The sequence below is a fragment of the Tumebacillus algifaecis genome, assembly GCF_002243515.1.
Classification (GTDB): domain Bacteria; phylum Bacillota; class Bacilli; order Tumebacillales; family Tumebacillaceae; genus Tumebacillus_A; species Tumebacillus_A algifaecis.
On the sequence record NZ_CP022657.1, the window covers coordinates 30001 to 87671 of the forward strand.

The 57671-nt window shown below is 52.6% G+C and carries 60 protein-coding genes and 1 rRNA gene (2 of these 61 only partly in view); 43 read left to right on the forward strand and 18 right to left on the reverse strand.

The features are described from left to right. The 8 genes from CIG75_RS00185 to dnaA all read right to left on the reverse strand — a co-directional run. Positions 1-1291 (reverse strand): 16S ribosomal RNA (locus tag CIG75_RS00185); it reaches 254 nt to the left of the window's first position. A gap of 420 nt (positions 1292-1711) precedes the next feature. Continuing rightward, positions 1712-4240: a DNA gyrase subunit A gene (gene gyrA / locus CIG75_RS00190; protein WP_094234806.1), complete on the reverse strand. Its 2529-nt coding sequence runs from the start codon at positions 4238-4240 to the stop codon at positions 1712-1714. A 23-nt stretch (positions 4241-4263) separates the two neighbouring features. After that, entirely contained in the window at positions 4264-6192 is a 1929-nt protein-coding gene (gene gyrB, locus CIG75_RS00195) for a DNA topoisomerase (ATP-hydrolyzing) subunit B (protein ID WP_094234807.1), read from the reverse strand. A gap of 103 nt (positions 6193-6295) precedes the next feature. After that, positions 6296-6547: an extracellular matrix regulator RemB gene (gene remB / locus CIG75_RS00200; RefSeq protein ID WP_094234808.1), complete on the reverse strand. Its 252-nt coding sequence runs from the start codon at positions 6545-6547 to the stop codon at positions 6296-6298. A 12-nt stretch (positions 6548-6559) separates the two neighbouring features. After that, complete coding sequence (recF, locus tag CIG75_RS00205) at positions 6560-7669, reverse strand: DNA replication/repair protein RecF (RefSeq protein ID WP_094234809.1); 1110 nt, start codon at positions 7667-7669, stop codon at positions 6560-6562. A gap of 6 nt (positions 7670-7675) precedes the next feature. Beyond that, positions 7676-7897 carry a S4 domain-containing protein YaaA gene (gene yaaA / locus CIG75_RS00210; RefSeq protein ID WP_094234810.1) on the reverse strand — a complete coding sequence of 74 codons (222 nt, stop codon included), beginning with the start codon at positions 7895-7897 and terminating at the stop codon, positions 7676-7678. A 12-nt stretch (positions 7898-7909) separates the two neighbouring features. Next, positions 7910-9046: a DNA polymerase III subunit beta gene (gene dnaN, locus CIG75_RS00215; RefSeq protein ID WP_094234811.1), complete on the reverse strand. Its 1137-nt coding sequence runs from the start codon at positions 9044-9046 to the stop codon at positions 7910-7912. A 260-nt stretch (positions 9047-9306) separates the two neighbouring features. Then, on the reverse strand, positions 9307-10674 hold the full coding sequence (gene dnaA, locus CIG75_RS00220; protein WP_094234812.1) for a chromosomal replication initiator protein DnaA: 1368 nt from the start codon (positions 10672-10674) through the stop codon (positions 9307-9309). Between the two features lie 551 nt (positions 10675-11225). On the opposite strand from dnaA, the gene rpmH reads away from it, so the two are divergent. The 16 genes from rpmH (at position 11226) to CIG75_RS00305 (ending at position 24612) form a co-directional block, all read left to right on the forward strand. After that, on the forward strand, positions 11226-11360 hold the full coding sequence (gene rpmH, locus CIG75_RS00225) for a 50S ribosomal protein L34 (protein ID WP_087456289.1): 135 nt from the start codon (positions 11226-11228) through the stop codon (positions 11358-11360). 89 nt (positions 11361-11449) lie between these two features. Further along, the gene (gene rnpA / locus CIG75_RS00230; RefSeq protein WP_094234813.1) at positions 11450-11869 is read left to right on the forward strand and encodes a ribonuclease P protein component; all 420 of its coding nucleotides are present in this window, start codon (positions 11450-11452) and stop codon (positions 11867-11869) included. After that, on the forward strand, positions 11870-12109 hold the full coding sequence (gene yidD, locus CIG75_RS00235) for a membrane protein insertion efficiency factor YidD (RefSeq protein WP_094234814.1): 240 nt from the start codon (positions 11870-11872) through the stop codon (positions 12107-12109). A gap of 16 nt (positions 12110-12125) precedes the next feature. Beyond that, on the forward strand, positions 12126-12884 hold the full coding sequence (locus CIG75_RS00240) for a YidC/Oxa1 family membrane protein insertase (RefSeq protein ID WP_227874306.1): 759 nt from the start codon (positions 12126-12128) through the stop codon (positions 12882-12884). Continuing rightward, positions 12881-13570: an RNA-binding cell elongation regulator Jag/EloR gene (gene jag / locus CIG75_RS00245; RefSeq protein ID WP_094234815.1), complete on the forward strand. Its 690-nt coding sequence runs from the start codon at positions 12881-12883 to the stop codon at positions 13568-13570. The genes CIG75_RS00240 and jag overlap by 4 nt, the downstream gene beginning before the upstream one ends. A gap of 168 nt (positions 13571-13738) precedes the next feature. Beyond that, the gene (gene mnmE / locus CIG75_RS00250) at positions 13739-15118 is read left to right on the forward strand and encodes a tRNA uridine-5-carboxymethylaminomethyl(34) synthesis GTPase MnmE (RefSeq protein WP_094234816.1); all 1380 of its coding nucleotides are present in this window, start codon (positions 13739-13741) and stop codon (positions 15116-15118) included. Positions 15119-15130: 12 nt separating this feature from the next. After that, the gene (gene mnmG, locus CIG75_RS00255; RefSeq protein WP_094234817.1) at positions 15131-17017 is read left to right on the forward strand and encodes a tRNA uridine-5-carboxymethylaminomethyl(34) synthesis enzyme MnmG; all 1887 of its coding nucleotides are present in this window, start codon (positions 15131-15133) and stop codon (positions 17015-17017) included. Further along, entirely contained in the window at positions 17010-17729 is a 720-nt protein-coding gene (gene rsmG, locus CIG75_RS00260; protein WP_094234818.1) for a 16S rRNA (guanine(527)-N(7))-methyltransferase RsmG, read from the forward strand. The genes mnmG and rsmG overlap by 8 nt, the downstream gene beginning before the upstream one ends. 149 nt (positions 17730-17878) lie before the next feature. Further along, positions 17879-18736 carry a nucleoid occlusion protein gene (gene noc / locus CIG75_RS00265; RefSeq protein WP_094238271.1) on the forward strand — a complete coding sequence of 286 codons (858 nt, stop codon included), beginning with the start codon at positions 17879-17881 and terminating at the stop codon, positions 18734-18736. 139 nt (positions 18737-18875) lie between these two features. After that, complete coding sequence (locus CIG75_RS00270) at positions 18876-19634, forward strand: ParA family protein (RefSeq protein WP_094234819.1); 759 nt, start codon at positions 18876-18878, stop codon at positions 19632-19634. Continuing rightward, positions 19631-20479 carry a ParB/RepB/Spo0J family partition protein gene (locus CIG75_RS00275; RefSeq protein ID WP_094234820.1) on the forward strand — a complete coding sequence of 283 codons (849 nt, stop codon included), beginning with the start codon at positions 19631-19633 and terminating at the stop codon, positions 20477-20479. Before CIG75_RS00270 ends, CIG75_RS00275 begins: the two co-directional genes overlap by 4 nt. Before the next feature lie 125 nt (positions 20480-20604). Continuing rightward, complete coding sequence (locus CIG75_RS00280; RefSeq protein WP_094234821.1) at positions 20605-20871, forward strand: hypothetical protein; 267 nt, start codon at positions 20605-20607, stop codon at positions 20869-20871. Between the two features lie 324 nt (positions 20872-21195). Continuing rightward, on the forward strand, positions 21196-22335 hold the full coding sequence (locus tag CIG75_RS00285) for an aminotransferase class V-fold PLP-dependent enzyme (RefSeq protein WP_094234822.1): 1140 nt from the start codon (positions 21196-21198) through the stop codon (positions 22333-22335). Between the two features lie 27 nt (positions 22336-22362). After that, positions 22363-23073, forward strand: a complete 711-nt coding sequence (locus tag CIG75_RS00290; RefSeq protein WP_094234823.1) for a DUF554 domain-containing protein — start codon at positions 22363-22365, stop codon at positions 23071-23073. Between the two features lie 196 nt (positions 23074-23269). Beyond that, positions 23270-23770 carry a DUF4446 family protein gene (locus CIG75_RS00295; RefSeq protein WP_094234824.1) on the forward strand — a complete coding sequence of 167 codons (501 nt, stop codon included), beginning with the start codon at positions 23270-23272 and terminating at the stop codon, positions 23768-23770. Between the two features lie 593 nt (positions 23771-24363). Beyond that, a complete protein-coding gene (locus CIG75_RS00305; protein WP_094234826.1) occupies positions 24364-24612 on the forward strand; it encodes a hypothetical protein in 249 nt (82 codons plus the stop codon). Between the two features lie 63 nt (positions 24613-24675). Here CIG75_RS00305 and CIG75_RS00310 read toward each other — a convergent pair whose 3' ends face one another. Next, positions 24676-24927 carry a YkuS family protein gene (locus tag CIG75_RS00310; protein WP_227874307.1) on the reverse strand — a complete coding sequence of 84 codons (252 nt, stop codon included), beginning with the start codon at positions 24925-24927 and terminating at the stop codon, positions 24676-24678. An 81-nt stretch (positions 24928-25008) separates the two neighbouring features. After that, a complete protein-coding gene (gene yyaC, locus CIG75_RS00315) occupies positions 25009-25677 on the reverse strand; it encodes a spore protease YyaC (RefSeq protein WP_094234827.1) in 669 nt (222 codons plus the stop codon). Between the two features lie 129 nt (positions 25678-25806). Between yyaC and CIG75_RS00320 the strand changes: the two genes are divergently transcribed. From CIG75_RS00320 to CIG75_RS00410, 18 genes are all read left to right on the forward strand, one after another. After that, positions 25807-26385 (forward strand): hypothetical protein, encoded by a 579-nt coding sequence (locus CIG75_RS00320; protein WP_094234828.1) that lies wholly within the window; start codon positions 25807-25809, stop codon positions 26383-26385. 14 nt (positions 26386-26399) lie between these two features. Beyond that, the gene (locus tag CIG75_RS00325; protein ID WP_094234829.1) at positions 26400-26660 is read left to right on the forward strand and encodes a putative Se/S carrier protein; all 261 of its coding nucleotides are present in this window, start codon (positions 26400-26402) and stop codon (positions 26658-26660) included. A gap of 88 nt (positions 26661-26748) precedes the next feature. Continuing rightward, positions 26749-27636, forward strand: coding sequence for a mechanosensitive ion channel family protein (locus CIG75_RS00330; RefSeq protein ID WP_094234830.1), 888 nt, complete (start codon positions 26749-26751; stop codon positions 27634-27636). Positions 27637-27657: 21 nt separating this feature from the next. Then, positions 27658-27861 carry a DUF951 domain-containing protein gene (locus CIG75_RS00335; protein ID WP_094234831.1) on the forward strand — a complete coding sequence of 68 codons (204 nt, stop codon included), beginning with the start codon at positions 27658-27660 and terminating at the stop codon, positions 27859-27861. Between the two features lie 2 nt (positions 27862-27863). Further along, positions 27864-29876: a molybdopterin-containing oxidoreductase family protein gene (locus tag CIG75_RS00340; RefSeq protein WP_094234832.1), complete on the forward strand. Its 2013-nt coding sequence runs from the start codon at positions 27864-27866 to the stop codon at positions 29874-29876. 153 nt (positions 29877-30029) lie between these two features. Further along, positions 30030-30281, forward strand: a complete 252-nt coding sequence (locus tag CIG75_RS00345) for a hypothetical protein (protein WP_094234833.1) — start codon at positions 30030-30032, stop codon at positions 30279-30281. A gap of 148 nt (positions 30282-30429) precedes the next feature. Continuing rightward, positions 30430-30918, forward strand: coding sequence for a hypothetical protein (locus tag CIG75_RS00350; protein WP_094234834.1), 489 nt, complete (start codon positions 30430-30432; stop codon positions 30916-30918). 59 nt (positions 30919-30977) lie between these two features. Next, the gene (locus CIG75_RS00355; RefSeq protein ID WP_094234835.1) at positions 30978-31241 is read left to right on the forward strand and encodes a DUF3892 domain-containing protein; all 264 of its coding nucleotides are present in this window, start codon (positions 30978-30980) and stop codon (positions 31239-31241) included. A 125-nt stretch (positions 31242-31366) separates the two neighbouring features. Continuing rightward, positions 31367-32467, forward strand: coding sequence for a redox-regulated ATPase YchF (gene ychF / locus CIG75_RS00360; protein WP_094234836.1), 1101 nt, complete (start codon positions 31367-31369; stop codon positions 32465-32467). A gap of 25 nt (positions 32468-32492) precedes the next feature. Continuing rightward, positions 32493-32777, forward strand: a complete 285-nt coding sequence (gene rpsF / locus CIG75_RS00365) for a 30S ribosomal protein S6 (protein WP_094234837.1) — start codon at positions 32493-32495, stop codon at positions 32775-32777. A 20-nt stretch (positions 32778-32797) separates the two neighbouring features. Then, a complete protein-coding gene (locus tag CIG75_RS00370; protein WP_094234838.1) occupies positions 32798-33457 on the forward strand; it encodes a single-stranded DNA-binding protein in 660 nt (219 codons plus the stop codon). Between the two features lie 563 nt (positions 33458-34020). Continuing rightward, the gene (locus CIG75_RS00375) at positions 34021-35121 is read left to right on the forward strand and encodes an HBL/NHE enterotoxin family protein (RefSeq protein ID WP_094234839.1); all 1101 of its coding nucleotides are present in this window, start codon (positions 34021-34023) and stop codon (positions 35119-35121) included. After that, positions 35118-36029, forward strand: coding sequence for an HBL/NHE enterotoxin family protein (locus CIG75_RS00380; RefSeq protein ID WP_094234840.1), 912 nt, complete (start codon positions 35118-35120; stop codon positions 36027-36029). Before CIG75_RS00375 ends, CIG75_RS00380 begins: the two co-directional genes overlap by 4 nt. Beyond that, the gene (locus CIG75_RS00385) at positions 36026-36598 is read left to right on the forward strand and encodes a hypothetical protein (RefSeq protein WP_094234841.1); all 573 of its coding nucleotides are present in this window, start codon (positions 36026-36028) and stop codon (positions 36596-36598) included. Before CIG75_RS00380 ends, CIG75_RS00385 begins: the two co-directional genes overlap by 4 nt. Then, positions 36567-37664: an HBL/NHE enterotoxin family protein gene (locus CIG75_RS00390; protein ID WP_157729303.1), complete on the forward strand. Its 1098-nt coding sequence runs from the start codon at positions 36567-36569 to the stop codon at positions 37662-37664. Before CIG75_RS00385 ends, CIG75_RS00390 begins: the two co-directional genes overlap by 32 nt. A 293-nt stretch (positions 37665-37957) precedes the next feature. After that, entirely contained in the window at positions 37958-38389 is a 432-nt protein-coding gene (locus tag CIG75_RS00395) for a YciI family protein (protein WP_094234843.1), read from the forward strand. After that, complete coding sequence (locus CIG75_RS00400; protein ID WP_094234844.1) at positions 38389-39645, forward strand: RNA polymerase sigma factor; 1257 nt, start codon at positions 38389-38391, stop codon at positions 39643-39645. The genes CIG75_RS00395 and CIG75_RS00400 overlap by 1 nt, the downstream gene beginning before the upstream one ends. Before the next feature lie 517 nt (positions 39646-40162). Continuing rightward, positions 40163-40756 (forward strand): YdeI/OmpD-associated family protein, encoded by a 594-nt coding sequence (locus CIG75_RS00410; protein WP_094234846.1) that lies wholly within the window; start codon positions 40163-40165, stop codon positions 40754-40756. A 433-nt stretch (positions 40757-41189) separates the two neighbouring features. Here CIG75_RS00410 and CIG75_RS00415 read toward each other — a convergent pair whose 3' ends face one another. From CIG75_RS00415 to CIG75_RS00430, 4 genes are all read right to left on the reverse strand, one after another. After that, positions 41190-41507, reverse strand: a complete 318-nt coding sequence (locus tag CIG75_RS00415) for a hypothetical protein (protein WP_094234847.1) — start codon at positions 41505-41507, stop codon at positions 41190-41192. Next, complete coding sequence (locus CIG75_RS00420; protein WP_094234848.1) at positions 41504-42100, reverse strand: DUF2306 domain-containing protein; 597 nt, start codon at positions 42098-42100, stop codon at positions 41504-41506. Before CIG75_RS00420 ends, CIG75_RS00415 begins: the two co-directional genes overlap by 4 nt. 104 nt (positions 42101-42204) lie before the next feature. Next, the gene (locus CIG75_RS00425) at positions 42205-43221 is read right to left on the reverse strand and encodes a sensor histidine kinase (RefSeq protein ID WP_094234849.1); all 1017 of its coding nucleotides are present in this window, start codon (positions 43219-43221) and stop codon (positions 42205-42207) included. Continuing rightward, a complete protein-coding gene (locus CIG75_RS00430) occupies positions 43218-43910 on the reverse strand; it encodes a response regulator transcription factor (protein WP_227874308.1) in 693 nt (230 codons plus the stop codon). The genes CIG75_RS00425 and CIG75_RS00430 overlap by 4 nt, the downstream gene beginning before the upstream one ends. Positions 43911-44300: 390 nt before the next feature. Here CIG75_RS00430 and CIG75_RS00435 point away from each other — a divergent pair, with 390 nt between their 5' ends. Then, positions 44301-44702: a VOC family protein gene (locus CIG75_RS00435; RefSeq protein WP_094234851.1), complete on the forward strand. Its 402-nt coding sequence runs from the start codon at positions 44301-44303 to the stop codon at positions 44700-44702. Positions 44703-44880: 178 nt separating this feature from the next. Here the strand turns inward: CIG75_RS00435 and CIG75_RS00440 are convergent, their stop codons facing one another. Together CIG75_RS00440 and CIG75_RS00445 are read right to left on the reverse strand one after the other, a co-directional pair. Next, positions 44881-45420 (reverse strand): M23 family metallopeptidase, encoded by a 540-nt coding sequence (locus tag CIG75_RS00440; RefSeq protein WP_227874309.1) that lies wholly within the window; start codon positions 45418-45420, stop codon positions 44881-44883. A 60-nt stretch (positions 45421-45480) separates the two neighbouring features. Next, entirely contained in the window at positions 45481-45951 is a 471-nt protein-coding gene (locus tag CIG75_RS00445; RefSeq protein WP_094234853.1) for a hypothetical protein, read from the reverse strand. Between the two features lie 410 nt (positions 45952-46361). On the opposite strand from CIG75_RS00445, the gene CIG75_RS21355 reads away from it, so the two are divergent. The 4 genes from CIG75_RS21355 (at position 46362) to CIG75_RS20970 (ending at position 51797) form a co-directional block, all read left to right on the forward strand. After that, entirely contained in the window at positions 46362-46490 is a 129-nt protein-coding gene (locus CIG75_RS21355; RefSeq protein ID WP_265415053.1) for a hypothetical protein, read from the forward strand. Positions 46491-46668: 178 nt separating this feature from the next. Further along, a complete protein-coding gene (locus CIG75_RS00450; protein ID WP_094234854.1) occupies positions 46669-47667 on the forward strand; it encodes an LLM class flavin-dependent oxidoreductase in 999 nt (332 codons plus the stop codon). 647 nt (positions 47668-48314) lie between these two features. Continuing rightward, positions 48315-50048, forward strand: coding sequence for a ribosomal protection-like ABC-F family protein (abc-f, locus tag CIG75_RS00455; RefSeq protein ID WP_094234855.1), 1734 nt, complete (start codon positions 48315-48317; stop codon positions 50046-50048). Positions 50049-50177: 129 nt separating this feature from the next. After that, the gene (locus CIG75_RS20970; protein ID WP_094234856.1) at positions 50178-51797 is read left to right on the forward strand and encodes a phosphodiester glycosidase family protein; all 1620 of its coding nucleotides are present in this window, start codon (positions 50178-50180) and stop codon (positions 51795-51797) included. Between the two features lie 76 nt (positions 51798-51873). Here CIG75_RS20970 and CIG75_RS00465 read toward each other — a convergent pair whose 3' ends face one another. After that, entirely contained in the window at positions 51874-52236 is a 363-nt protein-coding gene (locus CIG75_RS00465) for a PLP-dependent transferase (protein WP_227874310.1), read from the reverse strand. Positions 52237-52280: 44 nt separating this feature from the next. Further along, positions 52281-52865 (reverse strand): J domain-containing protein, encoded by a 585-nt coding sequence (locus CIG75_RS00470; protein WP_094238273.1) that lies wholly within the window; start codon positions 52863-52865, stop codon positions 52281-52283. 241 nt (positions 52866-53106) lie between these two features. Between CIG75_RS00470 and CIG75_RS00475 the strand changes: the two genes are divergently transcribed. The 4 genes from CIG75_RS00475 to CIG75_RS00490 all read left to right on the forward strand — a co-directional run. Further along, complete coding sequence (locus CIG75_RS00475) at positions 53107-54288, forward strand: nucleotidyltransferase family protein (protein ID WP_094234858.1); 1182 nt, start codon at positions 53107-53109, stop codon at positions 54286-54288. A 7-nt stretch (positions 54289-54295) separates the two neighbouring features. Further along, complete coding sequence (locus CIG75_RS00480) at positions 54296-55279, forward strand: NAD(P)-dependent oxidoreductase (protein WP_094234859.1); 984 nt, start codon at positions 54296-54298, stop codon at positions 55277-55279. A 63-nt stretch (positions 55280-55342) separates the two neighbouring features. Beyond that, a complete protein-coding gene (locus CIG75_RS00485) occupies positions 55343-56518 on the forward strand; it encodes a M20 family metallopeptidase (RefSeq protein ID WP_094234860.1) in 1176 nt (391 codons plus the stop codon). Positions 56519-56652: 134 nt separating this feature from the next. Further along, positions 56653-57671: the 5' portion of a polysaccharide deacetylase family protein gene (locus tag CIG75_RS00490; protein ID WP_094234861.1), read on the forward strand. Its footprint extends 94 nt past the window's final position; the window shows 1019 of its 1113 coding nt (coding positions 1-1019); the start codon lies at positions 56653-56655; its stop codon lies beyond the right edge, outside the window.

Below are 57671 nucleotides of genomic sequence, written 5' to 3' on the forward strand. Positions count from 1 at the left end.
TTTTGGGATTGGCTCCGCCTCGCGGCCTCGCAACCCTTTGTACCGCCCATTGTAGCACGTGTGTAGCCCAAGACATAAGGGGCATGATGATTTGACGTCATCCCCGCCTTCCTCCGGTTTGTCACCGGCAGTCAATTGTGAGTGCCCAACTGAATGATGGCAACACAATTTAGGGGTTGCGCTCGTTGCGGGACTTAACCCAACATCTCACGACACGAGCTGACGACAACCATGCACCACCTGTCACCGCTGCCCCGAAGGGAAGGTCTATCTCTAAACCGGTCAGCGGGATGTCAAGTCTTGGTAAGGTTCTTCGCGTTGCTTCGAATTAAACCACATGCTCCACTGCTTGTGCGGGCCCCCGTCAATTCCTTTGAGTTTCAGTCTTGCGACCGTACTCCCCAGGCGGAGTGCTTAATGCGTTAGCTTCGGCACTGAGGGTGGTACCCCCCAACACCTAGCACTCATCGTTTACGGCGTGGACTACCAGGGTATCTAATCCTGTTTGCTCCCCACGCTTTCGCGCCTCAGCGTCAGAAATCGGCCAGCAAGGCGCCTTCGCCACAGGTGTTCCTCCACATCTCTACGCATTTCACCGCTACACGTGGAATTCCCCTTGCCTCTCCGATCCTCAAGCCATCCCGTATCCAAGGCAGTCCCAAGGTTGAGCCTTGGGCTTTCACCCCGGACGCAGATGGCCGCCTGCGCGCGCTTTACGCCCAGTGATTCCGGACAACGCTTGCCCCCTACGTATTACCGCGGCTGCTGGCACGTAGTTAGCCGGGGCTTCCTCCTCTGTTACCGTCAGGGTGTGAGCATTCCCTTCTCACACTTGTTCTTCACAGAAGACAGAATTTTACAACCCGAAGGCCTTCATCATTCACGCGGCGTTGCTCCATCAGGCTTGCGCCCATTGTGGAAGATTCCCTACTGCTGCCTCCCGTAGGAGTCTGGGCCGTGTCTCAGTCCCAGTGTGGCCGATCACCCTCTCAGGTCGGCTACGCATCGTCGCCTTGGTGAGCCGTTACCTCACCAACTAGCTAATGCGCCGCGGGCTCATCCGACAGTGAAGCGAAAGCTTCTTTCTCGATCTCCTCATGCGAGGAAATCGCTTATCCGGTATTAGCACTCGTTTCCAAGCGTTATCCCAGTCTGTCGGGCAGATTGCCCACGTGTTACTCACCCGTCCGCCGCTAACCTTTGGAAGCAAGCTCCCTCCGGTCCGCTCGACTTGCATGTATTAGGCACGCCGCCAGCGTTCGTCCTGAGCCAGGATCAAACTCTCAATAAAAGTTGAAAAAGTTTGTATCTTGACTCGCATCAGATCTCTGTAACACTCGTTTAGTTTTCAAGGATCAATCGGTTATTCATTGTCCAACGTTGCGACAGGAAGTCGCGTTCTTCGTTGAGTTATCACCGCATGTCTCTCGCGGCGACAAGAGATAATGTATCATACTTGTCTGCATCAGGTCAACAAGTATTTTCAATATCTTTCGTCTCGCAAGAATTTGCTCGCGGCGACAAGAGCTATCTTATCATGTTCGACTCAGAGCGGGAAGCAAACCTGTCGAACAAACAGGAACAAAACTTGCGAATCGCAAAAGCTACCCTTTAGCTGTCTCGTCCTCTCGCCCGCTCAGACGCTGTGCAAGTGATAAAAAAACCACGCTCACCTGTGATTGTGAGCGTGGTTCGTTTGAGAGGTTCGCGGTTATTCCGCTTCTTTCGGGAGATCGACCTCATCCTCATCGCCTGTGAGGACGCGAGCCACGGTGGAGACTTCTTCACCGTCGCCGTGAAGGTTGATCAGTTTGACACCTTGGGTGATCCGGCTCTGTTCCGAGATTTTGTTGACCGGAGTACGGATGACGACCCCTGTGTTGGTAATGACTAAGATGTCATCGTCGGTCGTTACGATCTTCAAGCCGACCACATGCCCGGTTTTATCGGTGCGGTCGAGCGTCTTGATCCCTTTTCCGCCTCGGCCTTGGCTCCGGTAGGAGCCCATCGGAGAGCGCTTGCCATAGCCGTTGCTGGTCACGACCAGAACGAACGCCTTTTTGTTGACAACGTCCATATCAATGACGACATCGCTGGCGGTCAGATCGATCCCTTTCACGCCTGCCGCCGTGCGGCCCATCGAGCGCACGTCTTGCTCGGCGAAGCGAACGGACATACCTTCGCGGGTACCGATGATGATCTGTTGCTTGCCATCGGTGAGTTTGACCCCGATCAGTTCGTCTTCGTCGCGAAGCGTCAGCGCGATCAAGCCGGCTTTGCGAATGTTGTTGAATTGAGAGAGCGGTGTCTTTTTGACCACGCCTTTGCGCGTGCCCATGAACAGGAACGGACCTTGTGCGGCCGAATCCTCTTCCGTCTCTGCCACCGTGTCCTCGATCACCTCATCAACCTGTTCCGCCGCTTGGGCGGTGTGCTCGAGCGGAATCACTGCGGAAACACTTTCGCCTTGCTCGATATTCAACAGGTTGATAATCGGAGTCCCTTTGGCTGCACGGCCAAACTCCGGCACCTCGTAGCCCTTCAGGCGATAGACACGTCCGCGGTTCGTAAAGAACAGCACGTCGTTGTGTGACGAGGTGATAAAGAGATGCTCGACAAAATCCTCTTCTTTCATCCCCGTTGCTGTCACACCGCGTCCACCGCGACGTTGGCTGCGGTAGGTCGAGACCGGAAGGCGCTTGATGTAGCCTTGATGCGTGATAGTGATCACCACATCTTCAACCGGGATCAGATCGGCTTCGTCAATCTCGCCCTCCGCCGAAGTGATCGCCGTGCGACGGTCGTCGCCAAACGTCTCACGGATTTCGGTGATCTCTTCTTTGATCACGCTCATGAGCAGGTTTTGATCGGCCAGGATCGCTTCATATTCGGCGATCTGCTTCAACAGCTCGTTGTATTCGTTTTCGATCTTGTCGCGTTCAAGTCCGGTCAGGCGTTGCAGACGCATGTCGAGAATCGCCTGCGCCTGCTCTTCGGAAAGCTTAAACTCCGAGATCAAACCGTTGCGCGCATCTTCGGTCGTGCGCGAAGCACGAATCAATGCGATCACCGCATCGATATGGTCGAGCGCGATGCGCAAACCATCGAGGATATGCGCTCTTGCGCGCGCTTTTTTCAGTTCGAACTGGGTGCGGCGAGTGATGACGTCTTTTTGGTGTTCGATGTAGTGGTAGATCACTTCGCGCAGGTTGAGCACTTTCGGCTCGCCGTGAACGAGCGCCAGCATGTTGACACCAAAAGTAGTCTGCAACTGCGTTTGCTTGTACAGGTTGTTCAGGACAACCTGCGGCTTGACGTCGCGGCGCAGTTCGATGACCATGCGCATCCCTTTGCGGTCCGACTCGTCGCGCAGGTCGGTGATACCGTCGATCTTTTTATCGCGGACAAGCTCCGCGATTTTTTCGATCAGGCGGGCTTTGTTGACCTGAAACGGAAGTTCGGTGACGATGATGCGCGTCTTGCCATTATTCGCTTCTTCGAACTCCGACTTGGCACGCATGACGATCGAACCGCGACCCGTTTCATAGGCGGAACGAATGCCGGAGCGACCAAGAATCTGACCTGCTGTCGGGAAGTCCGGCCCTGGAATGACGTTCATCAGTTCCGAAACGGTCACATCCGGGTTCTCGATCATCATCAGAACGCCGTCGATCACTTCGCGCAAGTTGTGCGGCGGGATGTTCGTCGCCATCCCGACGGCGATCCCTGCCGAACCGTTGACGAGCAGGTTCGGGAAGCGCGCTGGTAAAACTTGCGGCTCTTTTTCGTTGCCGTCATAGTTAGGCCCGAAATCGACCGTCTCTTTGTTGATGTCGCGAAGCAGTTCCATCGCGATCTTGGACATTCTGGACTCGGTATAACGCATCGCCGCGGCGGAGTCGCCATCGACCGAACCAAAGTTGCCGTGTCCATCTACGAGCAGATAGCGCGTGTTGAAATCCTGCGCCATCCGCACCATCGCGTCATAAACGGACGAGTCGCCGTGCGGATGGTATTTGGCCAGCACGTCACCGACGACGCGGGCCGATTTCTTATACGGCTTATCAGGTGTCATGCCGACTTCATACATCGCGAACAAAATCCGGCGATGCACCGGCTTGAGCCCGTCGCGCACATCAGGCAGCGCGCGGGAGACGATGACACTCATTGCGTAGTCGATAAAGGAGTTTCGCAACTCCTTGGTGATGTCTATCGTCGGATTGCGATCAAATTCGGTCATAAGGAATCCCCTTAGATTTTGTTCTAGATGTCAAGCTGCGCATAGCGCGCATTCTGCTCGATGTATTCACGGCGCGGCTCGACCCGGTCGCCCATCAACTTGTCAAAAAACTCGTCGGCCCGCGCCGCATCCTCGATGCCCACTTGCAACAGCGTCCGGCTTTCCGGGTCCATCGTCGTCTCCCAGAGCTGCTCAGCGTTCATCTCGCCCAGACCTTTGTAGCGCTGGATGTTGATGCCCGTGCGGCCAATTTCGTTCAGACGCGCTTCCAGTTCGCGATCGTTATACGCGTAGCTGACCGCCTTGCCTTTGGTGACCTTGTACAGCGGTGGCTGTGCGATGTAGACATAGCCCGCCTTGATCAGTTCGCGCATGTAGCGGTAGAAGAAGGTCAGCAACAGAATGCGAATGTGCGAGCCGTCAACATCGGCGTCGGTCATGATCACAATCTTGTGATAACGCGCTTTCTCCAAGTTGAAATCATCGCCCACGCCTGTGCCGAGCGCCGTGACGATCGACCGAATTTCGTTGTTGGACAAAATTTTGTCCAGGCGCGCCTTTTCCACGTTGAGGATCTTCCCGCGAAGCGGCAGGATCGCCTGGCGATGACGGTCGCGGCCTTGTTTGGCCGAGCCACCTGCCGAGTCGCCTTCGACGATGAAGATCTCCGATTCGTGCGGGTCGCGCGACGAGCAGTCGGCCAATTTCCCCGGCAGCGAAGACACTTCCAGCGCCGATTTGCGGCGGGTCAACTCCCGTGCTTTGCGAGCAGCTTCACGGGCGCGGTAGGCCAGCAATGCCTTTTCGATGATCTTCTTCGCCGTCGTCGGGTTCTCATCGAGGAACGTCATGAACTTTTCAGCAAAAATGGTCTCGACAATCCCCCGCACTTCCGAGTTGCCAAGCTTGGTCTTGGTCTGCCCCTCAAACTGCGGCTCCGGAATCTTCACCGAGATGATCGCACAAATGCCTTCGCGCACATCATCGCCCGTCAGGTTGTTCTCATTTTCTTTGAGCAGGTTATACTTGCGCGCATACTCGTTGATCACACGGGTCAACGCCGATTTGAAACCCGATTCGTGCGTGCCGCCCTCGTGTGTGTTGATGTTGTTGGCAAACGAGTAGATGTTGTCCTTCGAGTAGGAATCGTTGTACTGCAGCGACACTTCCGCAATGATGCCATCCTTTTCGCCCGAGGTTAACACGGGCGGCGTGAACAGCACTTCACGATCTTTGTTCAAATACTCAACAAAGGACGCAATCCCGCCCTCGTAGAAGAACACCTCTTCTTTTTCATTGCCTTCGCGCTCATCGCGAAGCGTGATGCGCAAGCCCCCGTTCAAGAACGCCAACTCACGCAGGCGGCCTTCGAGGATCTCGTATTCAAAGTCGGTCGTCTCCGTGAAGATCTCCGGGTCGGGCTTAAAAATGACAGTCGTGCCCGAGCGCTCGCTCTCTTCCATCTCCCCGATCTCTTTCAGGCCGAATCGCGGCGCGCCGCGGTCATAGAGCTGCTGAAACACCTTGCCCTTTTGGCGCACGGTGACTTCCATCCATTCGGACAGCGCATTCACGACAGAGGCACCCACGCCGTGCAGACCGCCCGACACTTTGTAGCCTTCACCGCCAAACTTACCACCTGCATGCAAAATCGTATAAACGACCTCAACTGTCGGAATTCCCATCTTCGGGTGAATCCCGGTGGGCACGCCACGGCCGTTGTCGCTGACTTTGATACTGTTATCCGCTTGTATGATCACTTGCACATGGTCACAAAAACCGGCCAGCGCTTCGTCAATCCCATTGTCAACGATTTCCCAGACGAGGTGATGCAGTCCTCTCGAAGTCGTGGAACCGATGTACATCCCCGGACGCTTTCGGACCGCTTCCAATCCTTCGAGAACCTGTATCTGATTCTCATCGTAAACGGAGGCATTCAATTCCTGAGTCAATGTCGGTACCCTCCATGTGTAAACACTTTTGTATGTATTGTCTCCAAACGCCAATCATTTTAAAAAGTCCGCCAGATTGGAATGTCTGGGGACGACAAGTCAACTATTCGAGCTCCGAGACGAACCCTGCCCGCTTTTTTAACGTGAGAGAAGAAATCGGAGAATAGTAAACTTTTTTTGAAGTCACCACAAATGATTTGCTCTCATTTTCGTCAATCATTACCACAAATCCTTCTTCATCGGCCACATTGAGAAATTCTTTGGTGCTGTCCGAAGAGTACTTCATCTTCAGGTCAAAGATGGCAATCACGTCTTTGCTTTGGACCATCACATCGCCGCCCAAGTGAATGAACATGCCAAAATTCACCTACCCTTCTTTCGAGATTATACCATGTTCCACCCGATACACGTTAGCTTCCTCGCTCAGAAAGTGTTCCAGACCAAAGGTCGTCGTCGTCGTGACGATCGTCTGCACTTTTTCCCCCATGCTCTGCACCAAATGGAGTTGGCGCGATTCATCCAACTCGGACAGCACATCGTCGAGCAGTAGGACCGGGTATTCGCCGACCTCCGCTTTGATCAAATCGATCTCCGCCAGTTTCATCGACAGCGATGCGGTTCGCTGCTGACCTTGTGAACCGAACGTCTGCACTTTGTGACCGTTGATCCGAACTTCCAGATCATCGCGGTGCGGTCCGGTCGAAGTGGAACCGCGCAACAGATCGACCTTGCGCTTTTGTTCCAGCTCTTTGCGGTAGACCTCTTCGAGTTGTACAAGTTCTGTACAATCTAGCGAATTTTGATAGTGAAAGGACAGCTCTTCCTTGCCACCGCTGATCCGCCTGTGGATATCTTTTGCGAAGGTCTCCAGTTTGTCCACAAACTCCAGCCGTTTCTTGATCACTTTCGTTCCGTAGACGGCGAGCTGATCGTCCCAGATCATCAGCATTTCCGCGCCCACTTTTTTGTGAGCGATCTCTTTGAGCAAGGAGTTGCGCTGCAAGAGCACTTTTTGATACTGGGTCAGGTTGTAAAGATACTGCGGAGAGACTTGGCCGATCTCCACATCCAAAAACCGCCGTCGCTGCTGCGGGCCGCCTTTGATCAGTTGGAGGTCTTCCGGCGCGAAGAGCACGACGTTGAGATGACCGACAAAGTCGCTCATCTTTCGTTTCTCAACGCCGTTTACCGCACTTTTTTTGCCTTTGGGCAGCAGGCGCAGATCGAGGCGATACGTGCGTTCACTGCGTTCGATCAGGCCTTGGAGAAAGGCAAACTCCTCTTCAAAGCGGATCATCTCCGCATCTTTGTTCGTGCGGTGGCTTTTTGCGACAGACAAAAGCAGAATCGCTTCGACGACGTTCGTCTTGCCCTGCGCATTCTGACCGACGAGAATGTTTACTCGCGGTGAGAGATCGAAGAGCTGAAGCGATTCGTAATTGCGAAAGTTGCGCAGTTCCAGTGCTTTGATCCACATGAGCGCTTAGCCTTGCACGACGCGGTAGGAACCGATGCCTGCGATGACCACCAAGTCGCCGTCGCGAAGCTTTTTGCCGCGTCGTTTCTCCGGAGAGCCGTTCACCTTGATGTCTTGCTCCTCCAAAAACCATTTGACCGCGCCGCCCGAATCGAGGATGTCTGCAAATTTTAGAAACTGCTGCAAGGTGATATATTCCGACTCGATCTTGACCTCTTGATACGCCACGTAAGTTCCCCCTTAGTAAATCCGCACCGGCAAGATGAGGTGGAGGCAGTTCGGATTGTCTGGGATTTTCACCAGGAACGGGCTCATCGAACCGGTGAACTCGATCAGCAGATCTTCGCTGTCGATCACGCGCAGTGCGTCGAGCATGAACTTGGAGTTGAAGGCGATCAGCAGTTCGTCACCGGTCACCGACACATCTTCAATCGATTCCGACACCTTCCCGACGTCCGGAGAATTGGAGGAAATTTCGATCCCGCCTATTTTGATGTTTAAGCGAACCAGGTTGTTTTCATGCTCTTTTGCGATCAAAGAGGCACGTTCCACCGCGCCTTGCAGCTCTTTGGTCTTCACGGTGAGCCCCGTTTTGAAATTGGACGGAATGATCCGCGAGATATCCGGATATTGGCCATCGATCAGGCGGGTGTAGAACTGGGTCTTGTCCATTTGCACCAGCACTTGGTTGTCAGCAACGACAAGATCGACAAGTGAAGAATCGTCGCTCAACAGTCGTCCCAATTCGTTCAGGCTCTTACCGGGGATGATCACGTTGTGAATCTCCAGATCTTCGGACGCTTCGACCGCCGCTTCACGGGTGGCAAGGCGATGTGAGTCGGTTGCGACAAATTTCAAACTGCCTTTGCGAAGCGAGAACATCACTCCGGTCAGCACCGGACGGATCTCTTCGTTCGACACGGCAAAAGATGTCTGGCGGATCATGTCTTTCAAAAGATCGGACTGCACCGAGAACACTTGATTGCCGCTCACTTGCGGCAGACGCGGAAACTCTTCGTGGTCGAGGCCGTGCAGATTGTACTCCGATTTCCCGCCGCGGATGATCGTCAGGTAGTTTTGCTTCACTTCGATCTCCACTTGCTGGCTTGGTAGCTTGCGCACGATGTCGCTTAAAAACTTAGCGGACAGTACGATCGCACCTTCTTCGATAACCTGTACAATCTGATCTTCTTCTATGTGTGTCGGCAGGCGGGTTTCAATCCCGATTTCCAAGTCGGTCGCCGTGAGCGAAAGGCCCTCTTTGGTCGCGACGATCTTGATCCCGGTCAGCACCGGAATGGTCGTTTTGCCTGACACCGCTTTTTGAACATGTTGGATTGCTTGCACGAGGCTTTGGCGCTGAATCAAGATTTTCATGAATGTTTCCCCCTCAGGCAGTCATACACTCAGAACCCCAAGCATAGTAGTAGTAGGTGGAGTAGTTATTATAAAGATCTTCAGTAATAACAGTAATAAGGGCACTGAATATGTGGAAAAGTGTCGAAACCCCACGACAGATCTGATTTGGAGCATGTGGACAATCTGTGCGTAAGGATCTTCTACTTATCCACATATCCAAGTGCCCAATTGGACTGTGTAGTTATTCACAGCTTGGTCACAATCGTTATCCCCAATTCTTAATTGTGGCCAAGTTTTTCTTTTAGCGTTTCGATCGTCTGGCGCAATGTGAAGTCGGTTTGCAGCTCTTTCGCGATCTTCTCATGCGCGTGGATGACGGTGGTGTGATCGCGGCCGCCAAATTCTTCCCCGATCTTCGGCAATGAAAAATCGGTCAGCTCGCGGGCGAGATACATGGCGATCTGGCGCGGGTAGGCGATCGCCTTGGTCCGCTTTTTCGCCTTGAAGTCTTCCAGCTTCATGTCAAAATGTTCGCCGGTGACCTTTTGGATCGCCGGAATCGTGATCTGCTTCGGCCTATTCGAAGGAATGATGTCTTTTAATGCTTCCATCGCAAGCTCTGCCGACAAGTCGCGGTTGATCAGTGACGAATAGGCGACGACGCGGATCAGTGCGCCTTCGAGTTCGCGAATGTTCGTGTCGATCTTGTTGGCGATATGGGTGATCACTTCGCTTGGAATGTCGAGCGCTTCGGCCTTGGCCTTTTTGCGAAGAATCGCAATCCTGGTCTCGTAGTCAGGCGGCTGAATGTCGGTGATCAGGCCCCATTCGAAGCGCGAGCGCAAGCGGTCTTCCAGCGTCGGGATCTCTTTAGGCGGACGGTCGGAGGAGATGATGATCTGCTTGCTCTCCTCGTGCAACGCATTAAACGTATGGAAAAATTCCTCTTGGGTCTGTTCTTTCCCGGCGAGAAACTGAATATCGTCGATTAAGAGCACGTCCACGTTGCGATACTTGTTGCGGAAATCGACCGTCTTGTTGTATTGAATGGCATTGATGAACTCGTTGGTGAATTTCTCCGACGAGATGTAGACCACTTTTGCCTGCGGGTTGTGATCGAGCACATAATGGCCGATCGCGTGCATCAAGTGCGTTTTGCCAAGCCCGACGCCCCCGTAGATGAACAATGGATTGTACGCTTTGGCTGGAGCTTCGGCTACGGCTAAAGAAGCTGCGTGCGCAAAGCGGTTGCCAGCTCCGATGACGAACGTATCGAACAGATACTTTGGATTGAGCGCCGATGGAACAAATTCTGACAGCTCTTCGCCTGAAGGCTCGGCCGGTTTGTTTGGCGGCGCAGGTTTTGGTGAATTTTCATAGAGCGATTCATCAAAAACTTGCGGGATGACAAACTTGACCGTCACCTCTTGCCTCGTGAGGGTAGAGAGCGTTTCCTTAATGATGGCCGAGTATCGGGATTCCAGCCAGTCGCGGGAAAATTCGTTCGGCACGGAGACAATCAGCGTATTGTTCTCATAGGACACGGGCTGCGTCGATTTGAACCAAGTCTCGAAACTGGGCTTGGAGAGCTTCGTTTCCAGTGTGGCCGTTGTCTTCTGCCACAGGTCTAGTGCTTGCCGATCCATGAAGTCAGGAACCTCCCCAAAAAAAATACACAATAAAAATCCACATCCCCTTGCGATTACCAACAAGTATTGTGGATAATAATTGAGGCGAACCGTGTCGATTCTTTCCGAAGTTTTCAGGATAATGCTGGTTGTTGTCCCCATCCTTGGGGATTGATGATCCACACATGAGGATAGTAATCCACAAAGATATCCACAGGTGTGGATATCTTTGTGGATACGGAAATGTTATCCACGGACAAGCTACTCCATCATATCAGAAATGAAACCCTGATGACAACGGACTTTTTCAAACTTATCCACACCAAAAACAGTATGCAATTCGAATTGTTCACAGCCATGTGGATTGTGGATAATGCTGTTGAATACTTGTCGAAAACGATTTGATCTGTCGAAAAAGTTTTCCACAGGCTTGCAGCGGGCGTTTCCTGTTATTGAGACTGAAACCAATCTTGCAATCAAACGCTACCTCCGCTATAATGACGTAGTGTATTGTCTACAGTTGGCTTTCTCTCATTCAGATAGAAAGTTCTATAGGGAGGTGTAGATCGATGAAACGTACTTTCCAACCGAACGTACGCAAGCGCAAGAAAGTGCATGGCTTCCGTACCCGCATGGCTTCTAAAAATGGCCGTCGTGTACTGGCTGCACGTCGTCGCAAAGGAAGAAAGGTTCTGTCCGCATAAGGCCACGTTTTCGTGGCCTTTTTACATAACGAGCGGTTTAACGGCACCCTTGCTTCCGTATACTAGGAGATGAATGGGGGGCCAGGTTCATGCTACAAAAAGAACACCGGTTGACAGACAAACGAGACTTTCAGCGGGTTTTTCATCATGGACAGTCTTTTGCCAACCGCTATCTCGTCATCTATTTTTTAAAAAATCGAAACAGCGACACGTTCCGCGTCGGCTTTTCGGTGAGCAAGAAGGTGGGGAAGGCGGTTACTCGTAACCGCGTGAAGCGCCTGCTTAGGGAAGCGTTTCGCTCAAGTCGCGACCAGATCAAGGAAGCGTATGATCTGGTGGTGATCGCTCGCCCGTCTGCGGCTGAGCTTGAATATGAAAACGTGGTGCAAAACGTCCACCATCTGCTTCGCAACATGGACAAGCCGGACGCGCAAAAGCGCAAACCGCAGCAGCAAACGCGGCGCTCGGCATCGGACAAGCAAGGTGAGCGGAAAAAAGGAGTGCACTAGATGAAACGAGCACTGTTGTGGTTGTTTCGTTTCTATCAAAAGTTCATCTCTCCGATGAAACCGCCATCATGCCGATTTTATCCGACCTGTTCGGAGTATGGAGTGCAAGCCGTGCAGACACACGGTGTTCTACGCGGCCTGTTCCTTACCCTCAAGCGAATTCTGAAGTGCGGTCCTTGGCACCGAGGGGGATTTGACCCTGTGCCTAAACCTTACATAGATCACGATTGCTCTCATTGAAGGAGGGGAACACAGCTTGTTTCAACGAATGAAGATTCCTGTCACCCTGATGCTGCTTGCTGTCATGATGACCGGCTGTGGCACCAACGCAGACGGCACACTGGACAGAAGCGGTTTTTGGGGCAAGTTTGTCGGTATCGTTTCGGACGGACTTGACTATTTTTACGAGCTGACTACAGACTACGGGATCGCGATCCTGATCGTGACCCTGATCGTCCGCATCATCACGCTGCCGCTGATGATCAAACAGATCCGCTATACCAAGGTCATGCAACAACTCTCGCCGGAACTGACGAAGATCCGCGAAAAGTACAAAGATGACAAGCAAAAAATCAACGAAGAAACGATGAAGCTGTTCCAGCAGTACAACGCGAACCCGCTGGCCGGCTGTTTCCCGATTTTGGTGCAGATGCCGATTTTGCTCGCGCTGTACCAAGCGATCAATAGCAACCAAGCTTTGAAGGAACATGAATTCCTCGGGATTCTGCTCTTGTCGAGCACGCAGTCGATCGAAAACATCATCCTCGCCGTTCTCGCGGCGGGTACCACCTACATCCAATCGAAGATGTCGATGGTCAACAACGACCCGAACACGAAGATCATGATCGCGATCATGCCGCTGATGATCGGTTTCTTCACTTGGCAATTCCCGGCGGCACTCGGTCTGTACTGGATTTTCTCGAACATCCTGACCATCGTTCAGACCTACTTCACCAAAGGGATCAAAGCACCTAACGCTCCGGCTGCTCCAGCTCCAGGGGGCAAAAAGAAATGAAAAAGCTGATCACAACGGGAAAAACGGTTGAACTCGCAACCGAGTTGGCTCTAAAAAAATTGGGCGTCTCCCGAGATCGCGTAACCGTAACCGTTTTGACACAGCCTAGCCGCGGTTTTTTTGGACTCTTTGGCACTCGGGATGCAGAGGTGGAAGTAGAACTTCTTCAGCTCGACCCGATGGAGGAGACGATCAAATTTCTCCGTGATGTATTGGAGTCGATGTCGATCAAGCAGGTCGGCATCGACGTGGAACAAGAAAGCGATACGCAGTATCTGATCAAGTTGTCTGGCGAGTCGATCGGCATTTTGATCGGTCGCCGCGGCACAACGCTCGATGCGATGCAATACTTGGTCAACCTGGTGGCGAACAAGCACAGCGAGCGCTTTTTGAAAATTGTGCTCGATGCAGAAGAATACCGCTTGCGCCGCAAAGAGACTTTGGAGCGTCTGGCCGAACGGTTGGCGAACAAGGCGCTGATGCAAAAGCGTGAGATCATGCTCGAACCGATGTCACCAACTGAGCGCAAAGTGATTCATTCCTACTTGCAACACCGTGAGGATGTGGTCACGTTCTCGCATGGAGATGAGCCGCATCGCAAAGTGGTGATCTCGCCCAAGGGTAAGAAGGGTGAGCACGCTCGTGAGCGGGGCAGTCGCCGGACTTCTTCTAAACATCGTTCGTAACTACGCATGCAAAGAGCTTTGTGGATAACCCACAGAGCTCTTTTTTTGTGTTTTTTTATCCACATGTGGATAGTTTTTGAGCTTTTGCTGAGCTATGATAGAATGGTTATGCACATCGTCTCGAACGGGTAAGCTAAACGGGAAGTGGATAAGTTGGGAGAGAAATGCATGAATCAGTTTGATACGGTTGCGGCGATTGCGACAGCGCTCGGAGAAGGTAGTATCGCGATCATTCGCGTCTCCGGCAGTGAGGCAATCCCGATTGTGGATAAACTTTATCGCGGTAAAACAAAGCTGTGCACGGTGGACAGCCACACATTTAATTACGGCCACATCGTTGACCCAGAGACGGGCGAGCGTGTCGATGAGGTTTTTTGTGCCGTTTTAAAAGCGCCACGTACATACACCGGTGAGGACGTGGTGGAGATCCAAGGGCACGGCGGCATCGTGGCGGTGCAGCGCGTGTTGCGCTTGGTGTTGAACCACGGAGCACGGCTGGCCGAACCTGGCGAATTTACGAAACGCGCGTTTCTAAGCGGTCGGATCGACCTGTCCCAGGCCGAAGCGGTCATCGACGTGATCCGCTCGAAAACGGATATGGCGATGAAAGTTGCGCTTAGCCAAGTGGAAGGTCAACTGTCCGACAAGATTCGATCACTCCGCCAAAAGATGGTCGAGATGCTCGCCCATATCGAAGTGACGATCGACTATCCGGAGCATGATGTCGAAGATGTGACCACGCAACATGTGATCCGTGAAGGGCATTCGGTCGTCGCAGAGATCGAAAAGTTGCTGGCAGGTGCCACGACAGGTAAAATTTTGCGCGAAGGGTTGAACACAGTGATCATCGGCAAGCCGAACGTCGGCAAGTCGTCGCTGCTCAATGCCCTTTCGCGCACCAACCGTGCGATCGTCACCGACATTCCTGGAACGACCCGCGATATTTTGGAAGAGATGATCAACCTGCGCGGCATTCCGCTGAACATCATCGACACGGCGGGCATTCGGGAAACGGAAGATGTGGTCGAGAAGATCGGGGTCGAGCGCTCGCGTTCTGCGCTGAATCAGGCCGACCTGGTCCTGTTTATGGTGGATGCCTCGCGCCCACTGGAAGCGGTCGATCGCGAGCTGTTGGCAGCGGTCGCACCCTATCCGGCCATTTTGATCCTGAACAAGTTGGATCTGCCGCGTCAGGTGGATGGGGAGGAGCTTGGCAGGCTGGCCGCTGGCAAGCGGATCGTCGAAACCTCGGTAGCCTCAGGTGAAGGGCTGGAGCAGCTCGAAGCGGCGGTGGAGGAGCTGTTCTTGTCTGGTGGAATCGAGGGCAAGGAAGGTACTTATGTTTCGAATGCGCGCCATGTGGCGCTGTTGGAAAAAGGCATGCGCGAGATGCGAGAAGCCCTCCACTCAGCAGAGGTGGGGATGACGCTCGATCTGGTCGCGGTCGATGTGAAAAACTGTTGGATGTCGCTGGGAGAAGTGATCGGGGAAGCGGTCGGCGAAGATTTGCTCGACCAGATTTTCTCGCAATTCTGCCTGGGGAAATAGGAGGGAACCAACATGCGTTATGAGGCTGGACAATATGAGGTCATCGTCGTCGGGGCCGGACATGCCGGTGTCGAAGCAGCGCTGGCTACCGCTCGTCTGGGATGTAAGACGCTGATGCTGACGATCTCGCTCGATACGATCGCCTATATGCCGTGTAACCCGGCCGTTGGCGGCCCGGCGAAAGGTAATGTCGTGCGCGAGATCGATGCGCTCGGCGGCGAAATGGGACGCAACACCGATCTGACCTTTCTGCAAATGCGTCTGCTCAACACGGGCAAAGGCCCGGCGGTGCACGCGCTGCGGGCGCAGGCCGATAAATTTTATTATTCGCACCGCATGAAAGAAACGGTGGAAGCGACGCACAACTTGACGGTGCGCCAAGGCATGGTCGATGAGTTGCTTTCAGAAAATGGACGCATCACTGGCGTTGTCACGCAAAGCGGGGCGATCTACAGAGCGAGAGCGGTTGTCGTCACCACCGGCACTTACTTGCGCGGGAAGATCATCATGGGCGAAGTTCAATACCAAGGCGGTCCGAGCGGGCAGTTGCCATCGCTCAAACTGACCGATTCGCTGCTCGATCACGGCTTCCAACTCGCTCGCTTCAAGACGGGGACGCCGCCGCGCGTACATCGCGATACGATCGATTTTTCGGCGACAGAGATCCAGCCGGGCGATGATCAGTTTTACCATTTCCAATTTTCCGATGAGGTCGAGCCGCGCGAGCAGATGCCGTGCTGGTTGACCTATACGAATGAAAACACGCATGCGGTCATCCAGGAAAACCTGCACCGCTCGCCGATGTTTTCAGGCGTCATCGAAGGTACGGGCCCGCGCTATTGCCCGTCGATCGAAGACAAGATCGTCCGTTTTGCGGAGCGCCCCTCGCACCAGATCTTCTTGGAGCCGGAAGGACGTCACACGGCAGAGTATTATGTGCAAGGGCTCTCGACCTCTTTGCCAGAAGAGGTGCAATTGCGGATGTTGCGCACGATCAAAGGCTTGGAACGTGCGGAGATGATGCGTCCAGGCTATGCGATCGAGTACGATGCGATCGTACCGACGCAACTTCAACTGACCCTGATGACCAAAGAGGTGGAAGGTCTGTTCACAGCTGGCCAGATCAACGGCACCTCAGGTTATGAGGAAGCGGCCGGGCAAGGTCTGGTCGCAGGGATCAACGCGGCGATGCACGTGCAGGAGCGCGATCCGGTGATCTTAGATCGCTCCGATGCGTACATTGCGGTAATGATCGACGATCTGGTCACCAAAGGCACCAACGAGCCCTATCGCTTGCTCACCTCGCGTGCCGAGTATCGCTTGATCTTGCGCAATGACAATGCCGACTTGCGCTTGATGGAAATCGGTCACAAGATCGGTTTGCTGTCCGATCAGCGTTTTGCCCGCTTCTTGCAGAAAAAAGAAGCGATCGAGCGCGAGAAAGGTCGTCTGCGTACAACCCGTGTGAAAGCGGGTGAGATCAATGGCAAATTGGCCGAACTCGGTTCGGCACCGATTGCCGACGCTGTCACGTTGGAGCAGCTGTTGCGCCGCCCAGAAGTGGGGTACGACATGCTCGCCGAACTCGCACCATCGCCAGAAGAACTGCATCCAGAAGTGAGGGAGCAGGTCGAAATTCAAACCAAGTATGCAGGATATATCGATAAATCGTACCAACAGATCGAAAAGCAGAAGAAGCTGGAAATAAAATTGATCCCTGACGACATCGACTACAGTGTGGTCAAAGGGCTGTCCACCGAGTCCCGCGAAAAGATGAGCAAAATCCGACCGCGCTCCATCGGTCAGGCATCGCGCATCTCGGGCGTCAATCCGGCTGATATTTCAATTTTGATGGTCTATTTGGAAACGCACGGGAAGAGGAGTGTCGCAAATGCATGAGGTGCAAGCCTCTTTCAGGCAGGAAGTCGAAAAACTGGGCATCGCACTGACCGATGAGCAGATGGTCCAGTATGAGACCTATTTTACATGGCTGGTCGAGTGGAATGAAAAGATGAACTTGACGGCGATCACCGATGCACAAGGCGTTTATTTTAAGCATTTTTATGATTCGCTCACCTTGCTGTCTGTGCCGCAGTTTGCACAAAAAGGCACGTTGCTCGATGTGGGGGCAGGTGCGGGTTTCCCATCGCTGCCGGTACACATCGCGGCACCCGAGCTACAAGTGACGGTGCTCGATTCGCTGAACAAGCGGATCGGATTTTTAAATGAATTAGCTGTTGCGTTAGAAGTGAAAAGCTTTAAAGCGATGCATGGGCGAGCAGAAGACTTTGCGAAGCCAGGTCAGTTGCGCGGGCAGTTTGCGCAGGTCACGGCCCGTGCAGTGGCACGCTTGAATGTGCTGTTGGAACTGTGTTTGCCGTATGTGCAAGTCGGTGGACATTTTTTCGCCATGAAGGGGCCGGATGCACAAAACGAAGTGGCCGAGGCGAAAAAAGCGCTCGATCTGCTCGGGGGGCGGGTGGTCGATGTGGTCAAAACATCGTTGCCCGTCGAAGAGGGGGAGCGCAACATCATCATCGTTGAAAAAGTCAAAGCAACGCCTAAACAATATCCGCGCAAAGCGGGCACCCCGTCCAAAAGTCCGCTTTGAGCTTCGTCGATTTATGTAAAAAGATAGGAATCTTTGCCCGCTGTGGGGGAAAAGCAGGAAAAATCTACAGGATTGACGAAGTAGTTTGAGATTGTTGGAAAAGTTAATTTTGTCGTGCATGTACTAGGAGTAGGTGGGTGAATTCGGTGGTGAAAGAGCAATTGTCACGAATTTTCGGTCTGGGTGATCGGGATGAAGCGATAACGGAGGTGGCCGGGCAAGGTGCAGCGCACGAAGAGGTGCATCAGGTACCGATCGACCAGATCGTTTCCAGCCCCTATCAGCCAAGAACGATTTTTGATGATGAACGCATCGAGGAGTTAGCGCAGACAATCCGCACCCACGGGATGATTCAACCGATCGTCGTTCGTAAAGTCGGCGAAAGATATGAACTGATCGCAGGGGAACGCCGTTGGCGCGCTTGCACGAAGCTCGGCATGGAGACGATCCCTGCCATCATCCGTGAATTGACCGATTCGCAGGCCGCTTCGGTCGCGTTGATCGAGAACTTGCAGCGTGAGGGACTGACCGCGATTGAGGAAGCGGTGGCGTATGCGCAACTGCTCGAACTGCATGGGTTGACACAAGAAAGCTTGGCGCAGCGTTTGGGTAAAGGGCAATCGACGATCGCCAACAAGCTGCGTTTGCTCAATCTTCCGCAAGCGGTGCAGGAATCCTTGATGGCCCGCAAGATTTCGGAACGTCATGCGCGTGCGCTGTTGGCGCTTGGGCAAGAGGAACTGCAACTGAAGGTGCTCCAGGAAATCGTTGATAAAGAATTGAATGTCAAGCAGACCGAAATTCGAGTCAAGGCGCTGCTCGAAGCGCAAGTTCCGGTCAAAAAACCGCGGAAGATCTCGTTCTCCCGTGATATTCGACTTGCCGTGAACACGATTCGCCAGTCGCTCGACATGATTGTGCAAAGCGGGATTAACTGCGAAAAAGAAGAAGAAGATCATGAGGACTACTACCAATTTGTAATCCGCGTGCCGAAATCAAAATCGTAAGCTTTCCTGATTAATTCCTCGCTATATTCAAAATTCATTCCAGCAGGCGATTCGCCTGCTTTTTTGCATGCTACCCTTTTTGCTCTTAATCTTGTAAAATGAAGGATGCGTCTTAACGTTTTGAAAGAAGGTGATGCTCATGGCGAGAGTCATCGCAGTGGCGAATCAAAAAGGTGGCGTGGGCAAAACCACGACATCGGTAAATCTCGGTGCTTGCTTGGCCAGTCTTGGCAAGCGCGTGCTTTTGATCGATATCGACCCGCAGGGGAATACAACCTCCGGAATTGGCATTAATAAAGCGGATGTACGTTATGATATTTACGATGTGTTGATTAACGAAGTGGACGCGAGTGAAGCGGCTACCGATACGGATGTACCGAACTTAAAAATTCTCCCGGCGACGATTCAACTGGCGGGGGCGGAGATTGAGCTGGTTTCGACGATGTCGCGTGAACTGCGCTTGCGTCAGGCGTTGCAACCGTTGAAGTCGCAGTATGATTATATGTTGATCGACTGCCCACCGTCGCTCGGATTGCTGACGGTGAACGCTTTGACAGCTTCAGACTCCGTTTTGATTCCGATTCAGTGTGAGTATTATGCACTGGAGGGCTTGAGCCAACTGCTGAACACGATTCGGATGGTGCAAAAGCATTTGAACACGACGCTGGAAATCGAAGGCGTGCTGCTCACAATGTTGGATGCGCGGACGAATCTCGGTTTGCAAGTGATCGAGGAAGTGAAGAAATATTTCCGTGAGAAGGTATACAGCACGGTGATCCCGCGCAATGTGCGGTTGGGAGAAGCACCATCGCATGGTCAATCGATCATCCAGTACGATCCGCGTTCACGTGGCGCGGAAGTGTACTTGGAACTCGCGAAGGAAGTGGTCGGAACATGAACAAGCGTTCAGGTGGGCTCGGACGGGGATTGGAAGCGATCTTTAACTCGAATCCCAAAGGGGACGAACCAGTTTCGAGTGTAGCAGTTGCAGAACTGCGACCGAATCCTTATCAGCCGCGTCGTGTGTTTGACGACGAGAAGATTGAGGAATTGGCCGCTTCGATTCGTGAGCATGGCGTGATCCAACCGCTGATTGTGCGGGTAGCTGTGCGCGGGTATGAGATTGTCGCAGGCGAACGCCGCCTGCGTGCGTCAAAGCTGGCAGGGCTAACAGAAGTGCCCGTGGTCGTGCGAGATTTTACTGATCGGCAGATGAATGAGATTGCGCTGATTGAGAATTTGCAGCGCGAAGATTTGAACCCGATTGAGGTAGCAGAGGCATATCAGAGCCTGATGGAGAAGTTCGACCTGACGCAGGATGTGTTGGCGAAGAAGGTGGGGCAATCTCGATCACATGTGGCTAATATGTTGCGCTTGCTGAACTTGCCGGGGGAGATTCGGGAACATGTTTCACGTGGAACACTGTCGATGGGACATGCCCGTGCACTTCTAGGTTTGCCAGATCAGAAGCAGCAGATTGCGTTGGCAGAAAAGGCGATCGATGAGGAATTGTCAGTTCGTCAGGTTGAGCATTTGGTCAATCGGATGCAAAATCTGGGGCAGCGTGAGACGAAGAAAGCTGTGAAACCGAATCATGTTCTGAAGCAGTATGAAGAGGAGTTTCGGACGCGCTTGGGAACAGGCGTGAAGATTATGCAAGGGAAGAAGCGCGGAAAGATTGAGATCGAATACTTCTCGACAGATGATTTGGAACGGATCTTGAGTTTGTTGCAGAACTCGTAGTATAGGGCTTGAGATAGCGGAACCTTTTGATACTGGTGTTGGTTGATGCCAGTGGATGTGAGGGTTCCGCTATACGTATATTAAGAGGCATGAGTGATAGGGTGAGTGTTAGGCGGTAGGTCCTGATGGAAGAGGTAGTGTGGTTGGAGGGTAAGGCGGTAGGAGAAGGCTGGGTGCCCCAATCGGAGGGGGAAACTCAGTCTGGCTCCGGTGGATCGCCAAAGGCGGGCGAGTCCAAAGTCGCGTGCCCGACTGTCCTCCTCCTGATGGAAGAGGTAGTGTGGTTGGAGGGAAAGGCGGTAGGAGAAGGCTGGGTGCCCCATTCGGTGGTGGAAACTCAGTCTGGCTCCGTTGGATCGCCAAGAGCGGGCGAGTCCAAAGTCGCGCACTAGAATGTCCCTCTCCTGATGAGAAGTATGTTGTGTGGTTGGTAGGCAGGCGGTAGGAGAAGGCTGGGTGCCCCATTCGGTGGTGGAAACTCAGTCTGGCTCCGTTGGATCGCCAAGAGCGGGCGAGTCCAAAGTCGCGTGCCCGACTGTCCTCCTCCTAATGGAAAGTAGGTTATGTGGTGTAGAAGGCAGGCAGTAAGGAGTCCTCCCGCTACTGTTTGGTGGATAATGGAAACGGGAGATGGATTTCTACTCATTTTGGGATATGGTATGCTGGATGGGCTTCCGTGTAGGAATCGATGGGGATGATCGAGGAGGTTGGGTGCTGTGATTTATCTGGACAATGCGGCCAGTTCGTGGCCAAAACCGCCGGAGGTGGCTCTGAAGATGGAGGAGTGCTTGCGCGACTATGGAGCTAATCCTGGGCGGGGCAGTCATTCGATGGCGATGAAAGCTTCACGGGTCGTGTTTGAGGCACGGCGCAAGGTGGCCGGATTGTTTGGCGTGCGGAACCCGGATCATGTGATTTTTACTCAAAATGCGACCGAAGCTTTGAACATGGGCATCTTGGGGCTGCTGAAGTCGGGCGATCATGCGATTACGACGATGTTAGAACACAACTCGGTGCGCAGACCACTGGAGTATGTACGACGGGAGCGCGGAGTTGAACTGACTTATGTACAGGCTGACTCGTTTGGGCGCTTGCATGCAGAGTCGATTCGAGACGCCATCCGCGAGAATACGAAACTGATTGTCGTCACTCACGGATCGAACTTGACGGGGACATTGCTGCCGATTCAGGAAATTGGTGCCATCGCCAAGGAGTTTGGCATTGTGCTGATGGTCGATGTCTGTCAGACCGCTGGCGTCTACCCAATCGATGTGGAAGAAATGAACATTGGGATGCTCGCGTTTACGGGGCATAAGAGCCTCTATGGGCCGCAGGGAACGGGGGGGCTATATCTGCACCCAGAAGTGGATTTGGAGCCGCTGATGCACGGTGGGACGGGCGGATATTCGGAGCTGACGGAGATGCCGATGACCCGACCGGATCGGTATGAGGCTGGAACGAGAAATACGGTTGGGATCGCCGGACTGTTGGCCGGAATCACGTTTGTTGAATCGGTAGGGATCGAGAAGATTCGCGAACATGAGGAAGTGCTTGCAAACCTGTTGCATCAAGGACTATCGGAGATCAAAGGCGTGACGGTGTATGGACCACCTTTGGGGGAGCAGCGGGTACCGATTGTTTCGTTTTCGGTGGATGGATTTGATTCGCATGAGGTTGGCTTTATTTTAGATCGTACCTATGGGATTTGCGTGCGTTCGGGGTTGCATTGTGCACCAGTAGCACATGAGACGATCGGAACGCTCGAACAAGGAGCAGTTCGAACTTCTTTAGGCTATTTCAATACAGAGGAAGATGTGAAGGCGCTGTTGCAGGCAATTTCGGACCTTACAAGCTGAGTCAGTCATCGAGAGGGAGTAGCAAGGATGGTTTTATTAGGAACAATTGTGAATGCAGTTTCCATTTTGATCGGCGTGATGATCGGTTCGTTTTTGAGCCGGATTCCAGATCGGATGAAAGTGACGATTATGCAGGGATTGGGCCTCGCAGTATTTGTGATCGGGCTGTCGATGGTGTTAGATGTCGCCAAATCAGATGGCTTTGACTATTTCATTGTGATCGGTTCGCTAGTCTTTGGCGGGATTATTGGGGAATTGCTCAATATTGAAGGACAACTCAACCAGTTTGGGAAGTGGATTGAGCGAAAGATGAGCCGCTTCGGAAAAGGAAAGATCGCGGAGGGGTTTGTGTTTTCGACGTTGGTTTATTGTATAGGCGCGATGGCGATCGTCGGCTCACTGGAAAGCGGATTGGAAGGAACACATAAAATTTTATATACGAAAGCGATGTTAGACGGCTTTGCATCCATTTTCTTTACGTCAGCGATGGGCATAGGTGTAGGGCTGTCTGCGATTCCGGTGGTTTTGTATCAAGGTGCGATCGCATTGAGCGCAGGGTTGCTGGCTGGCGTCTTGACCGACCCGGTGATTTCGGTGATGTCTGCAACCGGTGGGGTTTTGATCATGGGGATATCGCTTAATGTGATGGAGATAAAGAAAATCAATGTAGGCAATCTGTTGCCGGCGGTTTTTGTGGCGGCGATTGTGAAGTTGGTTTTGATTGGATATGGATTGTAAGGGAAAGGGCGTCTGTATCTAGCAGATGCCCTTTATTCATGGGGGTTATTGGCGGCCATATCTTGACTGGGTTGGGGTATTTTAAAAGTACAGTCAGGGGGTCGTCATCGGGGAAAGGGCTATGCTAAAATAGCAGATACGCCCATTTATTGCTCGTGTTGCGGATGAGAGGTAGAAGAGGAGGTACGATGGGTATATGACACCGAATGAGTGGATTTTAGCGAATTTGGACGCGGTGGTTGCGTTGATCTTCGGCGTGTTGTTCTTGCTGTTGATTGTGTTTCTGATTCAGTCCATTCGGTTGCGTAAGGTGCAGAAGCGGTATCGGATGTTGATGAAAGGGATGCAGCAAGGCAATTTGGAGGAAGTGTTGTTTACATATTCGCAAGACGTGACCGCAATGCGTGAATCGGTTCGCCAAGTGGTCGCAGAGCAGGAGAAACAGGCACAGGAACTGCAAATTTCGTGCGGCCCAATTGGCGTGGTACGCTATAATGCGTTTGTGGGGATGGGGAGTGACCTCAGTTACAGCATCGCAGTTTTGAATCGTGATGGAGACGGCGCAGTGTTTACGTCGATCTTTGGACGGGAAGAATCACGATCCTATGCGAAACCGGTGCAGGCTGGGGATTCGGCCTATCCGTTGAGCGATGAAGAGAAGCAAGCGATCTCATTGGCGCTTGAGAAGATGAAGTAGAAAGACTCCGCTGCAAGGCGGGGTTTTTTTTTTGGTAGATGGGGAGCTAAGACTGAAAGCCAAGTCGAAGAGCCAAGTCGAAGAGCCAAGTCGAAGAGCCAAGTCGAAGAGCCAAGTCGAAGAGCCAAGTCGAAGAGCCAAGTCGAAGAGCCAAGTCGAAGAGCCAAGTCAAAGAGCCAACTCGAAAAGCCAAGTCGAAAAGCCAAGTCGAAAAGCCAAGTCGAAAAGCCAAGTCGAAAAGCCAAGTCGAAAAGCCAAGTCGAAAAGCCAAGTCGAAAAGCCAAGTCGAAAAGCCAAGTCGAAAAGCCAAGTCGAAAAGCCAAGTCGAAAAGCCAAGTCGAAAAGCCAAGTCGAAAAGCCAAGTCGAAGAGCCAAGTCGAAAAGCCAAGTCGAAAAGCCAAGTCGAAAAGCCAAGTCGAAAAGCCAAGTCGAAAAGCCAAGTCGAAAAGCCAAGTCGAAAAGCCAAGTCGAAAAGCCAAGTCGAAAAGCCAAGTCGAAAAGCCCTTCATAGGCGGCTAGGTATGGATTTTAGAAGAGGTGTAGTATAATAGTGCAAGAGTATGCACTGAAGCGGAAGGGATGGTGGTGTCGGGATGTGGAAGTTTATTGACTTGTTGATGGTCTTGTCCGCACTTGGGGCATTTACGTTTGTAATTTTGGTGCTAAAGAATAAGACGAACTTGAAATTTGTGAAGCTACGCGAATTATTCACAGGTCTGTTCTTCATTTTTTGGGGTTTGGGAGATATTTTGAATCGAGATTCGGGCGCGTTTGGGATGGCGTTTGTTGGCTTGGGCGTGATTTGGCTGTTTTTATTTTTGCGCACAAGGTATTTAAAATAGCAATCGTGTTTCACGTGAAACATGTGAAAAACATCCTGGGCAGAGCACCCAGGATGTTTTTTGTTAGCGGGTAGAGTTTTGGATACGGTTGGCGATTTCTTCGGGACGCAAGCCGTTGGCGTTAATGACCGGAGCTTTCGTTGTTGCATCTGCGATCCCCATGATGTTTTGGTCAGCACCGGAGATGACGATCGCGTCGAGACCTTGGCCATTTTGGTTTTGAGCATCGAGTTCGCAGCAATCGTAGCCCTGTTGGCTCAGATAGTCACGTACATTGCTGAGATTCGCTTCCACTGCAACACGTTTCATAGTCATTTGATGACCTCCCCACGGATACTTGGCTAGGACAACCAAAGCTAGTATGCGGTGCGGAAGACTTCGTTATGCTGGAAGTTGTTAGCTTTTAAAGCCGAGCAGATTGTTGAGCCGATGAACGAACGGTTGCTTTTGTGGAGTCGCATCACTTTCGCTCGGGGATTCGGGCAGTGTGTACGATGCCACTTGGCTCAGCGATTCGCACAAGGCGTCCGCGATGCAGTCTGCCATTTTCATGACGACCGAAAGACGCGTGTTTTGCAAGACGAAATATTCCATAAACCCCCCAACATTGACGATGCCGGTGATGTGGATGTGGCCGACTTCGGGAAGGACTTTGTTGACGCCTGCTCCCGGTTTTAGCGGTCCGTCGCCCAAGGTCACCAAGCCGACCGAAGCCAGTTGGCCAAGGCAGGCATCGACGGCAATCACGTAAGGGTTGCGGTAGCTGTTTTCGATCTCGTGAAGCGTGTCTTTCAGATTGACAGCATGGACAGGGGTATCCAAGGTACCGTAGACAACCGCACGGCTATCTTGGAGGCGCCCGCTCAGTTTGGAGCCGACGAGAGGACCGAGCGCATCTCCAGTGGAGCGGTCGGTGCCAATACAGACGATCACCACTTGCCGTTCACGGCCTTGCTGATGGATGGTGTGAAGAAGGCGTGAGGTAAGAAACTTGGCAGCTTCGACATTTGTATGGTCAACCTTGTAGGGTAGATCAGCATTCCGAGAGACATTTTGTTTAAACATGTGGCTCTCCTCCGCAGTTCATAGGTTTTACCAGTATATGCGCTTGGAAAAGATTTCATACCTCATTCGTTCTGGACATACCTTAAAAAGAGGCCAAGTGTCCGATAGGGGACGGAGGAGGAGGCGTGTATGGTCGATTTGCTATTGGTCGTCGTGGTGACGTGGAGCTTATATTTTGGTTGGAAGCGTGGTTTTTTGCGAACTTGTATTGACGCGTTGGCCTTGGTTGTGCCCATATTTATCTTGACGCTGTCGATTCCGTTTTTGAAAAAAGTGCTCGTTGATGAAGGGTGGAGCTTTGGGCTGGCCAAGTGGATGGCGGGGCACCTGGTCAAAACGTCGCCGTATTCGAATGGCTTTATGGAACTGGAGAGCGCACAGGCGGTGGTGCAAGGCTTGGGCTCACAAGCTCCGGCGGTGGTGGAACGGTTTTATGATCTGTTGTTGCTGGGCTTGATGGGTGGGGCTGTTTTTGTCGGGTTGCAAATGATCTTGCGCGTGTATGAGACACTATGGAGAGACGCGCACGGTATGTGGCGCTCACAGGCGCTAGGCGGCTTGATGGGGCTAGGAATCGGGCTTACCATCTCTACCTATCTCGTCAGCGTGATGGGGCTGATCTGCTGGCTTCAGGGGATGCAGTGGCTGGATGAGGGGCTGATGCAGTCGCTGTTCGTTCAGGTGCTGTATCGATTTATTTTTTGGTAAGGATGGTGGCTGTGATGGCAGTAGAATATTGGTTGGTGGCGTTCGACTCGACGCACCATGCATTGCGGGCAGAAGCGGAGTTGGAAGGGGCAGGTCTGGATATCGACATTCGGCCCACGCCGAAGACGGTGACAGCCGGATGTGCGCTGTCGATCGATTTCTTTCCACAGGATTTGGAGCGTGTACAGCAGATCCTAGAGGAGAAAGAAGTGGTGATTCGCGGGTATTTTAAGCCGGAGGGAGCGGCTTATATTCGGTTAGAACTGCAGGTGTGACTCTAGTCAATTGCCCGGTTGGAGCGGGTCTTTTATAATAGACGGTAGTTTTCTTCTTCCTTACTTAGAGGGGGCGAATATTAAGACGATGCAAAGCGCACTTGCCAATTTGGGTGCTTCGCTGACTTCGACCGATTTTTGGTTGGGACTCGGCTGGATGTTGTTTAAGATCGTGATGATCTTGGTAGTCGGAAAAATTGTGATGAAACTCTGGCGTTTGATGGTGGTGCGCGTGATCTCCCATCGCACGATGCGGATGGATGAACGGCGTGGGAAGACGATCGTCTCGCTGTTGTTAAATGTGATGCGCTATGTGGTGTATTTCCTCGTTCTTTTGACGATTCTGTCGAACATCGGGCTTGATGTGTCCACACTGCTCGCCGGAGCTGGTGTTGCAGGGCTGGCGATCGGTTTTGGAGCGCAGAGTTTGGTCAAAGACGTAATCACCGGATTTTTTATCATTTTTGAAGATCAGTTCGGCGTTGGTGACAATGTGATGATCAACACCAACTTGCAGATTCGTGGGAATGTGGCAGAAGTTGGGTTGCGGATCACAAAAGTGCGAGCCTACACGGGGGAGATTCATATCATCCCCAACTCGCAGATTCGACAGGTGACCAATTTTTCAAAGTCGAACTCACTGGCAGTGGTCGATGTTTCGGTCGCCTTTGAAGAGGATTTGCAGCACGTATATGAGGTGTTGAAGCAAGTTGGCCTTGAAGTGCAGGCAGAAAATGAAAATGTGCTCGGCGAGCCGCAGGTACTAGGTGTGCAGATGATCGGGCCGTCCGTAGTGGTTGTGAGGATGACGATGGAATGCAAACCGATGGAGCACTTCGGGGTCGGGCGCTTTCTTCGCTATAAAATTAAAGAAGCGTTCGAACGTGAAGGCATCGAAATTCCGTATCCGAAGCAGGTGGCCCTGTTTCCGGGACAACCCAGCGCGGAAGAGAAGCAAGCAGCGGCGGGAAGCTGATACGTTGAGGAGAGAGAAGCGATGGAGGCCAAACAGTTTGATCTCGGGGATGTAGTTCAAATGAAAAAAGGACACCCCTGTGGCGCTAATGAATGGGAAGTGATCCGCTTAGGCATGGATATTCGCATGAAATGCGTGAACTGCGGTCGTTCGGTGATGATTCCCCGCCGTGATTTTGAGCGCAATCTGCGCAAAGTTCTGCGGCGTAAGGAAGGGGATGCGTAACGATGGCGGTGGAGACAATTCGCACAGCCTGCCCGCTCGACTGCTGGGACTGCTGTGGGATGATCGCACATGTCGAGGACGGAAAGCTGATCAAAGTGGAAGGCGATCCAGATCATCCGATCACGCAGGGGTCTTTGTGCATCAAGGGTCGAAAACTGGTCGATCGGCTGTACCACGAGGAGCGCGTGCTCACTCCTTTGAAAAAGGTGGACGGGGAGTGGGTTCCCGTGACCTGGGAGCAAGCGCTTCGAGAGATCGCAGAGCAGATGCGTCAGGCCAAGACAGAATATGGACCGACCGCAGTGATGCATCATTATGATTACGGCTCTTCTGGGTTGCTGAAAAATTTGGAGGGGCGCTTTTTTAACCTGTTTGGCGGATTTACCGACACGATCGGATCGATCTGCTGGGGAGCTGGGTTGGAAGCGCAGAAATACGATTTTGGTTTCGGAAAAAGCCATGATCCAGAGGATTTGGCGGAACATACCGATGTGATCGTGGTCTGGGGCCGTAATGTGTCGGTGACTAACATGCACATGATGCCGTTTTTGAAGCAGGCGATGAGTCGCGGTGCGGAACTAGTGATCATCGACCCGCTGATGACCGATCTCAGCGCCAAAGCGGTGAAGCAGTTGCAGCCGCGTCCTGGAACGGATGGGGCGCTGGCGGTGGGGATGGCTCGCCATCTGCTCGACCTGGGGTTGATCGATCGCCGATTTGTGGAAGAGCATGCGGTGGGTTTTGCTGAGTTTGTCGAATATGTGCAGACCTGGACGGTGGAGCAGGCTGCCGATGTGACTGAGGTACCAGCGGACGATATTCGCTGGCTGGCAGAGCGTTTCGGCTCGGGCAAGGCGGTGACGACGCTGCTCGGTCTCGGGCTGCAGCGCTATGCAAACGGTGGCAACACCATCCGTTTGATCGACGCGTTGGCGGCGATGAGCGGGCAGGTGGGCCGCTCTGGCGGCGGCGTGCATTATGCAAATCAGGTTCACCGTTTTGACTACCAGACGTTGATGAAACCTGACGCTCGCACCGATTATCGAGCGTTTACAAAGATCACGCAGGCGGATGAGATTTTGGCTGTACAAGAGACGGAGCAACCTGTAAAAGTGCTGTTTGTCACGCGGGGCAACCCGGTGGCGCAGTTGCCGGAGACTGGCAAGACGCTGGCCGCCTATCACTCGATTCCGTGCAAGGTGGTGATCGACATGTTCCTCCATGACACGGGAATGATCGCCGATTACTTTTTGCCCTGTACGACTGTGTTTGAGGAAGAGGACATCATGTATTCATCGATGTGGCATTCCTACCTCGCCTATGTGAACCCTGTCGTAGAGCCGCAGGGAGAGACCCGCCCAGACTGGATGATCCTGCAAGGCTTGGCGGAGGAGTTGGGTTTTGGCGCTGCATTTGGCCGCGATGTGCACACCTGGATGGAAGAAGCGATGGTTCCGCTGCAAGCGGATGGCATCACGCGCGAACAGTTGCAGCAAAATGGGTTTATAAAAGCGCATGAGGAGCCGGTGGCGTGGGCCGATTATCAGTTTGGCACGCCATCGGGGAAATACGAGTTTGCGTCCACGCTGGCTGCGGCAGACGGTGCTTCGTCGATTCCGGTGTATGAGGAGCCGGTGGAAAGCCCGCGTCGGAATCGGGAGTTGGCTCGGAAATATCCGTACCACCTGCTGACGATTCATCCGCGGCGCTCGCTGAACTCGCAACATTACCATGTGATGAAAATGCCGGAACGGCCGGTGGTGGAGATCTCCGCTTTTGTGGCGGGGGAGACCGGGCTTGCGGACGGGGATTTGGTGCGGGTGTACAATCAGCGCGGCGAAGTGCTGGGGAATGTGAAAATCGTCTCGGGACAGCACAAGCGCACGATCAAGATCGAAGAGGGTTGGTGGGGGAGTCGAGGAACAGCGCTGAACTTGCTGACCTCGAATCGCCGCAGCGACTTGGGGATCGGATCGGCACAGTATGATTGTCTGGTCAACTTAGCAAAAGCATAGTCAGGATGAATGGCATCTTCTCCCCTTCGGAAACGAAGGGGATTTTTAATTTTTAGGAACAAATGTTCGATTTATAGTGGCATAAAGAACGTGTGTTCGTATATAATAAGAACAGAGAGCAAATGTGATGAACTTTCGAGCGGAGGTGACTACATGGGAGTTTCAGGGCGTAAGGAAATTGAGATTTCACATCGCGAGCATCGACCGGTTTCGCTGATCTACATGGATAGCAAGGGGGCGATTTCCCAACGTGTCGTGCAAGTGACCGATGTGACTGAGGAGGGGATTCAGGCCTTTTGTTTTCTACGCAAAAAGCCCCGTACCTTCCTGCCAGACCAGATTCTCGCAGCCTCTCTGCAAGCTCGAAGGCCATCACAATATAAAGGGAGCCTGTCGAAAATTTGATAGCTTTTGAAGTGTCTTTAAGAAACACATCCCTTATTCACTTGTGCTACAATGATACCACCAATTGAAGAAATAGCCTCCGGCCGACCCATATACGTGACCCTCGTCTGAGGGTCAACCCAATTTCTCAATCACAGGAGGTATCTTTGTGAGCACAGAGCGTTTTGATCGTTTGGAAAATCGTTTTGACGGTGTAGACAAGCAGTTAGTTGAGCATGGGGTGCGCTTTGATCGTATTGAAGATCGTTTAGATGGTGTGGAAAAGCAGATGGTCGAACATGGTATGCGCTTTGATCGCATTGAAAAGCAGTTGGCAGAACATGATGCACGCTTTGACCGCATTGAAAAGATGTTTAATAACCGCTTCGATCAGTTAGAGCGAATGATCAGTGGGCTCATCGCTCAGGTCGCTCTGCAAAATCAAAAAATTGATTATGCATTGAGTGAAATCCAAAAACTGCACGGTCAACATGGGCGGCTCAGCCAGCGTGTGGCCCATCTTGAAAGCAACGGTTTTCGAGTGGAGCAGGTAGAACGTCGTCAAGATAACCACGCTGCACGGCTGGATAAAGTCGAAGTTGAGGTGGCGGTGCTACAAGAAGAGCCTCAGCGAGTGCCAGTTGAAACTGCATCCTAATTAACGGATAGTCACCTGCTCTCTCGTGCATCCTGAAGCATAAGGGGTGATGCGTAAACATGGGTGAAAAGATCATTGCGATCAACAAAGATCTGAACGGGGACATCGCAGAAGTGATGACTCATACTGGGCGGGTCATCTCCATTCAGCAGGCGATGCAGGAAGCGGCCGAAGGGAAATTTGACTCGATCACTTCGTTAGATAAAGAGGGCAACTGGACGATCGCCAACTCCACCGGAGATGGGCAACCTGAATCGGGGAATAACCTAGACATGCTCCCGTCCTTTGCAGAAGCGATGCATGAGGGAGAAAGCCTTCAGTAATTCTGACCATGAGGTTCTTTCGCCTGTTGGCGGAAGAACTTTTTCATGTTCCACGTGGAACATTAGTGGAATCACATGGGATTTGATATAATAGTGGTTGGACTACTTTTGGAGGTGTAAGCCACATGGCTTTGTCTGTTGGTATCGTAGGATTGCCGAACGTCGGCAAATCAACACTTTTTAATGCAATTACAAAAGCGGGCGCTGAAGCGGCCAACTATCCGTTTTGTACGATTGACCCGAACGTTGGTGTGGTCGAAGTGCCGGACGAACGTTTGCAAAAATTGACGGAAATCGTCATTCCGAATCGAGTCGTGCCGACCGCATTCGAATTTGTAGATATCGCAGGCTTGGTTGAGGGTGCATCCCGCGGCGAGGGCCTCGGCAACAAATTCCTCGGTCACATTCGCGAAGTCAACGCGATCGCGCATGTCGTCCGTTGCTTCGAAGACTCCAACATCACGCACGTTTCCGGTGGAGTAAATCCGCTGTCTGACATTGAAACGATCAACCTTGAACTGATCTTCGCAGATTTGGAATCGGTAGATAAGCGTCTCGATCGCTCCCGCAAAGGGGCGAAATCGGGCGACAAGAAGGTGCAAGAAGAAGTTGCTGTTCTTGGACGTCTCAAAGAAGCGCTGGAAAATGGCAAAGCTGCCCGCTCTGTCGAATTGAGCGATGAAGAGACGTTGATCGTCCGTGACCTGCACTTGCTGACGATCAAACCGATGCTCTATGTCGCGAATGTGGCAGAAGATGAAGTGGCAAACACGGAAGAGAACGACCTCGTGAAAAAAGTTCGTGAATTCGCAGCTAGCGAGGGTGCAGAAGTGGTGGTCATCTCGGCAAAAGTGGAATCGGAAATTGCTGAACTGGAAGGCGAGGACAAGCAAATGTTCCTCGAAGAGCTTGGTCTGCAAGAATCTGGTCTTGATCGCTTGATCAAATCTGCGTACAAACTGCTCGGTTTGATCACATATTTCACCGCTGGCGTGCAAGAAGTCCGCGCTTGGACGATTAATCGCGGCACCAAAGCGCCCGGTGCTGCAGGTGTCATCCATACCGACTTTGAAAAAGGATTCATCCGCGCGGAAACGGTGGCCTATGATGACCTCGTTCACTACGGCTCGATGAACGCTGCCAAAGAAGCGGGCAAAGTCCGTCTGGAAGGTAAAGAATACATCGTCAACGATGGCGATGTCATGCACTTCCGCTTCAACGTGTAACCAAGGAAAGCGAGGGAGAGCAGACATGAGACGCTATGAAACGATGTACGTCTTGCGCCCTGAGCTGGACCTGGACGCAATCAATGCGCTGGTCACCAAGTTCCAACATGTCGTCACACAAAACGGTGGCGGGATCACCCAATTGCAAGAAATCGGCAAACGCCGACTCGCCTACGAAATCGAAGGCGTACAGGAAGGCTATTACGTGCTCATGCTTTACCAAGGGAGCACAACGATTGTCAAAGAGCTCGAGCGGACGTTTAAGATTACCGATGGCGTGTTGCGCTATCTCACCGTTCGTCTCGGCTAACACCAAAGGAGGGAATCCTCATGTTGAACCGTATCATCTTGATCGGTCGTCTGACCGCCGATCCGGAATTGCGCTACACACCGTCCGGCACGGCGGTTGCGCAGTTCACTTTGGCGGTAGACCGCCAGCGTTCGAACCAAAACGGCGAGCGTGAAACGGACTTCATCAACATCGTCGTCTGGCAAAAACTTGGCGAACTGTGTGCACAGTATTTGCGCAAAGGTCGCCTCGCAGCTGTCGATGGGCGTTTGCAAATCCGCTCCTATGAAAACAAAGAAGGCCAAAAAGTCCGTGTCGCAGAAGTAGTCGCGGACAACGTCCGCTTCTTAGAGCGCGCCGATCAAGGTAGTGGCGACTCGATGAATCAAGGCGGCTATGGAGGCAACCAAGGCGGCTACGGAGGTAACCAAGGCGGCTATGGAGGCAACCAAGGTGGCTACGGAGGCAACCAAGGTGGCTACGGAGGTAACCAAGGTGGCTACGGAGGCAACCAAGGTGGCTCTGGAGGCAACCAAGGTGGCTCTGGAGGCAACCAAGGCGGCTACGGAGGCAACCAAGGCGGCTACGGAGGTAACCAAGGTGGCTACGGAGGCAACCAAGGTGGCGGTCGCCGCGATGAAGACCCGTTCTCCGATGACGGCAAGCCGATCGATATTTCGGATGATGATTTGCCGTTTTAAGACACTAGCAAAAAGTGCATAGCAAGAAAAACGAGAGATCCTTTGTACAGCAAGGGGTCTCTTTGCTTTTGTACCTGGGTCGTGAAAGCAGTCATGGAACTGGAAAGGTATACTCGTCCGCTACTTGCACTTTCTTTCTGGTCTAAAATATCTTTTTCTCTGAGACACATCGAACGGGATTACCATTTCAGGGATGTCAAACTGGACAAGGGATGAGTTGAAGATTACTAGGCATTACCTCTGCCTGGCAAGACCCTCTCACACCACTCTTGACAGAGACAACGTTTCCAACCCAGTTCTATCAGGCGTTGAACTTCTTACGTAACCTCCAAGCCATACCTACCGAACTTTCTGATAACAACCAGCAAACAGAAGGCTCCCTACAATCTGGAAATAACTACTTATCTACGCCGTTCTATTCACCTTAGAACCGTCGATAATTTGTATCTTTTTGTAAACATTTTTATTGACGATTATAGTTTCGTAGAATATACTTACATTTGTTAGTTTAGAGTTATGTATTTATTTTTTACAATCAAATATTTACGAGGAGATGATTTATCATGACAGCGGCTACCCAGTTTGAGGCCCTTGCTCCCAACTCTAGCCTCGCCCAAGACAGCATCATCGACTACATCAACGCGTGCAACACCGTCTCGGCTTACTCGTATTCGTTCGCAAATTCGTCGCTCATTGCATTAAAAAAACCGCCGGAGTGGTACAGCGACTTTGTCGCCCAATTCGGGGTCGCCAAAGGCAACGCGATGCAATGGAACACTTCCTTGATCCCGAACATGATCGCGATTCCGCAGATGATCGTCGATTCCAACCGCATCATTACCGCGAAGTTTAACAACATCAATCAAGACCTGAAAGACTTAGAGAAATATCCGAACGACAAAGATGTGATCGATGACCTCAAACAAAACCTCAAAAGCATCTATAACCGCGTCAATGGCGACCTCGACTCGATAAACGGACTCATCCAAGACCTACAAACATTTGCTGAGACGCTTAAAAATGACTACAGCACACTCAACGTCGGCATTGAGCAACTGAATTCGGCTGAAGAAGCGAATGAAGCGGAAGTCAAACGCCTGCAACAAGAGATTCAAGACCTGCAAGACGAGATCGAAAAATACAACCAAATAATGACCGCTTCTGTAATCGGGGTTGGCGTCTCGATCTTTGTCACGCTGGTCGGCATCGTCGTCGGTGTTGCAACCGGTGGGATTGGTTGGGCAATCGTTCCAGTCGGTATCATCGGGGTCGGTGCATCGACCGCAGGGATTGTAATCGCATCGTCGAAAATCCAAGCGGCTCAGCTCCAGATCGGGAAGGATGCTGCTGATCTTGACGCGTACAACGAAGACCTCGTCGTGCTCAACACCGAAATCGAGACGTTGAGCAAACTGATCACAGCGAACGAAGCCGCCCAGGAAGCACTCGTGGATGTCTCGAAACTCTGGCAAGACATGGCAGACAGTACCAAGCAATTGCTAGATGACTTGGAAAAAGCCGAGTCGGAAGTCACTTCGGACTTGGCCCAGTGCAGCCAAGATGTCCAATCCGCGCAGAACGAATGGAATGCACTGGAGCAGTTCTGTGAACAACTTACGAAGATCGACTACAGATTTGATCCGAATGTTCAAAACATTGTATGACACAATCAATCGATCTCAGTTGCTATCAATGGTCGTTAAGTCAACCCATTCACTATGAACACACCGTGATCGACTTTACGTTGCAATCTCTGTACGATAAACCGTCTTGGTACGACGACTTTTCGAACAGTACATCCAACTTCAAAACGAATGCGATGTCTTGGTCGAATCAGGTCGTCCCACACCTGATCGCCGTCCCGCAGGAGGCCGTTAGCTACAACCCACCTGTTAAAGCACGCTTTGATAGCTTAATCGACGACCTCAACGATCTGACAAAGTACCCCGAGGACGGCGATAGTCTTCAAGACGCAAGCAATCAGATCAAGGGTATTGAACAGATCCAAATCAAACTGATTGGCGACATCGCAACACTCATCGGGAAACTCTCCAATTATGAGAGTATCCTCCCGCATGACGAATCTCAACAACAGATGTACGTCAATGCCTCACAGGCACAGATCGCCAGCAATCAAGCGTCGATCAATAACCTGCAAACAGAGATTGAGCGTCTGAACAAGGAAATCAAGAAATTGAACAAAGTGGTCTATCCGACACAAAGCATGATTGTCGCCCAACAAAGCATCCAAAAAGACAAAGCCAAGATCCAATCTGACCAACAGCAGATCAACAATTACCAACAGGACAACAATACCTTGCAATCATGGATCAACTCGCTAGTCATCATGATGCATGACAACTCCACCGCGCGATCTGGATCCGAGCATGTGATGTATATCTGGAACCAGCTCAACGATTTGCTCCGCGAGATCAACGACGCGCTTGAGCAGACCCAAAGCAACTTGTCGCAGAATCAAGCTTTGGCTACCACTCAAGCTCAACAGGCACAGGCACTCTGGAACGAGTTCGAGGGAGTATGCGAGCAGCTTCTCGGATATCAGTACGGATGACATCGAATGCCTATCCACAACTCAACACGTATGCGGACCTGATCGTACAAACGCACCTACCGCCGCTACTGACGCCGCCCGATTGGTATGGTGACTTCGCTACCGAGTTTGCACACGTCAAATCACGAGCTTTGAGTTGGCGGCGCACTCTGCTCTGGAAATTGAGCGAACTCACCCTCTTCACCCATCAGATTTCCCCACGGCTTGCCACGTTGGAACAGGAACTCGCCGCGCTGGACGATCACTTGAAACAATATCGCTTTGACCAAGTGGCGAACAAACGTAGAAAACTGACACAAGCCCGACTCACGGAACAAAAGCAAGCTGTCTTGCACATCTATCTGGATTGCTTGCGCTCGTTGCAAAGTTTTCACGAGCACCTGCTTCATGATCGGTTGCTGTTGATGCGAGGAGCACAGGAAGGGTGGGACCCTTTTCCCGACTTGGTTCGCGCTTGTGACCTCGCGCTTGGCGAACTCGCCGCCCTGCTCCTCACGTTGCAAACTAAAAAACATTACTTAAAAGGAGATGTCCTCGATGATCACACAGGTTCGTGCGCTAGCCCCTGATTCGGATAATGTCAATCAACAAATCGTAGACTACCTCAACGCCTGCACTCTTGTTTCTGCCTACGTCTATGGGTTCACCAACGCAACGCTTGCCCCGCTTCTCGACCCACCCTCTTGGTATAGCAGGTTCGTGTCTGACTTTGGCGTTGCCAAGGGACATGCGATGCAATGGAACTCTTCGATCATGCCGCAGCTTTTGGAAATCCCACAAAGTGTTTGTGACATGAATAACATCGTCCAATCGAAGTTCAATCGCATCACGGATCTGCTGCAACAGTGGCAAGCAAATCCGTCTGACACTGCGTTGCAACAGGAGATTCTCGAACAACTTGATTCTCTGCACGAGCGGGTGGTCTCAGAAACAGTTGCCTGCTCCCAACTGCTCCAATCGCTTCGCACCTACAACACCAACACGCAAAATGATTATGTGATACTCAAGCAAGGCCTTGACGACACAGAGCATCAGCTCGAAGCAGACAAGGAGGAGATGGAACGCATACAAGCGGAGATCCAAGCACTGACCGACGAGATTCAAAAGCTTAACACCCAACTGACGGTCTCGGTGATCAAAATCGGCGTATCCATCTTTATCTGCGTGGTCGGCATCGTGGTTGGCGTGGCAACGGCCGGTGGTAGCACAGTGGTGGTCTCCGTCGGCGTATCCGGTCTGACCTCCTCTGTTAAAAATACGATCTCCTTGTCGAAGCAGATCCAAGCGGATCAAGCGAAGATTACAGAAGACACAGCCGAACTCGATAAGCTCGCCCAAGATGTCACAGTACTGACGGCTCAGACCAATACGCTCGAACAAATATGTGATGCAAACCTGCAAGCGCAACAAGCACTGATCGTTATCACCGATGTCTGGACCACGTTCGCTGACGCGCTGAAAGAACTGAAAAAAGAGATCGAAGTAATGGAAGCAAATGTAACCGTCGAGAACATCAACGGTGCACTCGCCGAATTCGTCCTCGTCCAAAACGAGTGGAATGAAATCAACACGTTCGCCGCCCAACTGGCTCAGATCAACTATGTGTACGACCCGGAAATCGAGGAGATCGCGTAACCCAAAACGCCCTGTCGCAAGCGAATCTGCGACAGGGCGTTTTATATTGGAGAATGTGTTCGTCATGCGTTAAAAGTCTGTAAAATATGTTGTGTAAGCACCGAAAACTGCATGAATCAAGCGCAGCACGACACCATCAAGCGGAAAACTTCCATGTTTGAACTTGGGGCGGGAAGGAAATCATTGGAACACATTGAAAAAGAGTTAGAAAAAAATTTTTTAACCTGTCGATTTCGGTGTCACTCGTTCGTCGCGAATATAGAGGCAAATGATAGACAAGGAGAGGATTTTCGATGAGATTCATGTTGATTGTCAAAGCTACAAAAGATTCCGAGGCCGGCATCATCCCAAATCAAGAGCATTTTGATGCGATGCGGAGGTTCAACGATGAACTGGCGAGGGCAGGCGCACTGATTGCCGCTCAAGGACTCCACCCAAGCTCGAGCGCGATTCGCATCTCTTATCCAGAACCTGGTGGAAAACCGAAGGTGTTAGACGGACCATTCACGGAAGCAAAAGAGCTGATCGCGGGCTTCACGTTGATCGAGGTGAAATCGAGGGAAGAGGCGATCCAGTGGGCGATGCGCATGCCAGATCCGCACGGCTTCGGCGAAGGCGAAATCGAGCTGCGCCAAGTGTATGAGGCGGCGGAACTGACTCAGGACCCGGAAGCGGTAGCCAGGGAAAGTGAAATGCTCGCACGTGTTAAGAGGAAGTTGAGGTAGTGGAGGAATCTGCTGTCCACCGTACCATCGCTAGCATTTGGAGAATCGAGTCGGCCAAGATTATCGCCGCTCTTGCACGTATTGTGCGCGATGTCGGGATTGCCGAGGATTTGGCCCAAGATGCGCTTATCATCGCGCTTGAACGGTGGTCGGATGCGGGCATCCCCGATAACCCCGGAGCGTGGCTGATGACAACTGCGAAACGTCGAGCTATCGATCACTTGCGGAGAAATAAGTTACGTGACCGCAAGTACGAGGAGCTAGGCTGGGAGATCGATTGGCAGCAAGAGCCGGATTGGGACGAAGCGCTCGATGATCCCTTCGGCGACGACCTCCTTCGTCTCATCTATACGACATGCCATCCTGTTCTTTCCGCCGAAGCTCGGGTGGCGCTCACGCTCCGGCTGCTCGGGGGATTGACGACCGAAGAAATCGCAAGCGCGTACCTTGTTCCGGAACCGACCGTTGCTCAGCGGATCGTTCGAGCGAAGCGCACGCTCGCGGCTGCGCGAGTACCCTTTGAATTGCCGCCGAAGGAAGAGTTGCCGGCACGGTTGTCGTCTGTGCTCGAGGTCATTTACCTCATGTTCAACGAGGGCTACGCTGCGTCATCTGGCGGAAACTGGATTCGGCCCGTGCTCTGCGAAGAGGCGCTACGGCTTGGACGGATATTGGCTGTGATCGCGCCCGATGAGCCAGAAGTCCATGGACTCGTGGCATTGATGGAAATTCAATCGTCCAGATTCAGGGCGAGGGTCAGCCCAAGCGGAGAACCGATTCTGCTCATGGACCAGAACCGGGCTTTATGGGATCACCTGCTCATCGGTCGAGGGCTGACTGCGATCGAACGGGCCGAGCGACTCGGTATGTCGTTCGGTCCTTATCTGATTCAAGCCTCAATCGCGGCGTGCCACGCCCGTGCCCGCACAGCTGCGGAGACGGACTGGGTCCGGATTTCTGCGCTATACGATGCTCTTTCCCAAGTCACGCCATCGCCCGTCGTCGAACTGAATCGTGCTGTCGCGCTCTCGATGGCGTTTGGCCCAGAAGTGGGTCTAGAAGTCGTCGATTCGTTAATGCAAGAACCGTCTTTGAAAAACTATCATCTTTTACCCAGCGTTCGAGGGGACTTTCTCACGAAGCTGGGACGCAAGCAAGAAGCATATTTAGAATTCAAACGTGCTGCAACCCTTTCGCGCAATGAAAAGGAACGCGACCTACTTTTGAGGCGCGCTTCCGATTGCGCCGCGGAATAAGACAACTGTAGCCATTATACAGAATCCTCGTAACATAAGTATCATTCTAGAAGGTAAGTCCCCAAATCGTGTGTCATCTGCGAAGAATCCTTTCTACTAAGGGCTCTTCGTTTTTGCATTAGATGATCTGGGCCCTTCCGAGCACATCTGTGTGAGAAGCAAATTGATCTTCCTATCATTTTGTTGTCGTGTCGAGTGAAGGGGTTAATTAGTGCGGAATCGGGCAGAAACACGAGCACCAGGATAATGAACATGATGTCTGGTAACATAAGTAGTAGCAAGGCAGGTATCATGTTCTTCCAATACCCACCCGCCAACTTCCATTCGGACTTTCACTTCTTGGCACCACAAAACGATAGTGAAATAAGATACAATGGCATGCAGACAAAGAATAGGATGAATCCTAGAATTGATAAAGATTCCATGATAGCAACTAATGACAGAAAGAATTGGAGAAAGAGAGAAATAGCATTCTCGACTGTTAGCAGATCGAAAAATTGAAGTGGGGTGTTCGTTGATGACAACGAGTAAACTGAATCCTAAGGTTGATGAATTTTTAAGCAAGGCTACCAAGTGGAAGGAAGAATATGAGCAGTTGAGAAAAATCGTTCTTGATTGTGAGTTGACCGAAGACTTTAAGTGGATGCATCCTTGTTACACGATCGAGAAGAAAAATATCGTTCTCATACATGGGTTTAAAGAATACTGTGCACTTCTGTTTCACAAAGGTGCTTTGTTGAAAGATGCCCATGGTATCCTGATCCAACAAACGGAGAATGTACAGGCGGCGCGCCAGATTCGGTTCACCGATGTTCGAGAAATCGTGGAGATGGAATCGATCTTGAAAGCCTATATCGATGAAGCGATTGAAGTTGAGAAATCTGGTCGGGAAGTTGAATTTAAGAAGAATACAGACTACGTAATCCCTGAAGAATTGCAACAGAAATTCGATGAAATCCCCTCCTTCAAATCTGCTTTTGAGTCTTTGACACCGGGACGGCAAAGAGCGTACATTCTTCATTTTTCTGAACCCAAACAATCCAAAACTAGAGTGTCAAGGATTGAAAAACGTATGCAGCAAATTCTTGATGGAAAAGGATTAAATGATTAGTAGCTGCGACCACCCCTTTGTCGCTTTGGACCGACGCATCATGTCCGAGGTATGAAATAGAACCAGCCGTACGGCGGAGTCTTTCAGCGTGTAGTCAAACTCCTTTGCTCTTCATCGGGAGTTCTGTTTTTGAAATCGGAAGCTTAATAAGTGGATTCTAAGCGTCGATTGGAACAAGGTGTACATGACAGTTCCCCCTTGTTCCACTTTGATTGGAATGAAACCGACTTTTCTTCAATCTGATAGACCCAGCCTAATGGCTGAGTCTTTTTTTGTAAAGCGTAGGCGTCGGGTAGCAACAAACTGGGTCAAGTAACAAACTTGGTCAACCAAAAGTTCATCGCAAAACTGTAGAACCGCCTATTCCGCCCCGTCCAGATGTAGCCGGACAAGCCGGACACCTGATGATGAATGCGCAACTGATCTTGACCGCCTACATCCCCATCAAAACCAACATGGTGAGATAAAGCAGAGCCGGCACCCACTTGATGCGATGGAGGAGCCGCCCCTTATTCATGGCCCGACTTATGCTTCCAAGCACAGCGGAGAACGCCAGGAAGACGCAGAACGTGAGGAGCAACCACCAGACAGGAGGTCGGGTGCTAGCAACAAGCCAGATGCCACTGAAAAAGGCGAGCAGCAGGGAGTAATGACCTACTTTATGTAGCAAGGGCCAGGGGAAGAAAGGAAATACCAGATACAGCGCAAGCACGCAGGCAGCGAGGATATGCACACCGAGCACAACTGTCATCGGCGTGCCCACCGCCGAATCCAGACTTCTGAGAGCACCACCATCAGCACCAGACTACCGTACAGACTGAACTTGTACGCCTCTGGGTACTCCAAACCAAATCCTGCCTGCAAGAGAAAGGCCAACAGATGGATAAAAAAATTGGTGAAACAAATCACGTAACTGCGAATCATCCACTTCCGATGCTGGTTGGGCCTGTTCCGGATGATCGCGACGACAGCCGTAACGGTGAGCGCCATCCACACGAGTTCCAAAAGGTTGAACACCATGCTGCTCGCTTTCCCACCCGTTGCGCTGGGCGCCATATAGCCAGAGGTAAGCACCGTGACCAAGACGGAGAACACGTACAGCATCCCGAGCGCACGATGCAGCGATTTACGCTTTATGGTGGAAAAGTTGAGTGCGCCCACAACCAAAGCCAGACTGGCAAACAGGATATGGACCTGCAGGACGGTCAGCCAGGCTGAGACATTGCGGGGAAGTTGGTCTTTGTGCGAGAGAAACTCGGTCGCATGAGGATCAACAAGGAAATAAACGATGAACGTGTAGAGCAAAAACAAGAGGATGGCGACATACAAAAGTTTCGTTCGCATCGGTGCAGTCTCCTTACACATTGTGATGCTCTAAGTGTAGAAGGAGATTCTCACAAAACGCTCACCAAAGAAAAGCAAGGCGCTCACAAATGAATGAGCTCCAATTATTCCAGCCATCCCTTCAAACAAGCCCCACCTTGTTCGCGATTCTCTGCCACCAGCTCGCCTCCATGCAACCGCATCACGCGCCTTGCAATCGATAACCCCAATCCAGCACCGCCTGTTTCTCGATTCCGAGACGATTCGCTTCGATACATCGGTTCAAAAATCCGTGATATGTCCCACTCTGCAATCCCCGCGCCTTCATCCAAGATGCAAAACTCGATCCCGTCAGCCGACGTCACCTTCCAGCGCACCTCGACCAATCCTCCAGCAGGTGAATGTCGGATCGCATTATCTAACAGGTTCTCCAGCGCCCGCTGTAACAAGTGACCATCTCCTAGCACATCCGTCTGCTGATCGGCACCGTAAATTCGGATGGTGACCCCTTTTTGCGTGGCTTGGGGCTGAAATCCTTCCACAGATCGCTCGACCAAATCTGCCCAATCGACCGATTCCCGCGATACAAGTTTCTCCAACACATCCAACTTGGTCAACGCAAACAAATCGGATACCAGCCGCTCCAGTTGGTCTGCTTTTTCTCGACAGACGGCCAGGTACTTCGTCCGCTTTTCATCCGAATCGGCCACTCCCGTTTCCAAACCCTCTAGGTAACCGCGCAGTGCAAACAAAGGAGTTCGCAAATCATGAGCGATTGCCCCCAGCAAAAAGCGCCGTTCTGCCTCTAATTTCTGCTCTCGTTCCAACGAGGACTTCAGGTTTTGGGCCATCAGTTGAAAGGCAGATCGCACAGCCGCCACCTCGCGCACGGAGGATTCGGGGATGTGAAAGTCCAACTCACCCTGGGCCACCCGATGTGCCGCCGCACTTAACGCATCCAAAGGGCGAACCACCGACCTTGATAAAAACCACCCGACCAGATGCAGGCTGAAAACAAACGTCAAAAAAACGGCGACCGTCTTTCCCACAAACTCCTCGGCCACCGCATAAGCTCCACCGACCAGTCCTAAGGAAAGCAACCACCCCCAAACCAACCACCAGCGCGACCGCAACGTCCTCATCGGCGCACCCCTTCAAAGCGGTATCCAACTCCCCAGACGTTTACTAAAAAAAGCGGTTTCGCAGGAGTGGCCTCAATTTTTTCCCGGATGCGTCCGATGTGTACCGTCACAGTATGTTTATCTCCAACTTGATGCCAGAACTTCTCCAACAGATGTTCGTACGTAAACACCTGTCTGGGATGTTCGGCAAACAAGCGCAATAGCTCAAACTCGCGAGGAGTCAACGCCACCTGTCGCCCCTCCACATAGAGGTCATGAGCCTTGAGGTCCAACACAAATCGTCCGAAATCCAGTCGATGGCTGCGTTCCTCAGGTTGTGGCTTTCGTCCATTTGTTCTGCGCAGGACCGCCTTTACGCGGGCCACCACTTCGGCGGGCGATGATGATTTGACAATGTAATCATCTCCGCCGATTCCCAGACCTACGATTTTGGTCGCATCTTCTTCGCGGGCGCTGAGGAAGAGGATGGGCACGTCGCTTGTTTTTCGAACCTGCCTGCACAGGTCAAATCCATTCATTCCCGGCATCATCAGATCGACGAGCAAAGCATCCACAGTCGTGCGCTCTAGAACAACAAACGCTTCAGAAGCGCTGTGCACAGTCTCAACAGCAAAGCCCTCCATCTCCAGAAAGTCCTTCATCAAATCAACAATGGCGGGATCATCGTCCACGACAAGAATTTTTTGCATGGTCATCACCTCTATACCGAGTAGTGTACCATCTGTGCGCGGATCGCCTCTTCTTGTTGAGCGTTTTGTGAGATTTTCGCTGTAGACGACTGCCAACAGCTACAAAACGAAAGGGGAATGATCTGTGGAACCGAAGAAGCGTTTGGGCCAAATTGGTTCCGTCTTGTGTACTCAATGTCGCACACAGGGGGATTTTTCTAACCTATATGCAACAGAAGAAATAATTTCTGAACCGTAATGATTTTAGTATTGCGCCCAAGAAGGAATTGTTAGCGATCCGTTTGGCGTGTCAACTGCTTGTCCGTTTTCTGCATATCATGATTTTTCCATCGTCCGCGATTGGGATATACTTGAGGAAGTACCAATCACCAAACGCTGGAGGTTTTTTCGATGAGACTGATTCCTTATCTTTCGTTCGATGGAAAAGCGGAAGAAGCGATGAACTTTTATGCTGACGCTTTGGGCGGTGAAGTGACACAATTGGACCGTTACAGCGGGGCACGGGGCATGGAGATTCCCGCAGGATATGAAGACAAAGTATTGCACGGACGTGTGAAAATTGGCGACCACTTTCTCTATTTCTCCGATGCGAAACGTGATCTTGCATCGGGCGAGCAAATGAGCTTGACGGTCGAATTTGATCACGAGGAACAAGTAGATCGGGCCTTCGAATTGCTTTCCAAAGAGGGTCAGGTCTTCATGCCGCTCGATAAGATGTTCTGGGGTGCAAAATATGCGAAACTGACCGACAAGTACGGCATCCAGTGGGACCTGAACTATCAATACAAATAGCACAACCTGATCGGCGTACCAACGAAAGCAAGCGCACAAAAAGAACCTTTGTCCTCCAAACAAGGGTTCTTTTTGCCGATTCAATCGTCTGAGCAGTGCTACAATAAAGGTACCATTTGGAAAGTTGATCCCGAGGCGCTCGAATCATCGAACAACCCCTCGTAGGCCAAGGGGTTGTTCAGCATATAGAGGGTGCGCGATTTCGCGAACGACAGCACATTCCAGTCACGGGATGGCCAATGTCCACAAAGCGTGACGGATAGCTGTAATTGTCGCGATCGATCACACAAAAATGCAGATGAGGAGAGAACGAATAGCCAGTTTCACCAGAACGACCGATCAACTGGCCTTGCTGCACAAACTGCCCGACCCGTACCAGGTGCTCACTCAGATGTCCATAGAGCGTGTAGCTGCCATTGCGGTGCTTGATCCGCACCTGATCGCCATATCCATCCGTTCCCGTATAGCCGACCGTGTGCACCACACCGCTCGATGCGGCAACGACCGGAGCGCCGATGGGCAGATCGAAGTCCCACCCGTAATACGTGAAAGGGATGTTGTGCGTATCATCGAAATTTCCTTTGATGCAGGTATACGCTCTCCCCGCAGGCCACGGCGCCAATAGATCGCTAGGACCATAATTGATAGGAGCACCGAGCACGAGGAGCAGCAAAAACAGTACCAAAAACGAGACTGCGAAGCGGGAAATTGATCGCAATCGTGACACCTCCTGCACAAAAAAGGAACAGTTTGGTACTGTTCCTTTTCTGTCGTGCCTCTACCAGACGGCGACGACGCGGCGGGAGATAACCTGTCCTGGATACATCCCATACGGGCCGAAGCCGCCACCAACGCGGGTTGCCTGTCCAGCGCCAAAAGCTGCGCCACCAGGGCCCGATTGTGCGAAACCGAACGATTGCGTGCCGAACGGTGAGGTCACGCCACCGCCGAGGCCAACGCCAGGGCCGGTAGTCGCGCCGATGCCGGTCGTCGTGCCAAACCGTGAAGTTGTCCCGCCAATGCCAAAACCTGCGCCTCCAGGGCCGGAAGCGGAAAAGCCAAGGCTTGCCCCTGTCCCAAACGGTCCGGTTACTCCAAAGCCACCTGCTGCAGCCGGACCTGTTGTGATTCCGGTTCCGAAGCTACTCGACGGGCCAGCACCCGGGAAAAATACGAGTTTTCCATCGATTTTACGGGCGTTCTTCCGAGTTGCTTTCTTGGTCGTACGTTTCTTGCTCTGCTTGCTCAAGTCTGTCACGCTCCTGTTATAAAGTAGTCATTCATTGAAGATCTGAGCCCCGCCGATGAAGGCAGGGCTTCAGATCAAGAGATACTAACGGCACTCAACATGAGTGGTTTGCACCGGATAGCAGTTCGGGATCAGCAGGAAGAAGAGCACGAAGATGATCAAAAAGACAACTGCCCAGCGAGTGTAAGCTCCAAATGCCATAGAAAGTCACCTCTTTCGTTTTCGTTTGGCTGTACTAACAAGGTATGAGTGCTCTTTCATTCCGGCAATGATGAAATCGTCTATTCTGTTGTCTAAAAGTGAGGGTTCCGAGCCCATGATCCCCGAACAGCTCAAGCGAACGATCCAAAGCGTTCATGGTGACCGCAGAACGGTTTGGATCGCCGCAATCGCCGTGACGATCACAGTCTGTGAGCAACGCTGGAAAAGAGGAGTTGGCGAAGCGCATCGACATCTTTTGCCGCACGTTGCAAGTGGAGCAAGTGGAGCAAGTGGAGCAAGTGGAGCAAGCGAAAGTGAGCGAAAGTGAGCGAAAGTGAGCGTTTGGGGGGCTGAGCATCTGGAGTTATCGGCGTGGTCGATGATCGTAGACGGGATGGAAAGGTTTGAAAAGACGTTGCAGAAAGCGCATCACTTATAAAGAGATCGCGGAGGCAAAGGGCGTGTCGTTTGCCTAGATGCTGAAAGAAAACAGGATTGAAATGGAGGCCGCACACGATGGGATTCAAACTGTCCGTTCTTGATCTTTGTCCGCTTGGCTCTGGCTTCACAGCGACCCAAGCGTTGGAAAATACGCTCGATCTCGCACGATTGGCCGATCAGCTCGGCTATGAGCGCTACTGGCTGGCCGAACATCACAACATGCCAGGCATCGCCAGCACCGCTCCGGAAATCATGATCGGTCAGGTGGCCCGCGTCACAGAGCGGATACGGGTCGGCTCTGGCGGGATCATGCTGCCCAACCACACACCGCTCAAAGTGGTGGAAACCTTCAAAATGTTGGAAGCGCTGTTTCCGGGCCGAATCGATCTTGGTTTGGGGCGAGCGCCGGGAACGGACCCTTGGACCGCACAGGCGCTGCGCAAATCGAAAACGGACATCGGCCAAAACTTCCCCGAGCAGCTGATCGAACTGCTGTCGTTCGCAAGCGGTGAGTTTCCGGATGACCATCCGTACCGCAACATCAAAGCGGTGCCGGTCGAAACTGCGCTGCCTCCCGTCTGGTTGCTCGGCTCGAGCGATTTTAGTGCGATTCTCGCCGCAAAAGTTGGCCTGCACTTCGCCTTCGCGCACCATATTAACGATGCGGATGCTGTGCCTGCGATGCGCAGTTATCGCACCGATTTTCAGCCGTCACGGTGGCAACAAGAGCCGCATGCGCTCATCACCGTCTCGGCGATCTGCGCGGAAACGGAGGAAGAGGCCAACTATCATGCCAAGTCGCTCGACCTGACCTTCCTGCGCCTGATCCATGGCACACCGGGCCTGTTGCCAACCCCTGAAGAAGCGATGGCCTACGAATACACAGCAGATGACCGCCTGCTGACTGGCTCTTTTCGCCATCGGTTGTTCGTCGGCACGCCGGAACAGGTGGGGCAGGGCATCGTTCAACTGATGGAACAAACCGGAGCGGATGAAGTGATGATCAACAGCATGATTCACTCGCACACGGCACGAAAACGCTCCTATGAACTGTTGGCCAAGACACTCCTGTAGCGGGGAGTGTCTTTTTATGCACGCCGAAACGTTGGCGGCAACACAGACGTTTTCCAGCGGGCGGTGGCGGGTGAAAGGCAACTGGTGGTTGAGCAAGTAGTTCGCGGTGTACGGCATGTCGTGCTTCAGCCACCATTTCGCGATCCGGTCCGCCATGCCCAGCGATCTCATGGACGGTGACAGCAACCCCTTCCGTCGTCCGGCGTGGGCGCTCGGCTGAATCAGGATGGTCGCTGTTCAGGCGAGCTTGTCATCCTCAGCCAAAAAGGGTGGGAACTGGTGCGACTAAATCAGGAAGGATCAGGAAAGAGTAGACTTGTTATGCACTTGCGCATCTGATATGCTCAAGACAACGATAAGGAAAGGTGGATTGGTTTTACGGACATGGACACTTTGTTTGTATTCTAAATGCCCCGCATCATTCAATAGGGTGTAGAATGCAAACGCGGCTTGCGATTCATGCAGGCGGCGGGTATGGGAGCAGTCTGTCTGCTTTTGGAGACTCGCAAAGTGAACCATGTGTAATCAACCGATTCGCCGTTCGTTCGGCAATCTGTTCGTTGTCCCGTGGGCGCTTCTGCACCCACGGTTTTTTTGATGTAGGGGCCCTGTTGTCAATTTTCCAAAACGGGGAGTGACCTACAACGATGATGGTACTTGTACAAGCACAAAAATTATATCAATCGATCGGTGCGAAAGAACTGATTCAACAAATCGAACTCGAAATCTGCGCGGGTGATCGCATCGGCCTGATCGGGCCAAACGGGGAAGGCAAATCAACCTTGATGCGATTGCTCGCAGGTGTAGACGAACCGGAGGGCGGCACGCTGCGCATCTCCTGTGTGACGGGCTACATTCCGCAGTCACTGGAAAGCGAGGGCAGCTTGAACGTGACCGACTGGTTCGCCCGTCAGGACATCGTGCCGGACGCAAGCATCGCCAAGGAGCTCGGTGTCGGTGACCACGTATGGGAGCGCCCGCTGCATCAGTTGAGCGGCGGGGAGCAGACCAAGGTCGCTTTGGTGAAGGCGCTGAGCGTCAATCCGGAACTGCTATTGCTCGATGAGCCGACCAACCACCTCGACCTCGATGCGGTGCGCTGGTTGGAGCAAACGCTCAAAGGGCTGAGGATCGCGATGGTCATCATTTCCCATGACCGCCGTTTTCTGGACGAAGTGACCGACCTGACGTGGGAGCTGAAAAAAGGCCAGCTCACCACCTACTCGGGCAGCTACAGCCAGTATGCGGCATGGGTTGCCGGGGAAAAGGAGCGCATCCAACAGGAGTATGATGAATACCTGAAAGAAAAAGAGCGCCTGCAAGAGACGATCTCCCGCAAGCAGCAATGGGCGGCCAAAGGGGAGCAAGGGCGCAAAGCGACCGATTCGTTTGCCAGACACCTCAAGGCGATAGACAAAGGCCGTGCCGCCAAAACACAGCGGGTCATCAAAGCGATGCAGTACCGCCTTGATAGCATGGAACCGGAGGAAAAACCGGAACGGCAACTGGCCGCTCATGTGCGTTTTCTCGACATCGAGCAATCGGAGCGAACCGTCTTGGTGCAAGGCGACGAGATCGCGTTTGGTTACGGGGAGCGGCAGTTGCTGGATGAGGTCAAGTTTGCAGTGGAAAAAGGGGACCGGATCGCGCTGATCGGGCCGAATGGTGCTGGCAAAACCACGCTTTTGAAAATGTTGACTGGGGAGCTGACTCCCCAAGCCGGGCACTTGCGCCTGACGCCTACCGCCAACTTGGGCTACTTCGATCAGGTATTCGCCACGCTTGATTTGGAGCGCAGTTTGCTCGACGATCTGTTGCAACTGGACGGTATGGATCGCACGACCGCACGGGTCTTTCTTGGCAGTTTCCTCTTCCGCCAAGATGAAGTGTTCCGCAAACTGTCCACGTTGAGCTTTGGCGAGCGGGTGCGCTATGTGTTCGTCAAACTGATCCTCTCCCGCAACAACCTGTTGGTGCTCGACGAGCCGTCGAACCATTTGGATATCGTGACGCGGGAAAAGGTGGAGGAAGCGCTCGCCGACTACCCTGGTGCGATTATCTGCGCCTCACATGACCGCTTTTTCCTTGAGAAGTTGACCAATAAAGTTTGGGAGCTTCGCGACGGGCGGCTCACCGTCTATCCGTATGGCTTTCGCGAATATTGGGAGCGCAAGCAACAGACAAAGGCTGTCAAAAAGTCGGCGAAGAAGGTCAACAAACGCCAGCTACAGGATGAAATTTTGCAAATTGAGACGCGGCTGGCACAGCTTTCTTGGGAGATGAGCACCGTACTCGACGAAGTGAAAAAACGGGAGCAGGACGCAGAATTTCTCGCCCTGAGCCGCCGCCGCAACCAGTTGCGCACCGACTTGAACGGCTGACCACACCATCTGTTATTTTGATATTTCAAACGGCTGGTAAACACAACCCCCTTTTCAAAAAAGGGGGTTGTGCTGTTCGCGGCGAAAAGAGTACGAAGCGAAGGGGTAGGGGAAAATTGGAGGTGCTTCATGAAAAAGAAATTGATGGCAGGGCTACTGACTGTCGCATTGCTGGCGGGCGTTCCGGCAGTGGCGAGTGCCAGTTACGCTGGCGTCGGCACAGGCACGCAGACGGTGCTGGGCCGTTCGGTGCAATTGGTCTATGTGAACTTAAACGATCAAAACCTCGAGGTGAAAGCAGTCTCATCGGAGGGGAAAGTAGGAGAGACCGAACCGCTGGCTGCTCTGGCACAGCGTAACGGGGCGCTGGCGGCGATCAACGGCGGCTATTTTAACGCCTACTCGGATGGTCAGCCATTGACGGTGGTGCGCACGAATGGGAAATTTGTGCACAACGGCAGTTTCGGGGCGGTGTTTGGCATCAACACGCTGAACCAACCGTATTTCGGACGGCTATACCCGACGATCGAAGGCAGCACCAAAGACTCGTGGAGCTGGCCCAACAATTGGTCGGCATGGGGGATCAATCATTATTATGACAACCCGAGCGCGATCACCATTCTCACGCCGGACGCGAAAAAGCGCACGCTGCCTGCCAGCGGCAAAACGGTCGTCGTCCAAAACGGCGTGGTCAGCAAAATTGTCAACGGCGACGCGGCCATTCCGTCCAATGGTTTTCTGGTGCATTTCGGTTCTAGCGTCGTCTCGTCGGCAAACGTCTTTAAAGTGGGGGAAAAAGCAGCCTACAAAATCACCTACCGTGGCTCATCGGGCAAAGCGGTCAACATGGATGCGATCGGCAACATGATGGGCGGGGGCCCACTGTTGTTGTCCGGCGGGGCAGTGGTGGTCGATCCGATCGCTGAGAAATTTACCGATCCCAAACAAACATCGCGGGACAGTCGTTCGACCAGGACCTTTATCGGCTGGCGTTCTGACAACCGTCTGGTGATGGGCACCGTGCCCAACGTGTCGGTCTACGAGTTGGCCGACGTAGCCAAGGCGCTCGGACTGGTCCATGCCGTCGGGATGGACAGCGGGGCAACAGCAGGACTTTATGCGGATGGAAGCTATTTGACTACTCCGGGGCGCGAAGTGCCAAACGCGGTCATCGTCAGAAAACGCGATGCTTCGTCGGTCAACGCATCCGGCTATGTGGACGTATATCAAGATCATTATGCTTATGATGCGATTGCCCGCTTGAAACAGAAAAGCGTGATGAACGGCGAACTGAACGGGACAGCGCGCTTCTTCAAACCGAGCCAAACGATGACCCGCGCCGAATTGGCGGCAGTGCTGACCAATGCGTTCGCTTTGCCTGCGGGCAAGCACACGTTTAGCGATGCTACAGGTTCGTGGTATGACAATTTCGCTGGAGCGGTGGTCAGCGCAGGCTACATGGCCGGTTACTCGGCGACCAAATTCGGCGGTGCCGATCCGGTGACCGAGGAGCAGATCGTCGCCATTCTGGCCCGCGTGCTCGCCAAAAACGGTGCGCCAGCCAACGCCAAAGACCTCTGGTTGCAAAATGCACCGAGCGCATGGGCGGATAAGGATGTGCACCTGGCGATCAAACAGGGTCTGATCGTCGATGCTTTTGGCGACAAACCGTTTATGCCTTTGGAGGAAGCGAAGCGCTCCGGGGTTGCGGTGCTGCTTGATTCTGCGATGAGAAAGATCGGGAAGTAAAAAAATGAACCCCTGCCAGAGCTTAGCTGTGGCAGGGGTTTTGCTTTGGGACGAGGTCGATGTGTGATCCACTTGGTCAGACCGATGCTTGTTCCAAATCCTCGATCAGATCATCCGCATGTTCCATGCCGACAGATACGCGCATTAGATTGGGCGGTGTTTTGCTATCAGGCCATTCAATCGAAGCTCGATGTTCCAACAGGCTTTCGGTGCCGCCTAATGAGGTGGCCCGAGTAAAAATTTTCACCTGTGCGGCGATCTTCATCGCGGCCTCGGCACCGCCTGCGCCTTGAAGGGCGCGGATCGTGCCGATCAGTGCGCTGTCCTTCTTAGCCACCAGCATGCCCCCCAGCACATCGCTATGACCGCCTAAGTAATTCGTACTGGCGTGCCTGATCAGGTCGGCACCCAGCTCATCCTCGACCCTTCCATCTGTCATCCTCATGGTCTATGCTACTTGGTCAATCCGCGCACCTGCTCCCGCTACAGAAACCTTGCTTCCAACACCCGATACGCTTTTTGCAACGCCTTGAAGATCTGGACATCTCCGCCCTGATCAGGGTGGTACTGCGCGGCCAACTCGCGATACTTCTTCTTCACTTCCACCCAACTTGCACTCGCCGTCAAACCGAGCACCTCATAGGCGAGCAAAGCGTTCTCCTGCGCATCTTCGCGCTGCGAGGTGGTCTTGCGCACCTCAGTATGCTGGATCGCCGCTTGTACTTGTGCAATCCGCTCTGCCCGCACCTCGGGTGACATCCGCGCCCACAGTCGAACCACATCCGGATTTTCAATGTCTACTAGCAACATCAGGTGGGCGTAGGAAGGGAGGCCCTTCAGCAGTTCGGCAGTCAAGCGACCTCCTTTTACCAACAGCCGAATCGTCCGCGCATCGCTTGCTGGCAACTGATGCCACCACTGTTCAGCCCGCAGCGCGGCCACATCGTCCGTCAGCTCCTGCAAGTGGGTTTGCCAGTGCAACAATTGCCCATGCAGTTTGCCAAGCTCCGCATCGGACAACTTCTCCAGATCGAGGGCGCGCAACCTCTGTATCGTCTCATCAAGCATCAAGATCCCCACTTTCTTTTTCCGATCCTCTTCTTGCTATTATCTTAGCACAGCCGAATATTACTTACGAATTGAAGGACAAGTCAGTAAACTTAGGGTTGACTTTAAGAATGACGATTGGTATAAATAATTTCATGGGTTTAATTACATTTATAATTGTACGGATACATAAACTATCAAGGTCAATCGAGTAAAATTATAGAAAAGAATTTGTAAATACAAACTTGGAGGGAACCTGCACATGACCACACCACATAACATTTGCCTCAATTCTGTCTTTCTTACCGAACAGATCAAATTGGACCTCAACCATATGTTGCACCATTATTTTGAGGAGGTCAGAAGCCTCTTCCAAGCGAAAGGCATCCCCGCTGTCGTTTACACCGGAGGATCGCTGGCCCGCCAAGAACCTTCGATCCGCTGGACAGAAGACGACGAGTTGCGCCTGTTCTCCGACATCGATTTTGTCGTCCACACGACACTCGACTACCAAGCGGACCCGTGGCTAAAAAACTTGGAGTCCTACCTGAAACAGCACTATCCGCAGTTCAATTCGACGGTCGCACTCGTATCCGATCTGTCCAATGCCAGCGGCTTTTTCTCCCGAGATATCGCGCTGGCGCAGCGCTATCCGATCTACGAGTCCTTTCAGGTGGAGCGCGTTGTGCCTGATGCTTTCGATGCCACACAAATGTTTAACGTGATGATCCATCAAATCTCCAACACCTTTTTGCACCCGCAGTGGAGCGGACTCAGCAAAGGTGCCTACTTCCGACCTGAAGCGCGCTACCATTACATCAAGTTGATCCTCGAATGCCTGCGCACCCAATTTCGCCATGCCGAGGACGATGTGGTCGGCTATTACAGCGTCTACTACAAACGAAATGACCCGCGCCTCCAGCACATCCTCGACCCTGAAAGTATCGCCATCCTGATCGAAGCGCGCGAACTGTTCGGCACTTTAGAGCTCCCAGAGCTTGACATCATCAAGATTCTCAAAGCTTCGATGCTGATCCACTTGGGCTTCGATCGCACAGACGTCACCGATCAAGAACTGCGCGATCGGCTTGAGGAACTTTCGCTCCGCTCATCACACATCATTCCGTCCTATCGCTATGCACTGCTTGCGCTCATGTTCTCGCTTGGCGAAGACCGCGCAGGCCAACAAGCCTATCTCGCCCTGTTCTCGGAGATTTTGCGCCGCATGGAGACGACCGACATCATCGCTGTCAAAGCGGACCTGCATATCCTGACTGACAACACATGGAGCGAGCCGCTCACCTTGCACAATGACGCCTTTCGCGAACTGCTCAAAACGCTGATCTTGTTGCGTCGTGACTATGTTCGCCAATGGCGCAGACAAGTGACAGGTGAGGACAAAATTCCCGATCTTTACAACGACCTCCTACCAGCAAAGGGGTGATCTCGTCATGACAGATCAGACGGTAAATTCAAGTCCTACAGCCAGTGAAACTACCGCTTCAAACGCCAATTTCAGCCCGATCATCGCGGTGCTCGGCGCTGGCATGATGGGCCAAGGCATCATCAAAAATTTGCAAGAGTCGGGCGTTGCACTGCGCCTCTACAATCGCACCAGCCACAAATTGCACAGCTTGGCCACGCCAAACGACAGCATTTGTGCAACTCCGGCAGAAGCGGCGCAAGGCGCAGACATCATCCTCTCGGTCATCACCGACGATGCCGCACACGAAGCGGTCTGGTTCGGCCCAGAGGGGGCGATACACGGTGCGGCGCCCGGCGCGATCGGGCTTGAATGTTCGACACTTTCCATTCCCTGCATCGAAAAGTGGGCCGACGCGCTCCACCAACAAGGTCTGATCCCGATCGACAGCCCGACCACTGGCAATCGCGCGGGGGCGGAGGCGGGTACGCTCAATCTGTTCATGGGCGGTGACCTCGCCACGATCGAGCAGATGCGCCCGGTCCTGCAGGCGATCTCCGACCAGCAATTCCATTTTGGTCCCACTGGCTCTGGCACCCGCTTCAAACTGATGTATAACCTGTTCACAGGCACGATGCTCGTCGCCCTCGGCGAAGCGGTCGGCATGGCGCATGGCTTCGGGCTCGACCTTCAACAGGTGGTAGACACGCTTGAAGCGACCGGATTTGCCATTCGCAACCTCAAGGATAAAGGGCAAAAGATGATCGAGGGCCGCCATGATGAAGTTTTTTCCAAAATAAGCATTCTCCAAAAAGACATGGCCTACGCGATTCAAAGCGCCGAACTGCATGAGGCCAAGTACCCGGTCGGGGAGCAAGCAGCCGAGCGTCTGCACCAAGCGGTGCTGTCTGGGCTGGGCAGTCTCGACGTCTCCGCCACATCGCTCTTGTGCCTGCCAGACGACCGTTACAAGAAAATTGTCTCTATTCCAAATAAACGGTTGCCGTTATAATTTTACACAGACAGATGTACCGAAAAACGACATAAGCGAGAGTTGAAAGAGGAGGGCTTCCCTGTGCAAGAAGTCAACATCAACGAACTGGTGGACAGCGTCAAAGAACAGGTGATCCGCTGGCGCCGTTACCTGCACCAGCATCCCGAATTGTCTTTTCATGAAGAAAAAACGGCCCAGTTTGTCTACGAAACGTTGGAGACATTCAACAACCTCGAACTTTCCCGCCCGACCCCCAACAGCGTCATGGCACGCTTAGTCGGTTCCAAACCAGGCAAAGTGCTGGCGATTCGTGCCGACATGGATGCACTTCCGATCGAAGAAGCGAACGATATCGAATACAAATCACAAAACAATGGCGTCATGCACGCCTGCGGTCACGATGGACACACGTCGATGCTGCTTGGCGCGGCGAAGATTCTGTCCGATTTTCAAGCTGAATTGCAAGGCGAGATCCGCTTCCTCTTCCAACATGCCGAAGAAGTTTCTCCCGGCGGTGCGGAGGACATGGTGCAGGCGGGCGTCATGGACGGTGTGGACATGATCATCGGGCAACACCTCTGGTCCTCGATGGATACAGGAAAAGTCGGCATCTCCTACGGCCCGACGATGGCAGCACCCGACACGTTCTGGATCACGATCCATGGCAAGGGCGGTCATGCAGCCGTCCCACAGCAGACGATCGATGCGATCGCCATCGGTGCCCAAGTCGTCACCAATCTTCAGCACATCGTTTCGCGCAACACCGACCCGCTCGACAATCTTGTCGTCTCTGTCACCCAGTTCCACGGCGGGACGACGCACAATGTCATCCCCGGCACCGTCGAGATGCAAGGTACGGTGCGCAGCTTCGACCCGAATCTCCGCGCAGAGGCCCCGAAACTGATGGAGCGAGTCATTCGCGGGATCTGTGACGCGCATGGGGCGACCTACACGTTTACTTACGAAAACGGCTACCGTGCGGTCATCAACGACGAACCGCTCACACGCGTCATCGAAGAGACGGTCCGCGAACTCTATGGCGAAGAAGCGATCGACCGCATCAGACCGAGCATGGGTGGGGAAGACTTCTCCGCATTCCAGCAAAAAGCGCCCGGCTCCTTCTTCTTCACCGGTTCTGGAAATGTAGCAAAAGGCACCGACTTCCCACACCATCATCCGAACTTCAACATCGATGAAGATGCGTTGGAGCGCGGAGTCAAAGTGTTTGTCAGCGCCGCCTTCAAACTATTGGCGTAACATAATTACCTCTCACTTTCCGTGAGGGGTATTTTTATTTCCCGCGCAATAGTGGTCTATTCTATCACTCACATTCATAGCTATGAAGCATAAGAAATCGAAGCAAACAACATGCCGAAATAGGGGGTACCCTGATGCGAAAGATGCTGCTCTTGCTCGTCTTGTTTGTCACGATGACCTGCTTCTGGACGATGGAGGCGAGTGCACAGATCCAGGCCGAGTACATCGCGGTTGCTTTAAACGACCAACTGGTCGCCTTTCCTGATGCTACACCGGAGGTCATCAAAGGTGTCACCTATCTGCCCGTGCGTTTCTTTGCAGAAGCGGCAGGCGCCAAGGTGGACTACGATGCTGGCAACGAAACGGTGCAGATCAGAAGCGGAGACAAAAGTGTACTGATCAACATCCCGCAAAAAACGATCACCACCTCACGAGGCGTCACCAGTTCCTTTCACGTATTCATCAAGAAAAACAGACTGATGGTGCCGTTTCGTTTGATTGCCGAGACGTTCGGCTATGAGGTTTCCTATACGGGTCAAGGTCCGCTCGCCCGAGCGAAGGACAGCGGTGCCCAACTGAGTGACGAGCAAGTCTATGTCAGGTATCAGCATCTGATCGCAGCAGAGCGAGCGAAACTGCCTGACAAAATCGCATATGTGACATTTGACGACGGTCCGAATCAATACACCGCGCAAATTTTAGATACATTGGCCCGCTACGAAGCAAAAGCGACCTTCTTCATGCTCAAAGGGCAGATCGAAAATTACCCCGAGCAGGTCAAACGCATGGCTCGAGAAGGGCAGGGTTTGGCCCTGCACGGAGTCACCCATAACGCGAGACTGGCCTACGCCTCCCCACAAGCGCTCGTCAACGAGATGGAGGCGTGCAACGCCGCCCTGACCCGCATCACTGGCATCCGAACCAACATGGTACGAGTCCCCTATGGCAGCAAGCCATACATGACCACCGCCTACCGAGATCGGCTGGTCGAAGCCGGCTACCGCATGTGGGACTGGACGGTGGACAGCTACGACTCACGGGGCACCAACGTTCATGCGGACGACATCGTGCGCGAGGTGCGTGAACAGACAAGAGGCCAAGTCGAGCCCGTCATCCTCCTGCACGACAGCCAAGCGACACTCCAAGCGCTCCC

Excerpts from the sequence above, each read along its gene's own strand:
- CIG75_RS00290 (WP_094234823.1), top strand. The coding sequence starts at position 22,363 with ATGGTTTTATTAGGAACAATTGTGAATGCAGTTTCCATTTTGATCGGC.
- CIG75_RS00310 (WP_227874307.1), bottom strand. The coding sequence starts at position 24,927 with ATGACTATGAAACGTGTTGCAGTGGAAGCGAATCTCAGCAATGTACGT.
- CIG75_RS00415 (WP_094234847.1), bottom strand. The coding sequence starts at position 41,507 with ATGACAGTTGTGCTCGGTGTGCATATCCTCGCTGCCTGCGTGCTTGCG.
- CIG75_RS00425 (WP_094234849.1), bottom strand. The coding sequence starts at position 43,221 with ATGAGGACGTTGCGGTCGCGCTGGTGGTTGGTTTGGGGGTGGTTGCTT.
- rsmG (WP_094234818.1), top strand. The coding sequence starts at position 17,010 with ATGCATGAGGTGCAAGCCTCTTTCAGGCAGGAAGTCGAAAAACTGGGC.
- CIG75_RS00275 (WP_094234820.1), top strand. The coding sequence starts at position 19,631 with ATGAACAAGCGTTCAGGTGGGCTCGGACGGGGATTGGAAGCGATCTTT.
- CIG75_RS00380 (WP_094234840.1), top strand. The coding sequence starts at position 35,118 with ATGACACAATCAATCGATCTCAGTTGCTATCAATGGTCGTTAAGTCAA.
- jag (WP_094234815.1), top strand. The coding sequence starts at position 12,881 with ATGAAAAAGCTGATCACAACGGGAAAAACGGTTGAACTCGCAACCGAG.
- dnaN (WP_094234811.1), bottom strand. The coding sequence starts at position 9,046 with ATGAAAATCTTGATTCAGCGCCAAAGCCTCGTGCAAGCAATCCAACAT.
- remB (WP_094234808.1), bottom strand. The coding sequence starts at position 6,547 with ATGTTCATTCACTTGGGCGGCGATGTGATGGTCCAAAGCAAAGACGTG.
- CIG75_RS00340 (WP_094234832.1), top strand. The coding sequence starts at position 27,864 with ATGGCGGTGGAGACAATTCGCACAGCCTGCCCGCTCGACTGCTGGGAC.
- CIG75_RS00320 (WP_094234828.1), top strand. The coding sequence starts at position 25,807 with ATGGTCGATTTGCTATTGGTCGTCGTGGTGACGTGGAGCTTATATTTT.
- yidD (WP_094234814.1), top strand. The coding sequence starts at position 11,870 with ATGAAACGAGCACTGTTGTGGTTGTTTCGTTTCTATCAAAAGTTCATC.
- dnaA (WP_094234812.1), bottom strand. The coding sequence starts at position 10,674 with ATGGATCGGCAAGCACTAGACCTGTGGCAGAAGACAACGGCCACACTG.
- CIG75_RS00295 (WP_094234824.1), top strand. The coding sequence starts at position 23,270 with ATGACACCGAATGAGTGGATTTTAGCGAATTTGGACGCGGTGGTTGCG.
- CIG75_RS00375 (WP_094234839.1), top strand. The coding sequence starts at position 34,021 with ATGACAGCGGCTACCCAGTTTGAGGCCCTTGCTCCCAACTCTAGCCTC.
- CIG75_RS00465 (WP_227874310.1), bottom strand. The coding sequence starts at position 52,236 with ATGACAGATGGAAGGGTCGAGGATGAGCTGGGTGCCGACCTGATCAGG.
- CIG75_RS00280 (WP_094234821.1), top strand. The coding sequence starts at position 20,605 with ATGGAAGAGGTAGTGTGGTTGGAGGGTAAGGCGGTAGGAGAAGGCTGG.
- CIG75_RS00355 (WP_094234835.1), top strand. The coding sequence starts at position 30,978 with ATGGGTGAAAAGATCATTGCGATCAACAAAGATCTGAACGGGGACATC.
- rnpA (WP_094234813.1), top strand. The coding sequence starts at position 11,450 with ATGCTACAAAAAGAACACCGGTTGACAGACAAACGAGACTTTCAGCGG.
- CIG75_RS00450 (WP_094234854.1), top strand. The coding sequence starts at position 46,669 with ATGGGATTCAAACTGTCCGTTCTTGATCTTTGTCCGCTTGGCTCTGGC.
- mnmE (WP_094234816.1), top strand. The coding sequence starts at position 13,739 with ATGAATCAGTTTGATACGGTTGCGGCGATTGCGACAGCGCTCGGAGAA.
- abc-f (WP_094234855.1), top strand. The coding sequence starts at position 48,315 with ATGATGGTACTTGTACAAGCACAAAAATTATATCAATCGATCGGTGCG.
- mnmG (WP_094234817.1), top strand. The coding sequence starts at position 15,131 with ATGCGTTATGAGGCTGGACAATATGAGGTCATCGTCGTCGGGGCCGGA.
- rpmH (WP_087456289.1), top strand. The coding sequence starts at position 11,226 with ATGAAACGTACTTTCCAACCGAACGTACGCAAGCGCAAGAAAGTGCAT.
- CIG75_RS00305 (WP_094234826.1), top strand. The coding sequence starts at position 24,364 with ATGTGGAAGTTTATTGACTTGTTGATGGTCTTGTCCGCACTTGGGGCA.
- CIG75_RS00475 (WP_094234858.1), top strand. The coding sequence starts at position 53,107 with ATGACCACACCACATAACATTTGCCTCAATTCTGTCTTTCTTACCGAA.
- CIG75_RS00435 (WP_094234851.1), top strand. The coding sequence starts at position 44,301 with ATGAGACTGATTCCTTATCTTTCGTTCGATGGAAAAGCGGAAGAAGCG.
- CIG75_RS00325 (WP_094234829.1), top strand. The coding sequence starts at position 26,400 with ATGGCAGTAGAATATTGGTTGGTGGCGTTCGACTCGACGCACCATGCA.
- recF (WP_094234809.1), bottom strand. The coding sequence starts at position 7,669 with ATGTGGATCAAAGCACTGGAACTGCGCAACTTTCGCAATTACGAATCG.
- CIG75_RS00420 (WP_094234848.1), bottom strand. The coding sequence starts at position 42,100 with ATGCGAACGAAACTTTTGTATGTCGCCATCCTCTTGTTTTTGCTCTAC.
- gyrA (WP_094234806.1), bottom strand. The coding sequence starts at position 4,240 with ATGACCGAATTTGATCGCAATCCGACGATAGACATCACCAAGGAGTTG.
- rpsF (WP_094234837.1), top strand. The coding sequence starts at position 32,493 with ATGAGACGCTATGAAACGATGTACGTCTTGCGCCCTGAGCTGGACCTG.
- CIG75_RS00345 (WP_094234833.1), top strand. The coding sequence starts at position 30,030 with ATGGGAGTTTCAGGGCGTAAGGAAATTGAGATTTCACATCGCGAGCAT.
- CIG75_RS00335 (WP_094234831.1), top strand. The coding sequence starts at position 27,658 with ATGGAGGCCAAACAGTTTGATCTCGGGGATGTAGTTCAAATGAAAAAA.
- CIG75_RS00270 (WP_094234819.1), top strand. The coding sequence starts at position 18,876 with ATGGCGAGAGTCATCGCAGTGGCGAATCAAAAAGGTGGCGTGGGCAAA.
- CIG75_RS00430 (WP_227874308.1), bottom strand. The coding sequence starts at position 43,910 with ATGCAAAAAATTCTTGTCGTGGACGATGATCCCGCCATTGTTGATTTG.
- CIG75_RS20970 (WP_094234856.1), top strand. The coding sequence starts at position 50,178 with ATGAAAAAGAAATTGATGGCAGGGCTACTGACTGTCGCATTGCTGGCG.
- CIG75_RS00470 (WP_094238273.1), bottom strand. The coding sequence starts at position 52,865 with ATGCTTGATGAGACGATACAGAGGTTGCGCGCCCTCGATCTGGAGAAG.
- yyaC (WP_094234827.1), bottom strand. The coding sequence starts at position 25,677 with ATGTTTAAACAAAATGTCTCTCGGAATGCTGATCTACCCTACAAGGTT.
- CIG75_RS00480 (WP_094234859.1), top strand. The coding sequence starts at position 54,296 with ATGACAGATCAGACGGTAAATTCAAGTCCTACAGCCAGTGAAACTACC.
- CIG75_RS00370 (WP_094234838.1), top strand. The coding sequence starts at position 32,798 with ATGTTGAACCGTATCATCTTGATCGGTCGTCTGACCGCCGATCCGGAA.
- CIG75_RS00385 (WP_094234841.1), top strand. The coding sequence starts at position 36,026 with ATGACATCGAATGCCTATCCACAACTCAACACGTATGCGGACCTGATC.
- CIG75_RS00410 (WP_094234846.1), top strand. The coding sequence starts at position 40,163 with ATGACAACGAGTAAACTGAATCCTAAGGTTGATGAATTTTTAAGCAAG.
- CIG75_RS00390 (WP_157729303.1), top strand. The coding sequence starts at position 36,567 with ATGATCACACAGGTTCGTGCGCTAGCCCCTGATTCGGATAATGTCAAT.
- ychF (WP_094234836.1), top strand. The coding sequence starts at position 31,367 with ATGGCTTTGTCTGTTGGTATCGTAGGATTGCCGAACGTCGGCAAATCA.
- CIG75_RS00330 (WP_094234830.1), top strand. The coding sequence starts at position 26,749 with ATGCAAAGCGCACTTGCCAATTTGGGTGCTTCGCTGACTTCGACCGAT.
- CIG75_RS00395 (WP_094234843.1), top strand. The coding sequence starts at position 37,958 with ATGAGATTCATGTTGATTGTCAAAGCTACAAAAGATTCCGAGGCCGGC.